A 56,038-nucleotide genomic window follows, 5' to 3' on the forward strand; every position below is an offset into this window, starting at 1 on the left:
AAGGTGGTGCCATAAGCCACGCTGTAGCCCACCACAAAATAAACCACCGTGGACACGGAAAAGTCCACCAAGATCTTGACCAGCGCATTGACCTGGTTTTTTTTGCGTACCGTGCCCAGCTCTAAAAATGCAAAACCAGCATGCATGGCCAAGACCATGATGCCGCCCAACAAAATAAATAGCGCATCTGCGCCCTGTTTCAGTGCTTCCATGACCGTCTCTCAAGGTTTTTTGAACTAAATTGGTGCATAAAGGGTTTCATGCCCCTTGGCGCACCAAACGAAAGCAAGAAATAGGCCCAAATTGATGCACACCTGCAGAGCAGGCCCAGATCGCTCACGTAAGATGCGCCATCTTTGACTCTGTGAATCCACCCTATGGAAGCCTTCTTCGTCTCGACCGGCATCGTGGCCCTGGCCGAAATGGGCGACAAAACCCAACTCTTGTCGCTGGTCCTGGCCGCCCGTTTTCGCAAACCCTGGCCGATTGTGCTGGGCATCTTGGTGGCCACACTGGCCAACCATGGACTGGCTGGTGCTGTGGGCAGTTGGGTCACCACGGTGATGGGGCCCGATGTGTTGCGCTGGGTCTTGGGCGCATCGTTCATTGCCATGGCCGTGTGGATGCTCATTCCCGACAAACTGGACGACGATGAGGGCAACAGCGCCCCCCGCATGGGCGTCTTTCTAACGACCGTCGTGGCCTTCTTTTTGGCAGAAATGGGCGACAAAACCCAAATTGCCACGGTCATGTTGGCCGCGCAGTACAACGCTTGGTTGATGGTGGTCGCAGGCACCACCTTGGGCATGATACTGGCCAACGCCCCGGTGGTCTGGCTGGGTGACGCCATCACCCGGCGCGTGCCCCTGCGCCTTGTTCACTTGGTGTCGGCAGGCATTTTTGCGGTGCTGGGCGTGATCGCTTTGTCCGGCTGGGGCGCGTGAACAGCCTTCATGGTTGCCTGAACAGCGCCTTTGGCCGAACAGGCCCCCGCCGCCTGACCCTGGGGAGGATCAATCGATCTTGGCCCCCGAAGCCTTGACCACCTGCGCCATGCGCACATAGTCGGCGGCCAAAAGCTTGCCGAAATCGGCGTTGCTCATGTCGCGGGGCTCAATGCCTTGCTTGTCCAGGCGGGCCAACACGGCCGGGTCTTTGAGCAATTTGCTCACAGCCGCGTTGATGCGGTTGGCTTCGGCGGCCGGCACAGCGGCAGGGCCCAAGAAGCCGAACCACGAATCAAACTGGTAACCCGGCAAACCGCTCTCGGCAATGGTGGGCAAGTCGGGCAGGTATTTGCTGCGCTGGGGCGAGGTCACCCCGAGCAAGCGGATGCGGTTGTCCTTGACAAAAGACAGTGCGCCAATGCTGGCCGCAATCACCGCTTGGGCGCGGCCCGAGAGCACTTCGTTGATGGCTTCGCCCGTGGCCTTGAGCGGGATGTGCACCACGTCCGTGCCCGACAGACCCGTGAAATAGGCCATGGCCAAGTGGGTGGCACTGCCCACACCGGCGCTGGCGTAGTTCATCTTGCCGGGGTTGGCCTTGGCATAACGGATGAATTCGGCCGCGTTTTTGGCGGGCACATCGGGGTGCACCATGAGCACGTAGCTGGCGCTGCCAATGTGGGCCAGGGGTGCAAAGTCTTTTTGCGGGTCATAAGCCAGCTTGGTGTAGAGCGATCCGGCAATGTTGTGGCTGGCCGCTGCGGCCACCATCACCGTGCCATCGGCCTCGGCGCGGGCCACATAACCGGTGCCCACGGTGCCGCCTGCGCCTGCGCGGTTTTCCACAATGACCGTCTGGCCCAAGGCCGCTGCCATCTCTTGGGACAGCGCACGGGCCAGCGTGTCTTGCACACCACCGGCTGCAAAAGGCACCACGATGCGCACCGTTTTGGTGGATTGCGCTTGCGCCAGGCCCACGGCCGACAGCAAAGCTGTGCCCAAAGTGGCCGTCAAAATTTCACGCCGTTGCATCATGAGAGTTTCCTTGTGATGGGTTCAAAACATTCAAAGTCAGGCCACGCACACCCGGTCGGCCAGGCGGCGCATGAAGCGCTCGCACCAGGCCAGTTGCTCCAGCGTGACCCACTCGTTGGGCTGGTGCGCCTGCGCGATGTGGCCGGGGCCGCACACGATGGTGGGCACACCCGCCTGGTGAAACAGAGCAGCTTCCGTGCCAAAGGACACCTTGCCCGCGCCACTGGCCGGGTCGACTTCGGCGCAGTCAAAACACAGCTGCGCGATCTCACTGTCGGCCGCCGTGGCAAAACCGGGCAACACCGATTTGAGTTCATGCGTGATGCCGGTGTCGGGTGCGACCGCTTGCATGGCGGGCACCAAGCTCTCGCCAAAGGCTTTGGCCTGGGCAAACAGGTCTTCGGGCGTGTTCATGTGGTGGTGGCGGATTTCCCAAGTCACCTCGCACTGGCGCGGGATGATGTTGAGCGCGGTGCCGCCTGCGATCACGCCCGTGTGGATGGTGGTGTGCGGCACGTCGTAGATCGGGTCGAACGGGCCGTTTTGAACCAGCTCGCGGTGCATGGTTTTCAGGTTCGCCACAAACTCGCAAGCGATCTCGACCGCGTTCACACCCAGCGGCGTGAGCGAAGAATGGGCCTCAAAACCGTGCACCGTGGTTTTGTACGAATGCTTGCCCTTGTGCGCAATCACCACCTGCATGCCGGTGGGCTCGCCCACGATGCAGCCTGCAGGCTTGAAGCCCTGGGCCACCATGTCGGCAATCATGCGGCGCACGCCAATGCAGCCCACTTCTTCGTCGTAGCTGAAAGCCAGGTGGATCGGGCGCTTGAGTTTTCTTTTCAGCAGCTCGGGCACCATCATCAGGCAGATGGCCCCAAAACTCTTCATGTCGGTCACGCCCCGGCCGTACATCTTGTCGCCTTGGATCACGACTTTGAACGGGTCGGTGTCCCAGGGCTGGCCGTCCACCGGCACCACGTCGGTGTGGCCCGACAACACCAGGCCGCCCACTTTGGTTTCGCCGTCGTGCGCGGGCAGGGTGGCCCAGAGGTTGGCTTTTTGCCCGCTGTCGTCGTAGGTGCGGCTGCAGCTGATGCCCAGATCGTTCAGGTAAGCCTCGGTCCAGTCCAGCAAGGCCAGGTTGCTGTCGCGGGAGACGGTGGCAAAGGCGATCCATTTTTCGATGAGGGGCAAGGCGGCCAGGTCGGCGGCTTGCACAGGGCTCAGGGCGGCGTGAGGAAGCGGTGCGTTCATGGGGGTCTCCATCAAGACGGGGGCAAAGCGGGGGCTCAAACCCGGGACAGTTCAGCCAGGACTGTTCAGCCGGAACAGTTTTTGATCTTACAGGGCATGGCTGGTGGATGCGCCAAGCCCGGCCTGCCCGGCGTCACCTTGCCGACATGCGCAGGCGTCATCTGCGCCTAAAGTTTGTGTTCCTTTCACCCCGAACACTTGGAGTTTTCATGGCCATTTATGAACTGCGCACCTACCACGCGATTGTGGGAAAAATGTCTGAGCTGGTCTCGCTCTACACCAACGAAGGCTGGCCGGTGCTGTCCAAGCACCCGCAAAAATTGGTGGGTTATTTCACCGGTGACGTGGGTGCGCTGAACCAACTCATCCACGTCTGGAAGTTCGACGACGACAACGACCGCCGCGCTTTTTGGGCCGGGGTGTATGGCGATGCGCAATTCATGGCCTTTGCGGCCAAAATCCGCCCGCTGATCCGCGAGCAGGAAAACAAGCTCATGCTGTCCGCGCCTTGGGGACCACAGCCCTGAACGCCCGGGGACTGGGCCTTGTAGGTGTGGGTGCCTCGCCCTCGCGGCGATGGGCAGTGGTCTGCGAGGCTTGATCGCGGCGGGGGCACCGCTCCTACGGGTGGCGGGTCCTGCAAGCTTGCATGCCCCGCGCTCAAGGCGGGGCCAGTTTGATCCAGGGCAAGTCTGCTGCGTGACGTGACCAGATGCTCTCAGCCGGGTAAATGACCCGGTCGCCCACCTTGAAAAAACCGTTCTTGTGCGCATCGTTTTGGAGTTTGACCCGTCTGGACGGGCTCTCCTGAACGATGAGCATTTGGCCTGGCCGCTGATTCAAAGCGCAGCCCAGTTGCAAGCCCTGGTATTCGCCGCGAGCCCCTCGAACAGGGGCCGGGTCTTGGTCACACACCATGATGTCGGTGATGGACTGGATTTCGGCGCCCGCCATCGGGGCGGACCCTGTGGCGCAGCCCGCCAAGAACAAACCCAAGAGGGTGGACACAGTCAACAACAAACGCATGGGTGGTCAGATAAATCCAAAGTGCTCTATTTTATTTATCAATTCATGCCAACAAAACAATCACACGAGTGATTAAAAAGTAAATTTTGTTAAAACTTGTAGCCTGACTCGGCACCCGGGCGCCCAGTCAGCACCCCCGCCCAACGGTTCATTGAATCAGGTAACCACCGTCCACAGGCAAGACCACGCCCGTGACAAAACGTGCGGCCGGGCTGGCCAAAAACAGCACCGGATCGGCCACGTCTTCGGGCTGGCCCCAACGGCCCATGGGCGTGCGGCCCACAATTTGGGCGTTGCGTGCCGGGTCGTCCTGCAAGGCTTGGGTCAAGGGCGTCGCGATCCAGCCCGGGGCCACGGCGTTCACCCGGATGCCGTCGGCCGCATAGGCAATGGCGAGCGACTTGGTCAGTTGCGCCACACCGCCCTTGCTGGCGCTGTAGCCGGGCGTGAGGCCACCCCCAAAAAAACTCAGCATGGAAGCGGTGTTGACGATGCAGCCTTGGCGTGCCTTGAGGCCTGCACGCGCCGCAGCGCACACCCGCATGGTGCCGTTGAGGTTGATGTCGACGGTTTGGGCAAACACCTCAGGGTCGTGCTCGGCGTTGCGCTGGATGATGCCGGCGCAGTTGACCAACACATCGAGCGCGGTGTATTCACCCAGATGTGCCCGCACATGCTCTGCGTGACGCACGTCCATCACATGGAAAGCGATCAGGCGGTTGGCGGGCAAAGCCTGTGCAGCTTCCACTTCGGCCTTGGTGGCCCCCGTGGCGGTGACACTGGCCCCCGTGGCCGCAAAAGCCCGTGCAATGGCTGCGCCAATGCCGCTGGTGCCGCCGGTGATGAAGACTTGGCGTTCTTTGTCCATATGATTTCTCCCTGTTGTTGATGTATTGCAGACACGGTGCAGATCGCCTCGGCCTCGACCGGATTCAAGCGATCCCCTCTTCACATGTCAAGGACGATTAAACCCTGAGGATGCTGGGCGCGTGAGCAGCACAAGATGATTTTGTGCTGCCGCTCTTTGTGGCTCAGCACAAAGTCACGGTGCTCCACCGCATCAGAGGCTTGTGCATCGTAAGGCAGGGCGCACACGCCGCACAGGCCGTCGCTGCATTTCACGCTGACGCCCACGCCCGCCTCGGCCAGCACCTCGGTGGCGCTGCGCTCGGCAGGCACCTGCAGGCGGCGGCCCGACTTTTGCAGCAGCAGCTCAAAGGGTTGGTTCACCCAGGCGTCGGCCTCGGGCACGCTGAAGTATTCGCGGTGTAACGCGTCTTGTGGCCAGCCATGCGCAGCAGCCGCTTCAAACACACCTTCCATGAAGCGCGGTGCACCGCATGTGTACACATGCTGGCCTGGCTCAAAGTCGGGCAAGAGTTCCATGAGGTCGGCCCGTTGACCTTCGTCTTTGAAGTGGTATTGCACCTGATGGCCCCAGGGGGCCTGGGCCAGGTCTTTCAAAAAGCCCGCTGTGGTGCGGCTGGCGGCGCTGTAGTGAAAGTCAAACGGTTTGCCCAAAGCATGCAAGCGGTGCGCCATGGCGATCATGGGCGTCACACCAATGCCCCCGGCCATCAGCCAACTGTGGGTGGCGTCTTCGTGCAGCGCGAAGTGGTTGACCGGGCGCGACACAAACACCTTACGCCCTTCGCGAAAAGCCCGGTGCATCAGCGCCGAGCCGCCGCGCCCGCCGGATTCGGGCGGCTCGCGCAACACGCCCAGCACATATTTGCTGCGGTCCGCCGGATCGCCCGCCAGGCTGTAGGGGCGCTGGTATTCGGGCGCGATCACCACGTCGATGTGCCCGCCTGCCTCAAACGGTGGCAGCTCGCGGCCATCGGGTGCTTTGAACTCGTAACGCGCCAGGCCCTCGGCCATCTCTTCACGTTTGTGCAGCACCACCGGGAACACCGGCGGCTCGGCAGGCAAGGGCTGCGGCCCTGGGGCCAGGCCTTCGGTCTGGCCTGCCGCCAAACGGGCTTGGTATTGCGCAGGCGTGAGCAAGGCCTGGTAGCGGGCAATGCCCTCTTCGCGGTTGACCGGGTAAGTCACCGGGTAAGGTTGCGGCATTTTGTCGGCCGGGTACACGGCCAGAGTCTGGTCTTCATAGCGCAGGTCCAGGTCTTTTTGCAGGGTGCGCTGGTGGGTTTGCGCAGCCTGCACATAGCGGCCCGTGCGCTTGTCCAGCTCGATGTCCCACCACCATTTTTTGACCGGGTTGATGCTGCCGCGATCGAGCAGGTCATCGAGCCGCGCCAGCGCCGGTGCAGCGGCGGGCAGCTTCATGGCGACTTGGCGCCACAGGCTGTCGGCCAGCAGGCCTTCCAGATTCCATGGGCAGGTTTTCATGCAGCGCCCGCACATGCCGCCTGCCGCGTTGGTGATGCGGTAGCGGGCACATTTTTCGGCGTCGCTTTTCCAGATTTCGTAGCCGTTGTACATCAGCTTGGGGCCAGCGGTGATGGCCCCGGACGGGCATTCGCGGGCGCACTTGTTGCAGCTTTCGCAAAAGCTTTGCAAGCCAAAGTCGATGGGCCGGTCGGGCGTCATGGGCATGTCGGTGGTCACGCTGCCGCTTTTCAGGCGCGGGCCCAAAAACGGGTTGAGGATCACCTCGCCAATGCGGCTGACTTCGCCCAGGCCCGAGAGCAACAACAAAGGCGGCTGCAGCACATCACCGTCGAGCACCGAATGCACCCGGGCCGAATAGCCCAGCCGCCGAATCTGCTCGGCCAAGATGCCGCCCATCAGCGAAAAGCGCAAATACGCCCGCATGCTTTGCGCCACCGAAATCCAGTCGTCACCACTCGCGCCTTCCATGGTTTCGTGGCCTTGGTCGATCAACAAATTCAGCGCGTTGGCGTGGTAAGCGGGCATGGGGTTGCCACCCGCGTCGTGCGAGTAATAGGCCCACTCGGGCACGGCGCACAGGCCCACCGCGTCCACCCCCAAATAGTAAGAAGCGGCTTTCAGCTTGTCGGCATTGCGTTGGGGGTCGAGCGTGCTGGCGGCCACCGGGCCACGCGCCGGGCCAAACTGCAAGAGCAGCAATGCGCCCAGCGCCCGACGTGCACAGGCCCCGATGGGGCTTTTCATCACGTAGTGCGCGTTCTTGGCGTCGTCTTGCACCGACTTGCCCAAGTCGCCAAACAAGGCCCGGGCAAAAAAGTCGGCCCGCTTCGGGAATCGAGGCACCCGGTCGTGGTCGATGAAGGTGGTGGGCGTGTCTTGACGCTTGAGCGTTTCAAACGGGTGCGCCCCTTGGCGAAACTCGCGCCGGGCATAAGCGTCGCGGTGGAATGCCCCTTTGAAGGTGCCTTGGCCTAGCCACCAGGCCGGGCCGTGGCTTTGCCAGCGGTTTTGTTGAGGGTCGAGCGCCTGATCGGGGGCGATGGCCAGCGTGGTGCTGACAGCGGCCAAGGCATAGCGCTGGCCCACATAGGGGTTGCCGCCATCGGGCAGCGTCAGGCCTGCGGCCAGGGCCAGGCGGGCCAAGTCCACATCGCTGCAGCTGGCGCTGTGGGCGCGGGCCTCGTGACCCAGCATGCGCAAATAACTCGACAGCAGCACGGCTGTTTGCGCCGCCAGCACGGCGGCACGGGGCTCTTGTGTGCCGTCCAGCCAGTCGCAGCCGGGCTCACCCGGTTTGGGGTCTCGCGCAAACTCCACCAGGATCACGATGGCGTGCCTGTGGTGCGCAATCGGCCCATGCACAGTGCGGGCGGACTCCAGCACATCGGCCAAGATCATGTCCATGCCCGCCGCAAAACTGGCGGGCTGGCTTTGTGCCAACTCTTCGCCCAAGGCAGGCACAGCGGGGTTGCGGATCGGATCGGCGAGCCAGGCGCTGGCGGGCAGGGCACAAATGCCCATCATCGACGCGTCAAAGTAATAACCCGCGGCCTTCAGGTGCCGGGCGCGTTCGTCGGGCTCGGCCGGAATCTCCCCTATTTGCGGGTTCACGGCCCCATCGCGCACCAGATCAAACATGGCCATGTAACGCGCCATGGCGTGGGCCATCGATTCGGGGTCATCGTGTTCAAAACGCAGCGCTTGCATGGGCGGCACGACGCTGTCGTCGGGCGTGGCCGCCGTGCGGCGCAGGCGCTCCAGTGGGTAGGGCCCCAAGTGCACGGGGCGGTCGCGGTAAGAAAACAAGCGCATGTGCAAGCCCCCTGGGTTCAGCCCCAACGCGCTGGCGAGAGCATGTCAGCCGTCAGGCCAAACGCCGCCACCGCCTCAGGCACGCCTTGGCCCATGGCCAGCGCCGCACAGGTCTGCCCCATGGCCGCCGAAGTCTGGATGCCGTAGCCGCCCTGCGCCGCCACCCAAAAAAAGCCTGGGGCCTGCGGGTCAAAACCGCCGACCAAATCGCCATCGGCCACAAAGGAGCGCAAACCGGCCCAGGTGCGCGTCGGGCGGCGAATCTGCAAGGTGGTCATCTCTTCAATGCGGTGGATGGCGAGGGCAATGTCCATCTCTTCGGGCTGCACGTCGTGCGGCGGCACCGGGTCCACGTTGGCGGGCGAGGCCAGCAACATGCCCGCATCGGGTTTCATGTACCAACTTTCGTCCAGACTGGCCACCATGGGCCAATGGCTGCACAGCAGACCGGGGGGCGGCGCAAAGGTCAAGGCCGAGCGGCGCTTGGGCTGCAAGCCCACGGGGCGCACGCCCGCCAGCCGGGCCACTTCGTCAGCCCAAGCCCCGGCGGCATTGAGCACCACTGGCGCTTCAAAGGTCTGCCCCGCCGCCTGCACGCGCCACACTCCGTGGCTGTGCTGCAAGGCCGTGACTTGCGCGTCGCACATCAGCTGTCCGCCGTGGCGTCGAATGCCGCGCAAATAGCCTTGGTGGATGCTGTGCACATCCATGTCCATGGCGTCGGGTTCGAACACCGCACCGATGATTTTTTCGGGGCGCAGCACCGGCACCAAGGCACAGGCTTGGGCCATGTCCAGCAAGCGGACATGGGGCGTGGCCTGAGACGAGGCGGCCCAGTCATCGGCCAACAGCTGATCTTGACCCGGTGTGGCCACCATCACGGCCCCACGGGGTGACAAGACGGGGTGGTCGCTGAAGCCCGGTGGCGGTGACTGCAAAAACGCCCGACTGGCCCGCGTCAGCGCCCGCACCTGCGGTGTGCCGTAGTTCTCCATGAACAAGGCCGCCGAGCGCCCCGTGGCGTGGTAGCCCGGCTGCGATTCACGTTCGAGCAAAACCACCCGGCCGTGAGGGGCCAGCCAATGGCCAACCGAGGCTGCGGCCACGCCGCCGCCAATGATGAGAAAGTCTGCAGTGGTGTTCATGGATGACTTTCGGTGGCTCAGTCGGCCACACGTTGGCCCGACAGCTTGACCACCTCTGGCTGCACCTCGACCATGCCATAAGGACCGACCAGCTCCCCGGCCAGGGTCTGGCCCTGCACTTGCAGCTTGGCCGCCTGGAGTTGGCCGTCGGCATTGATGAAGCTCAGATGCAACTGATCCCCCTCGATGCGAGCCCCCAACAAAGGCTGCACTTGTGTGCCCAAGGTCAGCGTTCCGCCCACGCGCTGGTGCCGCTGCGTCAGCTGCAAGCGCACAGGGCCTCGGCGATCCAGGCCTTGCACCGTCCACTGGCCCGCTGCGTTGGCGGGCACGGTCCAGAAATAGCCTGTGTTGGTGCCCGCGCGGATCACCTGATCGGGTTCCCAGTCGCCCATGGAAAACGTGTTGGACAACACCCGCGTGCCCGGTTTCATGGCCAATATCGTGGGCCGCAATTGCGCGTTCAGCTCTTCCAGCAGGTACATGGTGACCACCGTGGCTTTGGAAAAGTCTTCTTTGAAGATGTCACCGTGCACGATGCGCACACGTTCGGCCACCCCTGCCCTTTGTGCGTTGCGCTGGGCCAGTGCGGCCAGGTCTTTGTTGTATTCAATGCCCCAGGCCCGCGCCCCGAACTGCCGCGCCGCCGCGATCGGAATCTTGCCGTCGCCCGCGCCCAGGTCCACCACCTCGTCATTGGGGCCGACGCGTGCGGCCGCCAGCATCTGCGTGACCAGCTCGTCCCGGGTGGGCAACCACATCACGTCCTTGCCCATTTGCCCCAGTTTGGGCGTGTAGGTTTCAGGGGGCAGGCTGCTGCAAGCTTGCAACAACAACAGGGCCACAAGGGGCCAAAGACGGGTGAACTTGGGCATGGGCAGAACCAGACTGAGCAAGGTTGTTGTGAGGTTTTGGAGGGTAACCGGATTTCAGAGCAAGGGCAGCTGTGGGGGTGACAGGACCGGCTGTGTCGATCCACACCGGTCAGTTGCCAAGGTTCGATCCAGCAAGATTGATCGCAAAAAACCCATGTAACGAAAGCGACATATTGATGCGTATTCACCCAACAAGATGATGGCGAGTTCAGTGCATTGGTGTTTTTTCAGGATTTTGAACTGGATTCACAAACCTCATCACACACATTTTTTGGAGACACACATGACCGTCACGTTGAAGAAAAAACAGATTTCATTCAAACCCAGTTTGCTCATGGCTGGCGCTGCTTTGTTTCTCGCGCAATCTGCACTGGCGCAAGCCTTGCCCAAAGCTTCACCGGAATCTGTAGGAATGTCCAAAGAACGCTTGGCAGTGCTGTCTGCGACCATGAAGCAAGAGGTTTCCAGCAATCGGTTGCCCGGCGCAGTGGTGATGATTGCTCGCAATGGCAAGCTGGTCTATTCGGAGGCGTTTGGCAAAACAGGCCAAGCGGGTGGCGGTGACATGAAAGAAGATTCGATCTTCAGAATCTATTCGATGACCAAACCGCTGGTGTCCACGGCACTCATGATGCTGGTGGAAGACGGGAAAGTTCAACTCACAGATCCCGTCTCCAAATTTCTGCCTGCTTTCAAAAACCCCCAAGTCAGTGTTCCGTCCATCCATCCCGTATCGGGTGCGGTGACCTTCAAAATGGTGCCTGCCAACAGTGAGCCCACGATTCAAGACTTGTTGAGGCACACCTCGGGCATTGCGTATGGCGAACTCACCGCCAATACGCCCGTCAAAGACGCGTACACCAAAGCCAAAGTTTTTCTTCCCAGTGTCCCGTTTGATGCACGGGGTGTGACACCCAATGAAATGTCGGAGGGTGTCGGCAAAGCGCCTCTGGCTCAGCAACCCGGAACGACCTGGGAATACTCCTTGTCTGTGGATATTCAGGGTCGTGTTGTTGAAGCCGTCAGTGGCAAACGCCTGAATGACTTCATGAACGAGCGCATGTTTGGGCCCCTCAAAATGAAGGACACAGGTTTTCATGTTCCTGCGGCCAATGCCTCGCGTTTGGCTGAGGCGTTTGCCAAAGACCCCTTGACGGGTGCGCCCAACGTTTTGATCGACGTTTCCAAAGTACCCGGCAATGACTCGGGCGGTGCTGGCGGTGTGGGCACAGCGGGCGACTACTTGCGGTATTGCCAAGCCATGTTGAATGGCGGATCACTGGACGGTGCCCGGATTCTGTCGCCCTCTACCGTGCGGCTGATGACGGCCGACCACCTTGGCACCGCCATCAACACGACCACCAACCCGGGTCAACTCTTGTTGGGGACCAACGGTTACACGTTTGGACTGGGTTTTCTGGTTCGATCACAAGACGGCATTGCCCCGGTGCACGGCTCGGCGGGCGAGTTCATGTGGGCTGGCTTTGCGGGGACTTTTTTCTGGGCTGAACCCAAAGAAAAATTGTGCGCCGTCTACATGACACAGTCCCCCAGTCCATTGCGTGCCAGCTACCGCAGACTGATGAAGAACCTGGTTTCTCAAGCCATTGTCAATTGAGACAAGCCAAGCCCAGCGTCAAGTTGGGCTTGGCTTTTGGGGGCCTGTCAATCCGCTTGGGCGTGAGCGATGTGATGACTTGATGGGCATGACGCGCGTTGTTGACGCTCGATGACGTTTCAGCTATCGGGCTCACGCCTTCGGGCTTGGAGGCCAGCGAAAGCTGAGCGTGCTTTGCAGCGGGAGCAGACACTTGAAGCAATCCACTCGCCGACTCTTGTCGGCCAAGGCGATCCCTGTCCTGTATTGGCTATTGCAGATGTTCTTTAATGCAAGGGCAACCGTATCGGGAGTTCATGTTGACACATGGGTGCTACGGTGCAACGGCGCAGGGAGAAAGGCCAAGCTTTGCGGTTTCTTGTAACGGGCAATGCGCGTATCGAGGAAATTCAGCAGTTCTGCCGCCGCAACGTTTGACCCGGTTTTCAGGGAACAAACTGCGTGTACGGCCTCACCCCATTTGTCGTCTGGCTTGCCGAAGACAAAGGCTTCGGCCACGGCAGGATGTTCGAGTAAGACTTGCTCCACCTCGGCCGGATAAACATTTTCCCCACCCGTCTTGATGAGTTGTTTATGGGCCGTGCGACCGGTAAACCACAGCCAACCGTCCTCATCGATGCGTCCAAGATCTCCTGTGCGGTGCCAAGGGTCAGTCGGTTTGAACGGCCGCTGGGTTTCAGGCTCCCAATACCCCAGAAACACGGTCGGACCTCGAACGGCAATCTCGCCTTCGAGTCCTGTGGCCAAGGCACAACCTGCCGCATCTTGCACCCGCACTTCGGTCGGCGCCATGGGTCGACCGGCGGCGCCCGGGCGCTCACTTTGCAAACCCAGACAAACCATGCTGGACACCTCGGCCTGACCGTAGGCCGACCAGAATTTGGCAGCAGGGCACAGCGCGGCCAATCGGCCAATCACGTCAGGGGGCTCTAACCCCATGCACACGCGCAAACTGGCCAGTGACGCCGCACCGTCAAGGTTTTGCGTTGCCGTATCCAGCAAGGCACCCAGCATCGGGGCAAAGGTGGCGCACACCGTGATGTCGTGGCGCTCTACAGCTGCGACGGCTGCCACGGGATCGAAACGCGGCAAGATCACACTAGCACCGCCCGCTTCGAGCAGCGCAAGAGCCAGTCCCATACCGGCCGCATGGAACAACGGCAGCACGCCCAACCAACGGTCATGAACACCCAGTGACCACACGCCACCCGTTTGAATGGCGGATGCGCGCATTTGCGCCTGGGACAAAACCGCGCCTCGCGCATGACCTTCCACCGCCGCCGTGTAAAGCATGATGACCCCCAGATCGGGTGCATCTTGACGCGGTACATGACCCTGGGATTGACCCACACAGGCCAATGCCCCATTGACGCCTTCGGTCAGGGTTTCAAGGGGTACACCAGCCATGCCATCGGGCCATGCCGCTGTCCACAACGAGGCACACCCTGCGTCAACAATGAGCAGGGAGGGACTGGCATCACGCGCTTGCTGGGCCATTTCAGCCGATGACAGACGAAGATTGAGCGGCACCAGCATGGCTCCAAGCCAAGCCACAGCGCCCAACAACACCAAGACCTCGGGGCGGTTGCCGCTGACCACCAACACGCGATCGCCACGTCTGACACCGGCAGCATGCAAAGCTGCAGCCTGTTTTTGCACGGCTTGATGCAAAGTGGCATGCGAGAAACTGTGGCCTTCGAAAATCAGCGCAGGGCTGTCTGGCTGCGATCGGGCATTGCGCTCCAGCAGGTCAATGATGGTGTTGTGGCTGTTTGGCATGGTTGTCATCTGTGAATCTCAATGGCGTCTTCAGAATCGGGCGCTCACTGCCCCTTAAATAGAGCGGGTCTTTTTTGTACGAAAGCGGCTATCCCCTCGCGTGCATCCGAGGTGGATGCACAGGCTTTCAGCAATTGCTGCTCCAGCAGCAAGTGGTCCTGCAAGGACACGCCTGGCCCTTGTGTCGCCAGTTTTTTGATGGCGGCCAATGAGGCAGGCGCAGAGTGGCACAACTGTCCGACCAACCCTTGAGCCGCAGCTTCCAGCTCTTGGGCAGGAAAGACTTGATCGACGGCACCGGCAGCCAGGCAACGCTGTGCATCCACGGCCTGACTGAGCATCAACCATTGCTGCGCTCGAACAGCTCCGATGCGCCTCGCCAAAAAATAGGACGCCCCGACATCTGGGGACAAGCCTATGGCTGAATACCCTGTGCGCAGTTTCATGGTGTCACTGGCCAGCACGAAATCGCCACACAAGGCCAAACCGATGCCCGCACCGCCTACAGGTCCACCCACCACGGACACAACGGGGCAAGCCGCCTGTGCCAGCTGCAAATAAGCCGGAAGGAGTTGATCCAGGATGTCATTGACAAGCTGCGGCAACTGATCACCCGCGCTGGCGAACTCCTGGATATCGCCCCCTGCGCAAAAAATGGGGCCTCGTGCCTTGATGACCACCACACGCGGTTGCGCGGCCAGCACCTCAGCGATCGCCTGCGCCAAAGCGGACGCGGTGTCGAATCCCAAAGCGTTGTGGTGTGTTGCGCGATCGAGGACGATGCTGCCCACCCGTGGCTCGGCCGTCCAGTCAATGCCGTGAAGCGTCGGCATGCCTTCAACCCAACCAACGCTTGCGGCGACGGTAGTGCTTGACCTCGCGATAATTGCGCCGTTCTCCGCTGGCCTGCTTGCCCAAATAGAACTCCTGAATGTCCTCATTGGCGCGCAGTTCGGCGGCCGTGCCCTCCAGCACCACGCGACCGTTTTCCAGGATGTAGCCGTGGTCGGCAATGTCCAGCGCGGCTTGGGCGTGCTGCTCCACAATGAGCAGAGAAACACCTTCCTGGCGCAGTTTGGCAAGCAACGCAAAAATTTCACTGACCATCATGGGCGCCAGGCCCAGTGAAGGTTCATCGATCATCAGCAGTCGGGGTTGCGCCATCATGGCGCGCCCGATCAGCAACAACTGTTGCTCCCCACCTGAAAGGTAGCCCGCGGTGCGGGTTCTCAGTTCAGCCAGTCGGGGAATCAGGCCGTAGACCCGCTCCAGCCCCTGCTTCACGTCGGCCATGCGTGTCAGGCGATGCCCGCCCACGACGAGGTTTTGCTCCACCGTCATGTGGCGCAGCACCTTGCGCCCCTCGACCACATGGACCACGCCATCGGCCACCATCTGCTCGGCAGAGCGCCCGGTGACCTCTTGGCCCAACATGCGCACGTTGCCGGAGGCCACACGCCCTTCCTCCACATCCAGCATGCCGGAAATGGTTTTGAGCGTGCTGCTCTTGCCAGCGCCATTGGGGCCCAGCAGCACCGTACAGCCGCCAGCCGCCACCTCCAGCGTGATGCCTTTCAGTGAAAGGATCACGTCGGCGTACAGGACCTCAACGTTGTTGAGTGCAATCAGTGGTTCAGTCACAGCAGCTGCCTTGCTTTACCACTTGGCAAGCTTGGGCACGGGCACCTGCGTGGCCGACGTGGTCAGCTTGCCCCCCACCACTTGGCCAATGTTGACGCGTGGATCACGGGTTGGAAACGGCGCTTCGACCGAGTAATCGATGTCGCCACCGCTGTATCCAAAAAAGTCTTTGCCTGAGAAGTTGGTATCAATCAGGGTTTTGTAAAGCAACTCACCGGTCAGCTTGTCACCACCATGCTTGCGTGCAGCCGTCTCGACGGCGCGCACCATGACCAAGGCTTGGCTCATGCCCACGGTGGTCAGCGAATGCCAGGGTGCTTTCATGCCGTACTTGGCCACCAACATGTCATAAAACCTTTTGGTCTCGTTGTCTTCCTCTGTGGCGATCACGCCGGAATGGACCTCATAGTCTCCCTCCATGGCGGCCATGCCACCGACCAGTTTTTGCAGCATGGCTGGCGAGTTGTGAATGCTGTAGGCCATGGGCACGTTCTTTCCCAAAGCCTGCATCGCCCGCTTGACGGCCACCGCCTGCTGGATATTGGTGGGCACCAAAATCAGTTCAGCGCCGGCATTGAGAACACGGCGCAGTTGCAGGGTCACGTCCGCAGGCTGCGGCTCCACATAGACCATTTCCACCAGATTGATTTTGGTGGGGTTGGCCTTGGCATAGGCGTTGATGCCCTTGCCCAAATCGGCAAAAGTGGGGGAAGCTTCGGTGGTGAACATCGCCACCTTGACGGGGCGCGAGCCACCGGCTTTGGTCTTTTGGAACCACTCGACGAAGCCGGTGAACTCATGCACAAATGTGGGCCGCGTGGACATGACCCACTGGTTAGGTCGCCAGCTGAAACCTGTGGCGGCAGAGCCCAAGATCATGGGCACCTTGTCGGTCGGCAGGCGCTGCTGAACAGCCGCTACGTCCGGCCCACCCAAAGACAAGCCAATCAGGGGTTTGGTGGCCAGCACACCGGGCCAGAGGCTGGCCGTCTGGGCCGTGTCGTAGCGCGTGTCATAGGTTTTCATGTCCAGCTTCACGCCGAGCTTGGCGCCCACTTCGGCATTCCACCAGTTCACCACGCCCTCGCGCCCGGGTCCGACCATCGGCATGATCGCGGCAAATGGGCCGGAGTAATCCGACAAGGCAGGCACCTGGTAAACCGTTTGCGCGGAAACCGGGGCCATGGCTGCAGCAGCCATGCCTGCAGCCGTCACGGCGCGTGCCGTCCAATTCATCAGTTTTCTCATGTGTGTCTCCTGTGGTGGTGAAAGAAGCCGCCCCATGACGGTCAGTACGGAAAGGGCCAGAGTCGATAGGCCTTTTTGGTGATCTGGATGCGGTGCATCACGCCCTTGGGCTCGAAAAGCAGGAAAAGAATGATGACGGTGCCCAACAAGACGTTCATGGCGGCAAAGACAAAGTCTTGCCCCAATGAGGGCACCCATTGCATGAAGCTCGGGCCCAGACTGGTTACCCCCTCGCGGGCCAGCTGGATCATGACGGTGCCAATCAGCGCACCGACGATGGAGCCCAATCCGCCCACAATCATCATGGCGATCATCCAGATGGCATTGAAGAGCGTGAACTGCTCGATGGACACATGGCGCAAGGCCACCACCCACAGACCGCCCGCCACACCGGCAAAAAACGCGCTCACCAGAAATGCCCGGGCCTTGGTTGCGGCAACGGGTATGCCCATCATGCCGGCGGCCACATCATCGTCCCGCACGGCTTCAAAGCTGCGGCCATGGCGTGAGCGCACGATGCCAAAGGCCCCCGCCGTCATGATCAGCAGCACAGCGAATGAAAACCAGTAAATGGCGCGGTCGTTTTCGAGGGACAGGCCGAACACTGAAATGGATTCCACATGCAAGCCACCGGCACCGCCCAGCCAGGACTGAGGCAAATTCAGCACCAGAAAGTGGAACAAGGCTTGCGCTGCGATGGTCGTGAGTGCCAAGTAAAAGCCTTTGATGCGCGCCGCCGTCAAACCAAACATCACGCCAAACAGGGCCGCACCAGCGCCCCCGATCACCAGCGCCGCGGCCGCGTCCCATCCGGCCCCCATGGCCACAGCCGCGCCGTAGGCACCCACCCCCATGAACGCCGATTGCCCTAAGTTGATCTGCCCCGCATAGCCGGTGCAGATTTGCAGACCGATCACGGCCACCGCCGTGATGAAGGTGGTGTAGCCGATGCTGACCCAGCGGTCGGATGCCCACCATGGCGCAGTCGCCAAGGCCAGCACCACAAGCACAAGACTGGCCCATTGCGCGCGCGTACGAATCAGGGAGCGGTCGCCCGCATAGTTGGTAAAAAAAACGCCAGACGGGTCCATCACACACGCTCCACATGGCGCCAACCGAACAAGCCGGTGGGACGCACCAGCAAGATCAGCAGCATGAATACAAAAGGCACGATGGATGACGCAGCGCCACCGATCGCAGGATCAATATAAGCAGCCACCAAAGCCTGAACAATGCCCACAATGGCACCGGCCAAGATCAGCCCACCAATGGATTCCAGGCCTGCCAGCAAGGCCACAGGCAGTGCAGCCAGTGCCACATCCGCCGTTTGGACGGTGATGGAGCGGCCCGTGAGCAAGACGATGGCGCCCGCCGTGGCAATGACCGAGCCCATCATCCAGGCCAAGGTGACAGCACGCTTGACCGAGATGCCCAGCGAGATCGCTGTGGTGGGCTCTTCGGCCACAGCCGTCAGGGTCAGCCCCGCACGGGTGCGGTTGAAGAACCACGACATGCCCAAAGTCACCACCAAGGTCAGACAGGCACCGATCACCAGATTGGAGGGGAAGATCATGTCCCCCACGATCAGGGGAGCCGGTGGCAAGAGCACTGGAAAAGAACGGTCTGCAGGCCCCCAAACCACCAGCACGATGCCGCGAATCAGGATCACCAGACCAATGGTGACCATCACCATGGAAAAGACCGACTCCCCCACCAGCCGTTCAAAAAACAGCCGCTCGATCAGCCAGCCATAAACAATGGCGCACACGAAGGCCAATGGAATTGCCAGCCAGGGCGACAGGTCTGCACCGATGGTGAGTGTCCAGACCGCGTAGGCACCCAGCATCATGAGTTCACCCTGCGCAAAGTTGAAGACCTTGCTGGCCCTGTAAATGACCATGAAGCCCAGCGCCAGCAAGGCGTAGATCTGGCCTTGCAGGAACCCGTTGATGATGTAGTTGAAGAAGTCGATCATGGGTTCAGTTCTCCGAAATCCGCTGTGCGGCGATGCGCCCGACGGTGACATCCGCACGCAGCACACCCGTTCGTCCGTCTTGATAGCGGATCGGAATCTCGATGGCGGCCTGGGTCTGGTCTGCGTACATGGCATCGATCAAGCGGCCATAGCGCTGCTCGATGAAATCGCGTTTGAGTTTTCGGGTGCGTGTGAGTTCACCTTCGTCGGCATCAAGCTCCTTGGGCAAGTTCACAAAATGGGTGATGCGAGCCGCCTCTGGCAAGGTTCGATTGACCTGCGCGATTTCCGACGCGACCTGAGCCAACACCTCGGGACGCTGCGAGAGGTCGGTGAAAGTGGTGAAAGACACCCCCTTGCGCTCGGCCCAACGGCCAAAGACATCGCCGTCGATGTTGACCAGTGCCGTGACGCTATCGCGGGTGACATCACCCACCACCATCACTTCCCGGATGTAGGGTGAAAAGCGCAAGCGCACCTCGATGAACTGCTTGGAAAAGGTGTGCCCGCCCTTGAGGCTGCTCATGTGCTCGACACGGTCGTAATAGATCAGCTCGGTCTGTGTCGGCCCCTGCCCCACGGCATCACCGGTCTGAAACCATTCACCGTTCATCTTTTCGGCGCTCTTTTCGGGCTTTCCCCAATAACCCGCAAACCCAGCACCGCCACGCAACTCCAGCCCACCGGTGGGGGCCAGACGCCACTGCATGGGCTCGCCCCAGGCGCTGGGCAGGAGCACCAACTGGCCAATGGTTTCGGGATTGGCCTGATTGCCTTGGTGCACCGTGACCAGGCCGAATTCACTGCAACCGTAGACGTTGCGCAGCATCACGCCCATGGCGGCAAACAAACGAAAGATGTCGGGCGCGACGGCCGCGCCGCCGGTGAAAGCGATCTTGGCACGCTGAAGCCCCAGCTGATCACGCAGTGGCCGCAGCACCAGGGCATCGGCCAGTGGCAACAGCGCCCGCACCCACCACGGGCGTTGGGTGGTGTCCATCTGCTCGGCACGCGCCAAGCGACCGATGCGCAGGCCCCAGTCCACCACACTTTGCCGCCAGGGCGGAGCATCCAGCATGCGGGTATGCACCCGTGCTGCCAGGCTTTCCCACTGCCGTGGACCAAAAAACACCATCTCGCAGGCCAGCTCACGAATCGCTTCCTGAATCTGGTCCGGCCGCTCGGCAAAGCTCACCCGCATCGGGCGAATCAGGCCGAGGGTGACCCCCACCCACTGCTCCGTGGCCCAGGACAGCGGGATGTAAGACAGGTATTCACAGCCTTGAGGCAACTGAACCGACTGACCAATGAGGTCGGCGTTGTGCAGCATCGATGCGTGTGTCGTGATCACCCCTTTGGGCGCTCCGGTCGTGCCCGAGGTGTACAACAACAAAGCAATATCCTTGCTTTGTCCCTGAGCGATGACCTGCTCAAACCAGGCTGCATCTTCCGACTTGGCGGGTCGGGCCGGGGCCTTGAAAGCATCCCACCCCAAAAGGCCATCTTGCCGATAGGACCAGAGCCCGCCCGACTCCCACCACACCACGGTGTGCAGGCCGGTGTAGCGTGACATCAAAGGCAGTACCTTGTCGACCTGCTCCTGGTCTTCTGCAAACACGCACACCGCCTGCGCGTCCTGCACCACATAGTCCACTTCGGTTTCGGTCGCGTCCGGGTACAAGGCAACGACCTTGGCTCCTATGGCCTGAGCCGCCCATTCCGCCCAATACAGTTCGGGGCGGTTTTCACTCATCAACACCACGGTCTGGCCGCGCTGCACGCCGCGTGCACGCAGACCCAGGGCCAATTCGCGCACCTCGTCGCGCACATCGGCCCAGCTGAATTCTTTCCAGATGCCATCGCGCTTGTGCCTTTGCGCCACCTCGTCGGGGCGGGTGGCGGCGTTGTGCAGCAACCATTGCGGCAAGGTCTGCGGGAATAGCTTGTCTGCGCTCATGCGTGCACCCCCAGATAAGCGGCAATCACTTGCTCGTCTTGCTGCACATCAGCTGGACTGGCGTCGGCAATCTTGCGGCCGAAATTGAGCACGATCACCCTGTCGGCAATGTCCATCACCACGCCCATGTCGTGTTCCACCAACACCACCGGAATCTGACGCGACTCTCGGATGTCCAGAATGAAACGGGCGAGGTCTTCTTTTTCTTCCACGTTCATACCGGCCATGGGTTCATCCAGCAGCAGCATGCGCGGCTCCATGGCCAGCGCCCGTCCCAGATCCACCCGCTTGCGCATGCCATAACCCAAGGTCCCCACCGGGTGGTGCCGCAGGTGTTCGAGCTCCAAAAAATCCAGGATTTCTTCGGCCACGGCGCGGTGCGCCAGCTCTTCCCGGTGCGCAAACGGGTAATAGAAAAAAGCGGTGGTCAGTGAGCTTTTCATGTGCATGTAACGACCCACCAGGATGTTGTCGAGCACGCTCATGTGAGGCAGCAAGTGTGTGCCCTGGAAAGTACGGGCCAGGCCTGCTTGCGCCACACTGTGCACCGGCCAGCGCCCGATGTCCTGGCCCTCAAAACGCACAGAACCTTGGCTGGGGCGGTAAAAGCCGGACAGCACATTCAGCAAAGAACTCTTGCCAGCCCCATTGGGACCAATGAGCGCCACCAGCTCTTGATGGCCAATGTCGATCGAGATGTTGGCCAGCGCGGTCACACCGCCAAACTTGAGCGTGATATCCCGAGCCTCCAGCATGGGCGAATGGCGCTGCGCATCAGTCATGGGCTTGTGACTCCTGGCAAAGGTGTGAACCGGGGTGCGGCATGGCTGCGTGTCGCACCCGAGGGGGTCCGGGTCAGTGTGCTGCGAGCGACGTTGTGCGGATGAAGGGCTGCTTCATCGAGAGACAAGACAGGAGCAAAGCAAGCGTCGGTGCCCTCCAAAAACGCACACCAGTGCTGTCGCGACTGCGTCAGAAACAAGGCCGTCATGCGGGCTTTCAAAACGGGCCAGTCCTTGACGTCGTATTGCTTGTCCAGCGGAACGTCCGACAAACCGAGCTTGTTCATCAGCAGTGCGTAGAACTGCGGCTCCAGTGCCCCCAGAGTGATGTGGCCACCATCGGCGCAGCGGTACACATCGTAAAACGGTGAATCGTGAAAAGCGCTGGGCTTTTCTGTGCCGAGCTGGCCGCTGTCATGGATCCAGTGCGCAAGGCCGCCCAGCATGGCCACGATGTCCACAATGGCGGCATCCACCACGCTGCCCTGACCGGTGGTGCGGGCCGCCAGCACCGCGCTGACCAGGCCAAACGCCAGGCCCAGCGCACCACTGGCATCACCCACCACCGTGGGCGGCACCACAGGCCGCTCACCGCGGTGCGCTGACAAGGCCAACAAACCCGTCAGCGCCACATAGTTCAAATCGTGTCCGGCCGCTTGCGACAAAGGTCCGCTTTGCCCCCATCCAGTGATGCGGCCATACACAATGCGTGGGTTGACGCGGGCGCACTCGGCAGGCCCCAATCCCAAGCGCTCCATCACGCCCGGGCGATTGCCCTCAATCAGCGCATCGGCCTGTGCCACCATGGCCAGCGCATCGAGGCGAGATGCCTCTTGTTTCAGGTCCATGCGAACGACCGTCTTGCCGTCATGCATGGGGTTGTCGCCACCGCCCGCCAACTGCGCGGCGACCACCCCCTGCTGTGGCCGGGCAATGACGGTAACTTCGGCACCCAGGCCAGCCAACATGCGTCCAGCCAGCGGGCCTGGCCCAATGCCTTCAAACTCGACGATGCGCACACCGACCAGCGGGGCATTCAACTGCGCGCTCATGTACCCAGCCTCCGGGCGATCAGGTCTTTCATGATCTCGGTGGTGCCGCCGTAAATGCGCTGGATGCGTGCATCCGCGTACAGGCGGGCTATGGGGTATTCGGCCATGTAACCGTAGCCGCCAAACAGCTGCAGGCACTCGTCCGTCACCTTGCCCTGTTGCTCGGTGCACCACCACTTGGCCATGTAGGCCGCTTCGTTGTCCAAGGTGCCATCCAGCATGCGCTGCACGCAGTCGTTCACAAAGCTGCGCACAACGTGGGCCAGCGTGGCGCACTCGGCCAGCTTGAAACGCGTGTTTTGGAAGTCAAAGACGCTCTGCCCAAAAGCCTTGCGGTTGCGCGTGTAGTCCACCGTCAGTTCCAGCGCTTTTTCAATCACGGCAGCGGCAGGCACGGCCAGCAACAGGCGTTCATAAGGCAGCTGGCTCATCAGTTGGCGAAAGCCCAGGCCCTCTTGCTCGCCCAACAGTTGGTCGGCATCGACACGAACGCCATCAAAGAACAGCTCGGCCGTGTCCGAGGCATGTTGACCCAGTTTTTCCAGACGTCGGCCCACCCGAAAGCCTGGCAAATTTTCGGTCTCAAGAACCATCAAAGACACACCACCACTGCCCGCACCTCCGGTGCGCACCGCCACCACCAGCAAGTTGGCGATGTAGCCGTTCGTGATGAAGGTCTTGGCGCCGTCGATCACGTACTGATCGCCCTGCTTGACCGCCTTGGTGCGCAACGCTTTCAGGTCGGAACCACAGCCCGGCTCGGTCAAGGCGATGCCAGCGAACAGCTCGCCACTGACCAGCTTGGGCAGCCAGCGCTGCTTTTGTGCCTCGGTCCCGTAGTCCAGGATGTAATGCACGGCAATGGAGTGCACCGCCGTGTTGGCAGGCACCTCAGCGCGGGCCAGCTCGTCCTGTACCACCAATTGGTAGGCCAGGTTGGCCCCGGCACCACCGTAGATCTCGGGCAGCTCGGGGAGCAGGAAACCCAGTTCGGCAAAGGGCCGCCAGACCTCGCGCGGGATGAAGCCCTGGCGACGCCACTCGTCCATGTGCGGCACCAATTCGCGCTCGATGTAGCGCCGTGCCTGATCCCGGAAAGCCTCGATGTCGGCATCCATCCAGGCGTGGCGGTGCAACTGGGGCAGCATGTTCATGGCCTCAGATCCCCGTCAATCCACCGCTGCACATCAGTGTCTGGCCGCTGATGTAGTCGGACTCGGGAATGCATAGCAGGTACACCGCGCCAGCAGCTTCGTCGGGCGACCCCCCACGCCCCAGCGGAATCATGCGCTCCATGGCGGCCATGAGGTCGGGGTTGACCCCCACCTTGATGTCGCGGCCATCGATGTTGGCGGTCGAGTCGCTTTCGGCGCTCACGGTCAGGCGGGTCTTGATGAAGCCGTAGGCCACGCAGTTGACCGTGACATTCATGCGGCCCCACTCCTTGGCCAGCGTCATCGTCATGCCCGTGATACCGGCTTTGGCCGTCGAATAATTGGTTTGCCCGGCATTGCCAAACAAACCGGCGACCGAAGAAATGTTCACCACTTTGCGCACCACGGTCTGACCAGCGTCTTTTTCTTGCTTGGACAGTGCACGGATCACCGGTTGCGCGGCGCGCAGAATGCGAAACGGCGCGGTCAGATGCACGTCCATCATGGCGTACCACTGCTCGTCGGTCATCTTCTGCACCACGTTGTCCCAGGTGTAGCCCGCGTTGTTGACGATGATGTCCAAGCCTTTGAATTCACTGACCGCAGTGCCCACAAAGCGTTCGGCGAAATCAGGTGCGGTCACGCTGCCCACGCAGGCGACGGCCTGACCGCCAGCTTTGCGGATTTCATCCACCACTTCCTGAGCAGGTGCTGCGTCCAGATCATTGATGACAACGCGCGCGCCTTCAGCGGCCAGCTTGAGTGCAATCGAGCGGCCGATGCCACGCCCCGAACCGGTGATGAGCGCAACTTTGCCTTCGAGTTTTTTGGTCATGACTGATATTCCTTTTGTTTTCTTCAGGCCAGGGCCACAATGGCCTCGCCCATGATCTTGTTTTGTCCAAACTGGTTGGACGAAGTCAATGCGATGCGGGCACAGGCCTCGCCATCGAGCTCCATCAGTTCCACCACTTCTCCCGTGCAGGTGATGGTGTTGCCCAAATGGGTGATGCCCGCGAACCTTGCGTCGTATTGGCGCAACTGCCCTTGGGGAATCCACTGCGTGATCAGCCGCCCCAGCCAGGCCATGCCCAGCATGCCTTGCGCAAACACATCGGGCATGCCCGCACGACGGGCAAAGTCGATGTCGATGTGGATGGGGTTGTGGTCGCCCGAGGCCCCGCCAAACAGCGCCAATGTGGTGCGGTTGACCGGTCCGAGTTGCAATGCGGGCAGCTGGTCGCCCACGCGAATGTTGGATGGCATGTTTTTTCCCTCTTGTTTCAATGACGCACGACCAAAACCGTTCGCATCTGGGCCACGAGTTCGTCCTTCTGGTTGGTTGCACGCGAATCCTTGACAACAAACTCCAGCTTCCCGCCTTTTTTGTCGTAAATGTCGGTGATGGTCGACTGGACATTCACCGTGTCGCCCGCACACACCGGCTTGAAGTAACGAAACGATTGCTCACCGTGCAGCAGCTTGGTCAGGGGAATGTCCAGATCCATCAAAAGCTGGTCGTTCGCGCCGCTGTCGAGCTCGGCTGCAAACATGAAGGTGGGCGGTGCGGGCAGATCGGGGTAACCTGCCGCCTGGGCCGCAGCCGGATCGGTGTACACCGGGTCTTGTTCGCCAATCGCTTTGGCAAAGAACTGCAGGCGTGTGCGGTCCATGTACAGGCTGGACGGCTTGAGCTGGTAGCCGATGAATTTCTTGTCGATCATGCGGAAGTCCTTTCATAAAGGGTGACCACACAGGCGCCCCCCAAACCCAGGTTGTGTTGCAGGGCGATGCGAGCGCCTTCGACCTGCCGTTTGTCGGCATGGCCGCGCAGTTGCTGAACCAGTTCCGTGCATTGCGCCAGCCCCGTGGCCCCCAGCGGGTGGCCTTTGGACAGCAAGCCACCAGAAGGGTTGGTCACGAACTTGCCGCCGTAGGTGTTGTCTCCGTCTTCGACGAACTTCTGGGCACCACCGCGCTCGCACAAGCCCAGCGCCTCATAGCTGAGCAATTCGTTGTGGGCAAAGCAGTCATGCAGCTCGACCACTTGAATATCCTGAGGGCCGATGCCCGCTTCTGCATAGACCTGATCGGCACAGGCCTTGGCCATGCTGGAGCCCACCACTTCCCGCATGTCGCGGGCCTCGAAAGTGACGGGCGTGTCGGTGGTCATGGCCTGAGCCCGAATGCGCACGGCCGTGCTCAGGCCATGCTGGCGGGCAAAGGTTTCCGAACACACGATGGCAGCTGCTGCGCCACAGGTGGGCGGGCAGGCCATCAGGCGCGTCATGACACCGGGCCACATCACCGGGGCGTTCATCACCTCTTCTTCGGTGACCACTGTGCGAAACAGCGCCAGGGGATTGTTGGACGCATGGCGGCTGGCCTTGGCGCGGATCTTGGCGAATGTGCTCATGGGCGTGCCAAACTCTTCCATGTGGGCCAGACCTGCGCCGCCGAAATAACGCAGCGCCAGAGGAATTTCGCTACGGCCAACCAGGATCTGCGTGGCATCGTCAAAGTGTTCGAAGGGGCTGGGCCGGTCAGCAAAGACCGTACCCAAGGCACCTGGGTTCATTTGCTCAAAACCCAGCGCCAGCACGCAGTCGGCCGCGCCACTCATCACCGCCTGACGCGCCAGAAACAGCGCAGTGGAACCGGTGGAGCAGTTGTTGTTCACGTTGACGACGGGGATGCCCGTCATGCCCACTTCGTACAGGGCGCGCTGCCCGGCGGTGGAGTCGCCATACACATAGCCCACATAAGCTTGCTGGACTTTGGCGTAGTCCAGACCCGCATCGGCCAGAGCGGCTTTGACAGCCTTGGAGGCCATTTGGGGGTAGGGCTCACTGGCCCCGGGCTTGGTGAACGGCACCATGCCGACCCCTGCTACGCACACCACATTTTTCATGCCCAGTCCTTTGCACTTGATGGATTTCAAGCCGACTTTTTCTGCCCGCTCGCATGGCTCAAATGCTAGACTCAGCAGTACCTCATCGCGATAGCTTGTCACCTCAAGACAATGGCAAAAGACCTCAACTTCACACAACCCCGGGAAAACCCGGGGGCCTATATTGCCCCTGTCTTTGTGTTCGGCTTGCTTTCAGGCCTCGAAGGCAAGGATGTCGATCTGGATGGCTATTTACGTCAGGTCGGGATTGACCCCAAAGCCCTACGGACCCCCGGCGACCGTGGGGTTACCCCCATCCAGTACGCAGCGCTTTTTTATGCATTGATGCACGACTTGAAAGACGAATGCCTGGGCCTGTTCTCCCGGCCTTTCAAGCCGGGCAGCTTCGCGTTGACCGCGCGCGAGGGCCTGTCTGCGCCAGACCTTCGGCGTGCGCTCAAACGCATGAGCTCGGCGCTTAACCTACTGCAAGACGACATTGTTTTCTCCTTGCAAGTGAACCATCAAGAAGCGGGCTTGCACATGGCACCAGCCAACCCGGCCCGAGACATCCCAGTTTTTGCGCAAGAGACCATGGTGCGTGTCCTTTGGCGTCTGTCAGCATGGCTTTTGAATTCGCCCTTGCCGATCCGGCACTTCGATTTCGCCTACGCCGACCCCGGTCACCACGAGATGTACCAGTTCATTTTTCCAGCCACTCGGCGTTATCAGCAAGACGCTTTCGGTTTCTGGTTTGGAATAACGGAACTGCAGACCCCTGTGAGCAGGGACGAGCCTGCGCTGCGCACCTTCCTCACCGATGCCTACACCCAAATCATTTCGCCCCCCCGCCATTTTGGCCACACCGGGCAGAAAGTGCGCAACTGCCTGATGAGCAGTTACCCCCGATGGCTGACTCTGGAAGAAGTGGCCGACAAACTGCACACCTCTTCCTCCAGCCTCCAGCGCCACCTGACGGCGGAGCACACTTCCCTGCAATGGCTCAAGGATGATCTGCGACGCGACTTGGCGATCTCAAGGTTGTCGTCATCCAACGTGTCCCTGGTGCAACTGGCCAGCGAGCTGGGTTTCAGTGACAGTCCCACTTTTCAGCGAGCATTCAAACGCTGGACGGGTCAGCCTTGCAGTGTTTACAGGCGCAATTGAGCGTTTCATTGGCTTCGACCTGTGAATGACCGCTACCAGCCTCAAGCCGACCCTAAAAAATTGACGGCACCCCAATTAGGGTGGCTAACTGATTCAGGCCTGCAGCCGCCGTTGACCTATTCCCAAGATGACCCCACATCTTCACATCTTCCTCAAACCGGTTACGCGATCCGCCAGAGCCATGACATCCAGCGTGCAGGCGGTGCCACCACCCGCGCGAACCCGTGGGTTGGACAGCGAACAGACCGCGGGCAGTTTGGGCGCTAACTTGACTCACCCTTTGCTCATTGGAGTGTGAATGTCCCAAACGAACATCCCAATCAAGGCGTGGTGGGGATTGTTCAAACAGGTTGCCAACGCCTGGCTTAACGACTATGTGCCGAGCATGGGGGCTGCATTGGCCTACTACACCCTGTTTTCGTTGGCACCGCTGCTGCTGATCGTGGTGTCGGTGGCCGGTCTGGTGTTCGGTGAGGACGCCGCTCGCGGTGAGATCCAGGCGCAGCTGAAGGACCTCATGGGTGATGTCGGTGCGGATGCCGTTCAGGGCCTGTTGAGCAGCGTGCGCGAACCCACCGAGGGCCTGACGGCGACCGCTGTGGGCTTGGTGTTGCTGTTCGTCGGTGCCACCACGGTGTTTGCCGAACTGCAAGATGCGCTCGACCGCATCTGGGGTGTGCCGGAACGCTTGCGCAAGAGCGGCTGGCTCACGCTCGTTCAGGCCCGTTTGATGGCATTCGGCATGATCCTCGCCTTGGGGTTTTTGCTCATCGTGTCGCTGGTCACCAGTGCCATGTTCGCGGCCATGGGCCGAAGCCTCGACCCCTTCTTCGGCGGCTGGCAGGGTGTTGTGCAGGCGGGCAATGCGATCGGTGGCTTCCTGCTCGTGGCCACCATGTTCGGCCTGATCTACAAGGTCATGCCTCGCCAGCGTGTGCGGGTCTCCGATGTCTGGCTCGGCGCTTTGATCGCGGCCTTGCTGTTCACGGGCGGCAAGTTCCTGATGGGCGCCTACATCGGCCGCAGCGGTGTGGCGTCGGGTTTCGGCGCGGCCGGCTCGCTCGTGGTGGTGCTGTTGTGGGTCTACTTTTCAGCCCAGATCGTGTTGGTGGGTGCAGAGTTCAGCTGCGCCTATGCCCGGGCGTTCGGCTCTCACAAAACGCCCGAGCCACTGCTGAAGCTCGATCATTCAACCTTGTAGGCGTGGCGCATTGAGCCTTGTACTTTGTATCCACCTACTTTGGCTTTGGGTTGAATGACCCACTTGCAGCGATTGCAGTCAGTCGAACACACGACACCCTGCATCACCGCTGACCGGTTTCAGGAAAAACTGACATGGTCAAAGTTCATGATCGCAGCAAAGCGATGAAGGGCCGCTCTTGTTGGTGCGAACGCCTACTGCCGACACACAGTAGAAGTTTGTCGTTAGATAACCAATGACCGCTTTCGCAGTGATTTAGACCTGCTGTACGAGTTCAGGCACAGCCGCAAACAAATCGGCTTCGAGGCCAAAGTCGGCCACGCTGAAGATCGGCGCTTCGGGGTCTTTGTTGATCGCCACGATCACCTTGGAATCCTTCATGCCCGCCAAGTGCTGGATCGCACCCGAAATGCCGCAAGCAACATACAACTGAGGCGCCACGATCTTGCCGGTCTGACCCACTTGCAGGTCGTTGGCAGCGTAACCAGCGTCCACCGCTGCGCGGCTGGCACCGATGGCGGCGCCCAGTTTGTCGGCCAAGGGCGTCATCACTTCGTTGAACTTTTCCGAGCTGCCCAAAGCGCGGCCACCGGACACAATGATCTTGGCTGCGGTCAGTTCTGGGCGGTCATTCTTGGCAATCTCGCTGCGCGTGAAGCTGCTCTTACCGCTGTCGGCTTGGGCTGCGGCGCTTTCCACCGCGGCACTGCCCCCCGTGGCGACTGCGGCGTCAAAGCCGGTGGTGCGCACGGTGATGACTTTGGTGCCGTCGGTGCTTTGCACGGTGGCCATGGCGTTGCCCGCGTAGATGGGGCGCTCGAAGGTGTCGGCCGAGATGACTTTCGTCACATCGCTGATTTGCGCCACATCGAGCTTGGCGGCCACGCGGGGGGCCACGTTCTTGCCTGCAGCGGTTGCTGGGAACAGGATGTGGCTGTAGTTGCCAGCAATCGCCAGCACCTGGGCTGCGACATTCTCGGCCAGGCCATGGGCCAAGGCTTGGCTGTCAGCGTGGATCACTTTGGATACACCCACGATTTGGGCAGCAGCTTGCGCAGCAGCAGCGGCATTGTGGCCCGCCACCAGCAGATGCACATCACCACCACAAGCGGCAGCGGCCGTGATCGTATTAAGAGTTGCGCCCTTGATGGAGGCGTTGTCGTGTTCGGCAATAACGAGAGAAGTCATGAGATTTCCTTGGATGGTCAGATGACCTTGGCCACGTTCTTGAGCTTGTCCACCAGCGTGGCCACATCGGGCACCTTGATGCCAGCGCTGCGCTTGGCAGGCTCTGCCACTTTCAGGGTCTTGATGCGGGGGGCCACATCCACGCCTAGGTCTTCAGGCTTGAAGGTGTCAAGCTGCTTTTTCTTGGCCTTCATGATGTTGGGCAAGGTCACGTAGCGTGGTTCGTTCAGGCGCAGGTCGGTGGTCACCACCGCTGGCAGGCTGATGCTCAGCACTTCCAGGCCGCCATCGATCTCTCGGGTCACTTGTGCTTTGCCATCCACGATGTCGACCTTGGAGGCAAAAGTGGCCTGGGGCAGATCGGCCAAAGCGGCCAGCATCTGGCCCGTCTGGTTGCAATCGTCGTCAATGGCTTGTTTGCCCAGAATGATCAGACCGGGTTGCTCTTTGTCCACCAAAGCCTTGAGCAGCTTGGCCACAGCCAATGGCTGCAGGTCCAAGTCAGCGGGGGTCTCCACCAGAATGCCACGATCGGCACCAATGGCCATGGCGGTGCGCAGGGTTTCCTGGCACTGGGTCACGCCGCAAGACACCGCGATGACTTCGGTGGCCAGGCCTTTTTCTTTCAGACGCACGGCTTCTTCGACGGCGATCTCGTCAAAGGGGTTCATGCTCATCTTCACGTTGGCAATGTCCACGCCCGAACCATCGGACTTGACACGAACCTTGACGTTGTAGTCCACCACCCGCTTGACGGGAACGAGAATTTTCATGGCTTGACTCCTTGTGAATCAGTTAGCGAATGCCGCGATACCCGTGATGGCACGGCCCAAAATCAAAGCGTGCACGTCGTGTGTGCCTTCGTAGGTGTTGACCACTTCCAGGTTCACCAAGTGGCGGGCCACGCCGTATTCGGCGCTGATGCCGTTGCCGCCCATCATGTCGCGTGCCATGCGGGCGATGTCCAGGGCTTTGCCGCAGCTGTTGCGCTTGAGGATGGAGGTCAGGTCCACCGACGCGGTGCCTTCGTCCTTCATGCGGCCCAGGCGCAGGCAGCCTTGCAGGCCCAGGCTGATTTCGGTCAGCATGTCGGCCAGTTTCTTTTGGATCAGTTGGTTGGCGGCCAAGGGGCGGCCAAACTGCTGGCGGTCCATCACGTACTGGCGGGCACGAGCGTAGCAGTCTTCGGCGGCACCCAAGGCGCCCCAAGCGATGCCGTAGCGGGCGCTGTTCAGGCAAGTGAAGGGGCCTTTCAAGCCGCGCACTTCAGGGAAGGCGTTTTCTTCAGGGCAGAAGACTTCGTCCATGACGATCTCGCCGGTGATCGAAGCACGCAGGCCAACCTTGCCGTGCACAGCGGGGGCGCTCAGGCCTTTCCAGCCTTTTTCCAAAATGAAGCCACGGATCTGGCCGCCGTCGTCTTTGGCCCAGACCACAAACACGTCAGCGATCGGGCTGTTGGTGATCCACATCTTGGCGCCGCTGATGCTGTAGCCGCCGTCCACCTTTTTGGCACGGGTGATCATGCTGCCCGGGTCGGAGCCGTGGTTGGGTTCGGTCAGGCCAAAGCAGCCGATCCACTCGCCACGCGCCAGCTTGGGCAGGTATTTTTGTTTTTGGGCTTCAGAGCCAAAGTCGTTGATGGGCAACATCACCAAGGATGACTGCACGCTCATCATGGAGCGGTAGCCCGAGTCCACGCGCTCGACTTCGCGAGCGACCAGGCCGTAGCACACATAGTTGAGGCCCGCGCCGCCGTACTGCTCGGGGATGGTGGGGCCCAAGAGGCCCAGCTCGCCCATCTCGCGGAAGATGGACACATCAGTGGTTTCATTCAGGAACGCGTCTTTCACGCGGGGCAGCAGCTTTTCTTGGCAATAGGCGCGGGCGGCGTCTTGCACCTGGCGCTCGTCGTCGGTGAGCTGGGCGCTGAGGTTGAAGGGGTCTTCCCAGTTGAATGTGTTTTGAGGGTTGGCCATAGGAATTCTCAGGGTTAAAGGTCTGGTGTCAGGCCGCGCGCAACAGTTCGCGGCCGATGATGATTTGCTGCACCTGCGTGGTGCCTTCGTACAGGCGCAGCAGGCGGGCGTCGCGGTAAAAGCGCTCGACTGGGTATTCGTTGATGTAGCCCGCGCCACCGTGGATCTGCACGCCGCGGTCGGCCACGCGGCCCACCATCTCGGTGGAGAACAGCTTGGCGCATGACACCTGCATCGAAATTTCGGGGTCGGACACATGCGGCGGCTTGAGGTCAAAGCGTGCGGCCACGTCCTTGACCAGCGACCAACCCGCCAGCAGCTCGGCTTGGCTGTCGGCCAACATGGCCTGGATCAGTTGGAACTCGCCAATCGGTTTGCCAAACTGTTTGCGGTCGCGGGCGTAGGTGCGGGCTTCGTCCAGGATGCGCGAGGCCAGGCCGCAGGAGACGGCCGAGATGTTCAGACGTCCACGGTCCAGCACTTTCATGGCGGTCTTGAAGCCTTGGCCGGGCACACCGCCGATGATGTTGGCGGCGGGCACACGCACGTTCTCCAGAATCACGTCGCAGGTCTTGGTGCCGCGTTGGCCCATTTTCTTGTCGGGCTTGCCCAGCTTGATACCTGGCAGGTCGGCCGGCACGATGAAGGCTGACACGCCACTGGCCCCCGGGCCGCCAGTGCGAGCCATCAGGGTGAAGGCACCGGCACGCGGCGCGTTGGTGATGTAGCGCTTGGTGCCGTTGAGTACATAGTGGTCACCGTCAAGTTCGGCACGGGTTTTGAGCGAGGCGGCGTCGGTGCCGACATCGGGCTCGGTCAGGGCGAAGGACATGATCAGCTCGCCGCTGGCCACGCGGGGCAGGTAGGCGGCTTTTTGCTCGGGCGTGCCGTCCATCAAGATGCCTTGCGAGCCGATGCCGATGTTGGTGCCAAATACGGAGCGGAAAGCGGGCGCAGTGCGGCCGAGTTCGTAGTTGACCAGCACCTCTTGGCTGACCGACAGACCGATGCCGCCAAATTCCTCGGGCACGGTCAGACCAAACAGGCCCATGTCTTTCATGTCCTGAACGATGTCCAGTGGCACGTCGTCGTGCTCTTCGAGGTGGTTTTCGGCTGGGATCAGGCGCTCGCGGATGAAGCGCTGCAAGGTGGGCAGCAGGAGATCAAAGGATTCGGAGTCGAGGGCCATGGTCTAAGTGGGGTTAACGGTGCTGGAAAACGGGTTTTCGTTTGTCGAGGAAGGCGTGCATGCCTTCATGGGCGTCGGCGCTGGCGAAGCGGGCGTGAAGCGCACGGCGCTCGAACAAAATGCCTTCTGTCAGGCTGGCCTCGTGGGCGCGGTTGACCGACTCCTTGATGGCCATCAAGGCGGGCAGCGAGTAGCCAGCAATCTGCGTGGCCAGCTTCAGCGTCACGGCCTGCAGCTCGGCATCAGGCACCACGCGCGAGACCAGGCCGTAGCGGTCGGCTTCATCGGCATTCAGCATGCGGGCCGAGAGGCACATGTCCATGGCTTTGGCTTTGCCAATGGCGCGCGGCAGTCGTTGGGTCCCTCCGGCGCCGGGCAGCATGGCCAGCTTGATTTCGGGCAGGGCAAACTGCGCCGACTCGGCCGCGATCACGATGTCGCAAGCCAGTGCCAGCTCGCAACCGCCGCCCATGGCGTAACCGGCTACGACCGCAATGACGGGCTTGCGCACTTGGCGGATGGTTTCCCAATTGCGGGTGATGAAGCCACTTTGAAAAACATCCATGTAGGACCAGTCGGCCATCACGGCGATGTCGGCACCGGCGGCGAACGCCTTGTCACTGCCGGTGATGACGATGGCGCCAATGTCCGGGTCCGCATCCAGACCCAGCAGCGCCTGGCCCAGTGCGTCCATCAAGGCGTCGTTGAGCGCATTGAGCTGCGCGGGCCGGTTCAGGGTGATGACACCGACACGGCCGTGCCGGGTGCTCAGGATGGGGGACTCGGACATCGCGCGCTCCAGCTTACTCGACGGTGATTTTCTGGTCGCGGATCAAAGCGCCCAGGACTTTGCCTTCGTTGGCCAGCAGCGCCTTGAATTCGGCCGTGTCCAGCGCAACGTTCTCGCCGCCCAGATCGGCGTAGCGGGCCTTCAGTGTGGGCGATGCCAAGGCCTTGGCGACCTCACGGTTCAAACGGGCGATGACCTCGGCGGGGGTGCCGTTCGGTGTCCACATGCCAAACCAAATGTCCAGATTGGCCCCTTTGAAACCTTGCTCAGCCACGGTGGGCACATCGGGGAAAAAGGGTGAGCGCTTCTCACTCACCACCGCCAGCAATTTGACCTTGCCCGTGCGGATGTGCGGGAAAGCAATGCCCGGGTCGCACACCATGTCGGCTTGACCTGCCAGAACGTCTTGCAGTGCCGGTGCGGCCCCTTTGTAGGGCACGTGCAGGATGTTGGTGCCGGTGGCCTGTTTGAACAGTTCGCAAGCCAGGTGGGGGGGCGTGCCAGCACCGGCTGAGGCGTAGGCCAATTTTCCGGACTTGGCCTGTGCGACCAGTTCGCGCACATCTTTGGCTGTACTTTGTGGCTTGGTCACCAAATACATTTGCGATTTACCGATGCCACTGACCGGGGTGAGGTCGCGGGAGGGCAGCAAGTTGGATTTGATGAGGTGCGGGTTGACGGTTTCTACCGATGTGGGTGAGATGAACAAGGTGTGACCATCAGGGGTTGCGCGAGCCACCTCTGCGGCTGCAATGTTGCCGCTGGCTCCGGGCTTGTTGTCAATGACGACAGACTGGCCCAAGCTCTCGGTCAAGCCTTGAGCGACCAGTCGCGCCATGGCATCGGTCGTGCCACCGGGGGCAAAACCGACCACGATGCGGATGGGCTTGCTGGGCCAGGCCTGTGCATGGCTGCTGACGCTGGCACCCAGGCCGAGCAGGGAAAGGGCGGCGACCGTCAAGGTGCGGCGCAGTTGAAAACGTGGTGTGGATGTCATGGTTTGTCTCCTGATGGGGTGGTTGAAAGTTGAGCGCTTTGTCTTAAGCTGCACCGTCGCGCAAATCCTCGCGCAGCTTGAATTTCTGGATCTTTCCGGATGGGGTGGACGGCATGCTCTGGCGAACTTCCAGCCGCTCTGGGATGTACTGGATGGCGACCTTTTGTTCCTTTAGGTAAGCGACCATGGTGGGCATGTCGAAGGTTTGACCGGGCTTGGGCACCACCACGGCGCAAGCCCGTTCGCCCAGGCGTTCGTCGGGGTAGGCTACGATGGCGACCAAGGCCACTGCAGGGTGCTTGTAGAGCAGCGACTCGATCTCGACCACCGGGATGTTTTCGCCGCCTCGGATGATCACGTCCTTGCTGCGCCCGGTGATGCGTACGTAGCCTTGCTCGTCGATACGGGCCAGATCGCCTGTGTCAAACCAGCCTTCGGCATCGGTGCCGTTGAGGTGCTGTCGCTTGAGGTATCCGCCAAAGTTGGAGCAGGCACGCAGATACAACTTGCCTTGCGTGCCTGCAGGCAGTGCAGGACCCGAGGCGTCCGCTTCCACCACCTTGAGCTCAACCCCGGGCAGGGGCAGGCCATCTGTGTTGAAGGCACGTTCATCGGGATCATCGAGCCGGATCAGTGTGACGGCCCCGTTTTCACTCATGCCCCAGGCTGACACGATTTTGGTGCCCAGTGAAGCGCGAGCTTGCTCCACCAGTGGGCTAGGTATCGGGGCGCCAGCACACAGGAAAGTCTTGAGGCTGGGCACCGGTGTTTTATTTTCCGTCACCACGCGCGTCAAGTCGGTCAGAAACGGCGTTGAAGCCATGGTGAAGCTGGCTTTTTCGGCGTTGATCACCTCGACCGCCTTCTTGGGCTCCCAGATGTCCTGCAGCACGGCGCTGGCCTGGAGCATGATGGGCATCATCAGGCCGTACATGAAACCTGTCTGGTGCGCCATGGGTGAGGCCATGAGCACCACGTCTTCGGCGCCCAATTGCAAACGCTGTGCATAAGGAATGATGTTGGCCATCACGGTGTTGGCCGAATGCATCACGCCTTTAGGTTCGCCTGTGGTGCCCGAGGTGTAGATGAGCTGGGTGATGTCGTCCGGACCAGGGCGTTGCGCACTCAAAATAGCGGCGGCATCTGGCTCGTTTTCCCACGCGGGGCCACTCAGCAGGGCTTCGAAGCTGTTGGGGCCTTGGCCGTCAATCGCCACCACGTGTTTCAGATGCGGCAGGCCGGGCTGGATGGCAGTGATCATCTGCTCGAAGTCAAAACCCCTAAAGGCTTTCGGCGCGATGATGACCTTGGCCTCGCCGTGTTTGAGCATGAAATTCAATTCACGCTCACGGAAGATGTGCATCAATGGGTTGATGACAGCACCGATGCGCGAGCACGCCAGGTAGGTCACTGTGAACTGCCACCAGTTGGGCAACTGGCAGGCCACGATGTCGTTCTTTTGCACGCCCAAGCGGGCCAATCCCACAGCCACCCGGTCGACCATCTGCGCCAGTTCACGGTAGGTGAATCGGCGCAGATCATCGGCTTCGACCCGGTAGGCGGTCAGCGCCAGTTTTTCGGGGCAGGCCGCGACGCAGGCGTCGAGCTCACCGTTGATGGTGCGGTCGTGCCACAGGCCTTGGGCGATCATGCGTTCGCGGCGGGCGGGCAATAAAACGGCATCGAATTCCATGTTTGTCTCCTTGTGGGTAGGTGAAATATTTTTGTTTTTGGGGTAAATCAGGCAGGCACGTTTTTGCGGCCTGCACGGGTGCGTGCAATGATGGTTTTCATGATCTGGGCGGTCCCGTCCCCAATCTGAAAGCCCAGCACATCGCGCAGGCGTTGCTCCATCAGGCCGCGGTCGTAGCCGCCATGGCCAAAGCACAGCAGGCACTGGTGGATCACGTCGTAGGCCAACTTCGGGCCCCACCACTTGGCCATGCCGGCCTCGGCGGAGTGGGGCAGACCCTGGTCCTTGAGCCACAGGCCTTGCAGGCAGACCAGGCGTGCGCCTTCCACTTCGGTGTCGTACTGGGCCAATGGATGGGTCACGCCCTGAAAAGCCGACAGCGGCTGGCCAAAGGCCTGACGCTGGGTGATGTATTCCCAAGCTTCGTCGAGCGCCGCACGCGCCACAGCCAGGCATTGCAGGCCGATCAGCGAGCGCGAATAGTCAAAGCCGTGCATGACCTGCACAAAGCCCTTGTTCTCGTCGCCCAGCCGGTGGCTCACAGGCACACGCACGTTCTCGAAGAAGATGGAACCCCGACCGATCGAGCGCTGACCATGGCAGTCAAAGCGGCTGGTGGTCAGGCCCGGCGTGTCCATGGGCACCAGCAGCGCGGTCACGCCGTGTGCGCCATCTTCGGGCTTGCCCGTGCGGCCAAAAACCACCGTGATGTCGGCCTGGTCTGCGGCCGAGATGGAAGTTTTTTCGCCATTGATGACGTAAAAGTCACCGTCGCGCTCGACCCGCAAACGCAGGTTGGCTGCATCCGAGCCGCCGCGCGGTTCGGTCAGGGCGATGGCGCAGATGGCGCGGCCTTCACGGATCTTGTCGAGCCAAGGGCGCACTACTTCGGGCTTGCCGTACTTGTAGAGGATCTGGCTGTTCAGCGATGCCAACAGGTTCAGGTAAGAAAAACTCAGGTCGGCGCGTGCAATTTCCTCGTGGATCACGCCTGCGGCCACACAGCCCATGCCCAAGCCACCAAATTCTTCGGGGACTTCGGGGCAGATGAAGCCCAAATCGCCCATCTCGCGCAGCAAGGCGAGGTCAAACTCGCGCGTTTTGTCGCGCTCCAGAAAACCGGGTTTGATTTTCTCATCGGCAAAGCGGCGCACGGTTTCGGCCAATGCCTGCAGGTCTTCGTTGATGTAGGGGTTCGGGTTCATCTGACGTCCTCTGTCTGAGCGTTTACTTGGCGTACTTGCGGAAGTCGGGCTTGCGCTTTTCTTGCAAAGCCTTCACGCCTTCACGCGACTCTTCGGTGTCGTAGTACAGCTTGAGCGCGTACATGCCCATGCCCGCAATGCCCGACTGGTGGGCGGTGTCCATGTTGAAGCTGCGCTTGGCAATGGCAATGGCGGTGGGGCTGCGTTCACAAATGGTCTCGGCCCACTCCTGCACGGTGGCGTCGAGCTGCTCGTGCGGCACGCAAATGTTGGCCAGGCCCATGTCCACGGCCTCCTGGCCGGAGTAGCGCTTGTTGAGGTACCAGATTTCGCGGGCTTTTTTCTCGCCGACCACACGGGCTAGGAAGGCGGTGCCGTAACCGGGGTCGACCGAACCCATCTTGGGGCCGACCTGGCCAAAGATGGCCTTGTCAGAACAGATGGTCAAGTCGCAGATGGTGCACAACACGTTGCCGCCACCGATCGCAAAGCCTTGCACACGGGCGATCACGGGTTTGGGCACGTCGCGGATCGCGGTGTGCAGCTCTTCCATGGGCAGACCGATCGTGCCGCGGCCGTCGTAGTTGCCGTCGTGGGCCGACTGGTCGCCGCCGGTGCAAAACGCCCGGTCACCGGCGCCGGCCAGCACGATGCAGCCGATGTCGCGGTCGTAACCGGCTTTGTTCAGGGCCTTGATGATTTCGTCGCAGGTGGTGCCGCGAAAGGCGTTCATCTTGTCGGGGCGATTGATCGTGATCCAGGCCACGCCGTTGCGGTTTTCGTACAGGATGTCTTCGAATTGCATGTGTTTCTCCGGTTGAATGGGGGTGATGGATCAGCCGTGCATGGTCAGGCCGCCCGAGACGCTCAGGACCTGACCGGTGATGAAGGCCGCGTCGGCGCTGCTCAGGAAGACGATGGCACCGGCGAGGTCATCGGGCTGGCCCAGGCGGCCCAGCGGGATGGCCTTCTTGAAGGCGTCCATGAGTTTTTCGGGGTTAGAAGCACCTTCGGCAAAACCGGCCAGCAAGGCGGTATCGGTTGGGCCGGGGCAGACCACGTTGACGGTGATGTTGTGGCGTGCGTGCTCGCGTGCCAGGGTTTTGGACAAAGCGACCAGGCCGCCCTTGCAAGCGGCGTAAACGGCTTCGCCGGACGAACCGCCACGGGCCGCGTCTGAGGCGATGTTGACGATGCGGCCAGTGCAGCGTGCGGCCATGCCGGGCAACACAGCGTGGTGCATGTGCAAAGCGCCTGTGAGGTTGATGGCGATCAACTTGTCCCACTCGGCGGGCACGGTTTTGGTGAAAGGCTTGAAGATGTCCCAACCCGCGTTGTTGACCAAGATATCGATGGGGCCCAGCTGAGCCTCAGCAGCCGCGACTGCCGCATCGACCTGGGTACGGTCGGTGATGTTGCAGGCAAAAGCCTGAGCCTTGCCACCAGCGGCCACGATGCCGTCAGCGACTTTCTGGGCGGCTTCCAGGTTCATATCAAACACCGCAACCTGAGCGCCTTCTTCGGCAAAACGGCGGCAAGTGGCCCCGCCAATACCGCCACCGCCACCGGTCACAATCGCTGTTTTGCCTTTGAGGTCTTTCATGACTTTCTCCGTGAATTGAAATGGATTGGAAAACTCTGAATATCGAACATATGACAACATGTTGACTTATTCTAGGGTTTTCCCACGTTCCTCTTCAAGTCTTTTTCGTGTTCAATAACCTATCGTTTTCCCTATGCCACAGACCAAAGACGCTCGCATGGAACTTGCTAATCGAATTTTCTTCAAACTGTATCAGTGTGCCAACATGTTGCATAAAACCGGCAGCCGCGCAGTTCAGGATGAAGGCCTGACCACACAGCAATGGGCAGTGCTCGGTGCGCTGTCGCGGCCCGAGGCGGCGCAAGGCATGGGCGTGGGGGAGCTGGCGCGCTATCTGATGGTCAGCCGGCAAAACTTGTCAGGCCTGATCACCCGGATGACGCGCGATGGCCACATCGAGATGAGCACCGACGGGCGTGACCGCCGCTCGCGTTTGGTGGTGATGACCGAGTCGGGTCGTCATGTCTGGATGGATCTGGCGCAACCCAAGATCAAAGCCTATTACGAGCAGGCTCTGCAGGATTTCTCGATGGGTGACATGGCCCACACCCTTCATTACTTTCTGAAGCTGCTGGACAACATGGAAAAGATTGATCAAAAAATTCCTGCGTCAGAGGACGACGACACACGAGAAGGCGAGCAGGATTTGTGATCACCCACATAACGTCTTATGTTTGGATGACCTCAAAAGGCTAGAAGCAGACCTTGCAGAAATTCTGCCGACTGGCAGCAGCCGACCCACCCAGGGCTTAAGGGGCGGCCTCATGCATCCTGGGTAAGGGCCTGGCTTGCTGGTGGGCCTTCAGCGCATCCAGTGCACCAGCACAAGGCTAATGGAAGGGAAAGCCACAATCACCGCCAGACGCAACACGTCCACGGCGATGAAGGGCACCAGGCCGCGGAAGATGGCACCAATGGGCACTTTGGGCAGATTGGCCTTGAGCACAAAGACGTTCATGCCCACGGGGGGAGTGATCAGGCCGATTTCGGTGAGCACCACCACCACAATGCCAAACCAGACCAGGTCAAAGCCTTGCGCCACCAAAGTTGGCGTGAACAAGGGCACAAAAATCAGGATGATCGCCATCGAATCCATGACGCAGCCCAGCAGCAGAAACACGGCCAAAATGGCCAGCAAAATACCGGTGCGCGACAAACCGGAATCAGCCACCATCGACAGCAGCTCATCGGCCAGTCCGGAGAAGCTGATCAGCTGCGAGAACATCATGGCGCCAAACAGCACCACATACAACATGACCGAAGTCATGGCTGTTTCTTTCATGACCTCCATGAAGCGGCTCCAGCCCAGTCGGCGTTGCGCCAAGGCAATCAGCAAGGCCACGCCAGCACCGATACCACCAGCTTCTGTGGCCGTGAACCAGCCCACGTACAAGCCGCCGATGATCAACAAGAACAGCGCCAAAAAGGGCCAGACACCGGCCAAAGATTCCCAGCGTTCGCGGGCGCTGACACGCTCGCCACGCGGGGCGTGCTCGGGCTTGAACACAGCGATCAGGTAAATCACGCCCATGTACATGGCCAGCCCCAGCAAACCCGGTAGCACACCGGCAATGAAGAGTTCACCAATGTTTTGCTGCGTCAGAATGCCGTAGATCATCAGAATGATGGAGGGCGGAATCAAGATGCCCAAGGTACCGCCTGCGGCAATGGTGGCAGAAGCCAGACGGTCGGAGTAACCGTATTGGTTCATGCTCGGGTAAGCCACTTTGGCCATGGTGGCGGCCGTGGCAAAACTCGATCCACACACGGCGCTGAACCCAGCACAGGTGACCATGGTGGCCAGTGCCAGACCCCCGCGCACCGCGCCCAGAAAGGCGTTGGCTGCACGGAACAGGTCAGCCGAAATGCCGGTGCGCGAGAGCACGTTGCCCATCAGGATGAACAGCGGAACCACCGCCAGTTCATAGGAAAACGCCGCTTCGCTCAGCGTCATCGGCAGCAAGGTGCGGGCGATGTCTAGGTTGTTGATGGCGGCAATGCCGCCCACCGAGACGGTCAACAACGCGATGCCCAGCGGCACTCTTAAAAAGGCCAGCAACAGCACCAGCCCCAGACAAATCAAGCCAATGGTCATGAAGGATTCTCCTCGGTGAGATGTTCTGCTTGTGGGGGTGGGGCCAACAAGGCCAGAAAAGCGGCCAGTGCGGTGGTCAGTGCAATGAAGGTGTACATCCAGGCCCGCGGAATGCTCAAGGCAGGGCTGATTTCGTTGATGGTGCGCGCCTCTTCGATGGCCAGGTAATACTCCCAGGCGATCAACCCGAGCACGGCTGCAATGAGCACGTCCACCAGCTTGTGCCAGGGACGCCATTGGGGCTGAAGCAGCCAGCGGTCAAACAGGTCGATGCTCAGATGGCCGCGCTGGGCAGTCAGCAAAGGCAGTCCTGCAAAAATCAGGGTAGCCATGAGGTGTTCGGTGATGTCGTTGGCACCAAACACCGGGGTGTTGAAGAGGCGCCGCCCGACCACATCTGTGAAGCTCAGCGCCACCATGGCCGACAGCAGCAGTACCAGCAAGCCGGTGACGAGCCGCTGAATACTTTGATTTAAAGGTTTCATGTGCTGGTACTCCGCGGTGGGGGCTTACTTGGCCAAGGCCTTGTATTGCTGTTCGTAGTAACCAACCAAGGCGTTGTGGTCTTTCACGCCAAAAGCGGCACCTTCCTTGTGCAGCTCGGCCAGCATGGCGGTGCGCACCTTGCGGATGTTGTCCAACAGCGCAGGGCTGGGCTGGGCAAACTTGTGGCCATTGGCGCGCAGTTTGGCTTCGGCTTCTTTGTTTTGCTTGTCAAACTGCTGGCCCCAGCGGCGCGAGAGCGCTTCACCAGAGAGCTTCTGAATGGCTTGCTGGTCGGCAGCCGACAGGCTCTTGAACTTGCCTTCGTTCATGGCGATGAAGAAGGAAGCATCGTAGAGGCCGCCAGGGATGATGGTGTGGTTTTTGAGTTTGCCATCCAGACGGAAATTGACCACCGACTCCATAGCGTGCAGCGATGCATCGATCACGCCACCTTCAAGCAGTTCATAGGCCTTGGTTCCAGGACCGGCCACCGGAATGGCACCCAGGTCTTCCAGCAGTCGCTTCTGGATTGGGCCGCCCATGCGCACTTTCTGGCCCTTGAGGTCGTCCGGTGTGTCAATCACTTTGCTGGGGTGGTGGAACTGGCCACCGCCGAACATACCGGTGCCTAGCAGTGTCACACCCTTGAAGACGTCGTTGCTGGCCAAGAACTGGCTGTAAGTGCGCCAAAGGGCAACCGAAGAGGCCTCGGCGTTGTTGCCCATCATGGGCAGCTCGGAGAACCAGACGCTCTTGAAGCGATCGGGTTCGTAGGTGAAGTTGCCCCAGGTGATATCGGCGATACCTTTGCGTGCCAGTTCCCAATGCTGGGCGGGCGCGCCCACCGGCTTGGGCAGCAGGTTGATCTTGACACGGCCTTCCGTGGCTTTTTCTACGTCGGCCATCCAGGGCTGCAGGATGTCCTTGACCACATAGTGGGCTGGAGGCACCCAGCTGGACATGGTCAAGGTGGTGGTTTGGGCCTGGGCGGTCTGGCTCAGGCCGGTGACCATCAGCGCAGTCCCGGCGATCAGGGAATGGATGCGAATGCGAGCATTCATGGGTTTGTCTCCTTTTTCAGTTGGGGGTGGGGTTGGGGGAAAGCATTTCCTGCACGAGTGCGATCCAGTAGTTCGCACCGACGCGGATGTTGTCGTCGTTGAAGTCGTAGGCGGGGTTGTGCACCATGCAGGCACCGGGCTCGCCGTCGCTGCCATTGCCGATGAACAGGTAACTGCCCGGCACGCGTTCGAGCATGAATGCGAAGTCTTCGCTGCCGGTCAGTTTGGGGCCCTGCGCAGTGATCTGTTCAGCAGGAAAGTGCTTTTGAGCCACCTGCAAGGCACGGCGGGTCTGGGCAGGGTCGTTGACCAGCACCGCGTAACCGGGTCGCCAGTCGATGTGGGCCTGCACGCCAAAGCTTTCGGCCTGCAGCTGGATGATGGTGTGAAGGCGTTTTTCCAGATCGCGGCGCACTTGCGGGTCGAGGGCGCGCACGCTCAGCTCAAGGCGGGCGCTGGCCGGGATCACGTTGTTGGCCTGGCCGGACTGAAACGCACCCACCGTGACCACCGCCGCTTCTTGAGGGTCCACATTTCGCGAGACGAGCGTTTGCAAGGCCATCACGATCGATGAGGCCGCCACGATGGGGTCGGCCGCCTTGTGAGGCAATGCACCGTGACCACCCACGCCGGTCAGTGTCACGGTCGCGTAGTCGGACGAGGCCATGGTGGGACCCTCGCGAAACACCAGCTGGCCCTGGGGGTGGCCTGGCATGTTGTGCATGGCAAAGATCGCGTCGCACGGGAAGCGCTCAAAGAGACCGTCTTCCATCATCTTCAGGGCACCACCGCCACCTTCTTCCGCGGGCTGGAAAATCAGGTTCAAGGTGCCGTCAAATACGCCGTCACTGGCCAAGACCTCGGCTGCGGCCAGCAGCATGGCGGTGTGACCATCGTGACCACAGGCATGCATCACACCGTGCTGGCAGCTGCTCCAAGCTACGCCAGTGGCTTCCACAATCGGCAAGGCGTCCATATCGGCACGCAAGCCAATGCGCCGTCCGGATGTGCCACGCACCAGTTGCCCGACCACGCCTGTGCCACCGATGCCGGTGCTCACGTTGTAGCCCAAAGACGAAAGCTTTTGCGCCACCAATGCGCTGGTGCGGTGCTCGTCAAAGGCCATTTCGGGGTGCTGATGGATGTCCCGCCGCAGGGCCACGTAGGTCTGGGTGGTGTTGTCGTCAATGTGGTTCAAAATCAGATCTCCTTTTTGCACTTTTGATGCGCCACATCAAAAGAAATATGCACTTTTCTGCATGTTATGTGACTCATCAGTTAAAGTCCAATGCATTGATAGTCAACAACCTATGACTTCGAATGGGGGTTTTCATGACGCTCGTGCAATTGAGGCACTTGGTCTGCCTGGCCGATTTGGGCAGTTATGTGCAAGCTTCCAAGGCGCTTTTCCTCACGCAACCGGCGCTCACGCGCAGCATTCAGAGTCTGGAAGAAGAAATGGGGGGTCGCTTGTTTGACCGACTCGGCCGTCGGATTGAGCTGACTGCTTTGGGGCGCGAGGTGTTGTATCGTGCACGTCAACTGGTCAGCGATGCCGAAGCGCTGAAACAAACTGGCAAAGTCATGCACGCGGGCTTGATCGGCGTGATGCGCATGGGCCTGAGCTCGGCACCGGGGGCCCTGTTTTCCACGCCGCTGATGCTGTACATGGCAGAGCACCACCCCCGCTTGAAGGTGGAGATTTCTCGGGGCCACACCGACGTGCTGCTCAAGCAACTGCAGGACCAGCAGCTCGACGGTGCGATTGTGGACATCCGCGCCATGCGACCGTCCTCGCAGCTGCAGGTGGCTCAGGCTTTTGAATTGGCCACCGGCTTTCTGGTGCGCAAAGACCATCCGCTCACGCGCCTGGATCGCGCCGCAACCCTGCGTGACCTGCAGCATTACCCCATCGCATCAACCCCCTTGAGCAACGAGGTGGCCCGCATCCTCATGAGTTGCTATGGCCCCGACGCCAACCCGGACAGCCTGGTGACTTTGCGTTGTGACGAGACCTTGAGCATCGTGGAACTGGCCCGGTGCAGTGATGCCATTGTGCTGACGGCCAAGGGTGTGGCGCCAGACCTGGTGGTCCTGGATGTGACCCCCAGCCTGAATGCCACCGCCCGTTTTGGCCTGGTCACGCTCAGTAAGCGCCAGGAGGCACCGGCCATGCGCATCCTGCGCGAGCAGCTGGCGGGGTGGGTGGCCAAGCTGGCTTGAGCGAGAAGTCGGCGATGGAGCGTCCTCGGATGACGACTTCAACGACCACACCGTGGCCATCGGTTCGGCTAACTGGTCGTAGTTGGTAGAAAGTTTTTTGTCTAGACTGAGTTTTCTGTCAGACGCGTTCCAAAATGACCGCTATGCCCTGACCGACGCCAATACACATGGTCGCCAGAGCATAACGCCCACCCGTTGCGTGCAGACGATTGACCGCAGTAGTGGCCAAGCGCGCACCAGATGCACCCAGTGGATGACCCAAGGCAATAGCGCCGCCCCAGGCATTTACTCGGGCATCACCATCTTCAAGGCCAAGTTGTCGCAATACAGCAAGGCCTTGCGCTGCAAAAGCTTCGTTGAGTTCGATCACATCAAGTTGCTCAAGACTCAGGCCCGTCAATGCCAGCACCTTTTGCGTAGCAGGGGCAGGGCCCATGCCCATGGTGCGCGGTGCCACGCCCGCAGTCGCCATGCCCACGATTCGGGCTTTGGGCGTCAGGCCGTTTTTGGCGGCAGTGGCCTCGTCGGCCAGCAACAGTGCGCAAGCGCCGTCGTTCACACCCGAGGCGTTGCCTGCGGTCACCGTGCCGTCCGGGCGCACCACGCCTTTGAGCTTGGCCAAGGCTTCGAGGCTGGTTTCGCGGGGGTGCTCGTCGGTGTCGACGATGATCGCATCGCCCTTTTTATGAGGGATGCTGACACCCACAATCTCGCGGGCCAGGTGACCGGCCTTGATGGCGGCCACAGCACGCAGTTGGCTGTTGTAGGCCATCAGGTCTTGCGCTTCGCGCTCGATCTTGTAATCGGTCGCCACGTTTTCGGCGGTCTCGGGCATGGAGTCCACGCCGTACTGGGCTTTCATCAGCTTGTTGATGAAGCGCCAGCCAATGGTGGTGTCGTACACCGCGTTGTGGCGGCTGAAGGCGGTTTCTGCTTTGGGCATCACAAACGGGGCGCGGCTCATGCTTTCCACACCACCGGCGATCATCAAACCGGCTTCACCGGCCTTGATGGCGCGGGCGGCGGTGCCGATGGCATCCAAACCTGAGCCGCACAAACGGTTGATGGTGGCACCGGGCACGTCGATGGGCAATCCGGCCAGCAAGCTGCTCATGTGGGCCACGTTGCGGTTGTCTTCACCGGCCTGGTTGGCGCAGCCATACAGCACGTCGGTCACTGCAGCCCAGTCCACGTTGGGGTTGCGGGCCATGAGGGCACGCAGAGGCACCGCACCCAGGTCGTCGGTGCGCACGCTGCTCAATGCACCGCCGTAACGGCCAAAGGGGGTTCGGATGGCGTCGCAAATAAAGGCTTGGTTGCTCATGTCGTGGTTCTTTAGAAATGTGAATAGGCAGATCAGACTGCGATAGGTAAACCGAGCATTTTTTCAAGCTCTGCGTGTTCAAGACCTTGCACTTTGTCGATCAGGCGCAGGCCTTCGGGTGTGCATTCGAGTGTGGCAAGTTCTGAATAGATTCGCTTGACACAAGCAATGCCGGTGAGTGGGTAGCTGCACTGGGAAACCACTTTGCTGTCACCTTTTTTAGTTAGCAAATCCATCATCACCCAGGTTTGCTTGGCGCCAATCGCCAAGTCCATGGCGCCGCCCACGGCTGGGATCGCGTCGGACTCGCCGGTGTGCCAATTTGCCAAATCACCAGTAGCGCTGACTTGAAAAGCGCCCAATACACAGATGTCGAGATGACCGCCGCGCATCATGCCGAAACTGTCGGCATGATGAAAATACGCGCCTCCCGGCAGCAACGTCACGGGCTGTTTGCCAGCGTTAATCAAGTCGTAATCTTCGTCATCCTCTGTCGGCGCGGGACCCATGCCCAAAATGCCATTTTCGCTGTGCAAAATGACTTCGATGCCAGGCGGCAAATGGTTGGCTACCAGTGTCGGCATACCGATGCCGAGGTTGACATAAGCACCGTCATGAATATCCTGGGCCACGCGTTGCGCGACTTCGACTTTAGTGCGTTTGATGTAGTTCATGTTCAGGTTCCCTTTTTAAAGCCGCCAGCGGCCGTTGCAACGCGGTCAATGCGGACAATCTTGCTGACATAAATACCGGGAGTAATGATGCTCTCAGGATCCAAAGTGCCTAAGTCAGCAATCTCATGCACCGTAGCCACCGTCATGCGAGCGGCAGTGGCCATGACAGGACCAAAGTTGCGCGCCGCCTTGCGATAAGTCAGGTTGCCCCAACGGTCGCCGCACTCTGCTTTGATCAGCGCAACATCGCCGTTTATCGGCATTTCGAGTACATATCGCTTGCCGTTTATTTCGCGTGTTTCTCTGCCCTTAGCCAGCTCAGTACCAAAGCCTGTAGGCGAGAAGAATGCGCCAATACCGGCTCCCGCTGCACGGATACGTTCGGCAAGATTTCCCTGCGGCACGAGTTCGAGTTCAAGTTTTCCGCTGCGGTATAGGTCATCGAACACCCAACTGTCGGCCTGTCGCGGAAAGCTACAAATGATTTTGCGCACGCGGCCAGCTTTGAGCAGCGCAGCCAAACCCGTCTCAGCATTGCCTGCGTTGTTGTTGACCACGACCAGACCTTTAGAGCCCTGCGCAATCAGTCCATCGATTAGCTCATTGGGAATACCCGCCGTACCAAATCCTCCAATCAGCACCGTGTCACCGTCTTTGACGCTCGACAGCGCGGCCTCTATAGACTCGGAAATTTTATTGATCATTCGCTAAACTCCAGTTGGATCGATTTCATTTTTCTAAAAACTCTGCCTGATTCGTCAAGCATGCTGAGTCCAGAAGTGGCTTTGATGACAGTACCGTCTCGCAAGCAACTGCTCGGTGCGTGGCCCCAGCCTGACAGCAATGTCTTCGTTGCTATTCGGTGATCAGGTTCACAACCTCAGGTCCTTACTGCCTAAGCCGCACTTAACTCCATAGCTCCAGCCTCTCCGGTGCCTGGGCACCAATTTGGCGTAACGGAATTCCAAAAAACCAAACTTAAAGTGAAGATGAAAGCCGAGCCGTCATTGCTCGAATTCAAATGTGGCAACTGAATCGATTGGCACTGCTTTGGAGTGGACGCGAATCACTCATCCATACTTTCACTCATGCTTTTTTTGGTCACTCTCACTGCGGTTGCAGGTCCATCGACTTGGCAACAGCACGGAATTGCCAGGTGTTGCCCGAGTAGTTATTGGTCACTAAAAGCAAAGCCTTAGGCCGCACCAGCAGCAAGCCGTTAGAAGCAATAAGTTACCCATCCATGGCCTAAAACTGAACTCATACGATGGAAGATGGGTGCTTGGCGAGAGGGGTGACTGTGATTTTCATGAAGGGGAAAAGCGGTAGATTCGATAAAGTGGTGTGCAACTCATCGTTGCTGGCCACATCAAATACGCTGTAGTTGGCATATTCACCCACAACGCGCCACAGGTGTGGCCACTTGCCGGCTTGTTGCAACCCCTGTGAATAAGCCTTTTCATCGGCCTTGATTCGAGCAGCCTCTTCAGGAGCAAGGGTTGCAGGAATGTTGACAATCATGTGGACTAAATAGAGCATGGGATTTACTTTTCAAACTTTGCTTTTGGGTTCATTTTTTGGTGCCGAAAGAATCGGAAATGAAGTCCAGAATCGTGCGGTTAAAAACTTGGGGCGCTTCCAAATTTGAAAGATGCGAGGTCTTCAATACCATGGTGCGGGCGCCGGTTATAGAGACTTGCATGGCATCAGCATCAGCCTCGGTGGTCACAGGATCATGGGCACCAGCAACCAGTAAGGTTCGGACTTTGATATGTTTCAAGTCGGCCCGCAGGTCTGAAAGTGCCAAGGCCTCGCAGCAAGACGCATAGCCTTCTGGGCTGATCCCCTCCAGAACGGCCTGCACAGCTTGCACTGTGGCCTGCTGCGCGCTAACGAACGAGGGGGTAAACCATCGGCTCGGCGCTGAATCTGCAAGCGCCTTCATACCCAAACTGCCGCCTTGCCGAACCGCCGCTGCTCGTTCTTGCCATGCCTGAAAGGTTCCAATGCAGGCAGCACTGTTGCAAACGGCTAGAGATTCCAAACGGTCGCTTGCGTTGACACCAAGCCAGAGACCTGTGTGGCCTCCTAAGGAAATACCGCAAAAAGCTGTTTTAGCTATCTGCAGCGCATCCAAAATGGCGAGAACATCGGTCCCCAAGCCTTCGATGGTGTAAGGGCCATTGGTCACCAAGCTGCCGCCATGACCACGCGTGTCATATCGGATGACTCGGTAGTTTTTCGAAAAAGCCTCCACCTGGGGTGACCACATTTCCATGGTTGTGCCAAGCGAGTTGCTAAGCACCAGTGGCGGTGCATCCAAGTCACCATCGATAGCCACTCGAAACAGGCCACGAGCGGTATTTAAAGACATAACTGTTTGGCTGTTTGACATGGTCAGGTCAGAAATTTCCATGACCTATCAACCTTGATCGCCACCACCAACGGGCAACACCGTCCCAGTGATGTAAGACGATCTATCGGAGGCCAAGAAAAGAATGGCCTCAGCCTGCTCATCCAAAGTGCCGTAGCGCTTCATCAACGTACTAGAAACAGTTTGGTCAACGATTTCTTGGTACCAAGCCTTTTCTTTACGGCTTGAACGTGCGGTGTTTCGGGGTATGCGGCGCGGTGGCGCTTCAGTACCGCCTGGGGCTACGGCATTGACTCGGATACCACGCTCTCCGTTTTCGAATGCTAGGCAGGCCGTCAAAGCATTAACACCGCCCTTGGCTGCGCCGTAAGGAACTCGGTTGACGCTGCGTGTTGCGATGGACGACACATTAACGATCGCGCCCTTTTTCTTTTTCAACATGTAGGGCAGTACAGCGCGGCAGCACCAAAGAGTCGGAAACAATGAGCGGCGTACTTCTGCCTCTATTTCTGTGGGGTCGTAGTGTTCAAAGGGCTTTGTCCAAATGGTACCGCCCACGTTGTTGACCAAAATATCAATGCGATTGAAGGTCTGAAATGTTTTGGAAGCGGCTTGCTCTGCGCCCGCAAAAGTCTCGAGATCCGCCTCGATAGAGATCACGTCGTTGGTCGCCGACAAGCGATGTTTCAGGTCATGAACGAGCGGCGAACGGTCAACAAGCGCCAGTCGAGCACCTTGCGCTGCGGCGAGCTCAGCAACTCGCTCACCGATACCCTGTGCAGCGCCAGTGATCAACATGACCTGGCCTTTGAATTGATCGCTCATATCGCTTTCTCCGAGGAAGCGCCTGTCACCACAGTCGTAGCGGCAGATGCAAATTTTTCGTAATAAAACTGCGCGGGTTTGATGCCTGCGTGTGTAAAGTGCTTTTGCACGGCATCCACCATGGGTGGTGGACCACAGAGGTAAACATCCACATTGCCGTCGTGCAGTACCTCTTGAGGCATGTGTTGCGTCACATAACCTTGTCGCTCATGCACTGTCTGCGGGTCAGCGACACAGGTGGTGAAGGTAAAGCCAGAAATACGTGCTGCGTAGTCTTCGAGACGGTCCACCAAGACCAAGTCTTGGTCACGGGTCACGCCGTAAATCAGATGAATTGGCTGAGTGAGCTCTTGCTGTCCAAGCACCTCAAGCATGGAAAGAAATGGTGCTAACCCAGTACCGCCAGCCAGCATCAACAAAGGCCGGGTTACAGGGCGAAGGTAGAAGCTACCCAATGGCCCTGTTACCTGAACTATTTGCGTTGGTTGAGCCGTACTTAGCCAAGTGCTCATCAACCCGCCAGGAACTTGCTTGATCAAAAAGCGCATGCATGAACTGTCTGGCGCCGAGCTGAACGAATATGAACGATGCTGATCGCTACCAGGAATCCCAATGTTCACGTACTGACCTGGTAAAAAACCTGGCGCATTCAGCGCACTGTCCAGCACCAACTCATAGGCAGCGTCACCGAATTGCAGCACATTGTTGACCGTAGCAGAGAACTGCGAAGTCCCGGTTTTGCATGCCGTAGAGGGCACTGGAACCGAAATCACGCAGTCTGAGCTAGGCACCATCTGGCAAGTCAATACCAAGCCACTGCTGGCTTCATCCTGCGTGAGGGCATCTTCAATGTAGTCATCTCCCATGTCATAGCTGCCGCTTTCGGCCCGGCACTTGCAAGTGCCGCACACCCCGTCGGAGCAATCCATAGGCAGGTTGATGCGCTGTCGGAAAGCGCTGTCAAGCACTTTTTCATTGGCACCGCAATCAATAAAACGGGTGACCCCGTCCTCGAAGTTCAGTGCAATTCGGTAGCTGGTCATCTCTGTCTTCCTCGACTTCAAATGTGGTAGATGTCAATGACCTGGCGGATGTAGTCATCTTTCAAGACGATTTTTTTGCGCGTGATGCGATAGCCGCCATCGGCATGCGCCCGCATTGTTAAAAAGCATGTGCCAAAGAAATGGTTGGTCTCCTTGTAGCGGTGGCTCAATGTGTGGAAGTTGTAGCGAACTTCCACCTGATTGCCCTGCTCAGCTAGCACTTCAATATTGCTCACCATGTGGTTGGTACGCGGCTCCGGCATCGAGGCGCTAGAGCGCTCGGTTTTGATACGGAAAACGCGATCTTCCAGACCATTGCGGTTGGGGTAATAGATCAGCGAAATCTGGGTTTGTGGGTCGTCCGTAAGCTGATCGTTGTCGTCCCACGATGGCATCCAGTACTCGGCCTCGGGGGCATAGAGTTCCAGCCACTCTTCCCAGTTTCGATCATCGAGAAAGCGTGCCTCGCGGTAAATAAATGCGCAGATGGCTTCGTATTGGGCGTTCATGGTTTGTCTCCTTCACGCTCGGCCTGAACGGCCTTGATCAGGGTTTTTGCCCAATAATCATGCTGGCAAACAAATAGGCCTTCGTCATCGCTACGGCCACCGCTGATAAGCGGATTCATACCCATGGCCTTAGCATTTTCGTCAGGCCCTTGAAGCCAAAGTGGTGCGCCCCGGCTGAGGTCATTCCAAGGTGCAGCCTTGCCGGCATAACCTTCCTGGCATGAACGGAACTCCTCCAAATCGTCGGCCGTTCCCATGCCGGACACATTGAAAAAGTCTTCGTATTGACGGATACGCAAAGCGCGGTCTTCGGCGCTTTCACCCTTGGGGGCAAAGCAATAGATAGTGACCTCAGTCTTGTCCACGCTGATGGGACGGGTTACCCGAATTTGTGTAGAAAACTGGTCCATCAAATACACGTTGGGATACAGACACAAGTTGCGTGTCTGGCCCACGATGAGGTCAGCTGTGGCGTCACCCAAGCGGGACTTGATTTCTTCGCGCTGTTTGAAAACCGGACGAACCTCGGGGTTCATGGTTTGGGTCCACAAAAGAATGTGGCCATTTTCATAACCGTAAACACCACCAAGGCTTTTGCTCCAGCCATTCGCATCAACGGCTTTGGTTCCGCCATCTTTGCGACGCCCCATCGTGGCCGCATAGTTCCAGTGAACTGAGCTGACGTGGTAACCGTCGCTGCCGTTTTCCATCTGCAGCTTCCAATTGCCGTCGTAGGTGTAGCTGGAATTGCCACGAAGCACCTCAAGGCCGTTAGGCGCTTGGTCAACAATTTGGTCGATGATGACCTTGGTTTCACCCAAGTAGTCCTGCAGCGGCTGGATATCGGCATTTAGACTGCCAAACAGGAACCCTTTATAGCTTTCAAAACGAGCTACTTTCTTTAGGTCGTGCGAGCCTTCTTTGTTGAACTGCACCGGGTATTCGGTAGCCTTCTCGTCCTTGACTTTCAGAAGCTTGCCAGTGTTGCCAAAGGTCCAGCCATGAAATGGGCAGGTAAAGCTGCCTTTGTTGCCATGTTTTTTACGACAGAGCATGGCACCACGATGCGCACAAGCGTTGATGACAGCGTTTAGCACGCCCTCTTTGCTGCGCGTGATCACAATGGGCTGACGACCAATGGTGGTTGTGAAGTAATCATTGATTTCTGGAATTTGGCTTTCGTGTGCCAAATAGACCCAGTTACCCTCAAAGATGTACTTCATCTCCAGCTCAAACAACGCAGGGTCGGTAAAGATGTCGCGTCGGCAGCGAAACACGCCGTTGGCTTGATCGTCCTGTAAGGCCGAGTCGAGCAACTTTTCGACGTGGTCGTAATTGGAAGCATTGGTGCTTGTGGTCATTGCCATGTCCTTTTGTAATGAAGGCACTGTCTCTTCAAGCGGCCAGACGGGGGCGGTCTACCAATTGGTTGTCCACACCGTTAACGAGGGCGCTGAGGGTGATGTCGAAAGAAATTTCGGCAAATGGTCCATTCAAACCATGTTCCTTGATGCTGGCTTCGTCGGTACGCTCAACCAGAGGGGGCACCAAACCATCGCGAGTGGCGTAGGCAAAGTCGTCGTTGACCAACGGATCACCATCAATGTTGATTTGCGTCGTCAGCTTGCGGTGGCCAGGGGCGGTCACAAACAAGTGGATGTGCGCAGGGCGGTTACCGTGGCGACCCAATTGATTCAGCAGGGCTTGGGTTGGGCCGTCAGGCGGGCATCCGTAGCCAACGGGCACGATGCTCTGGAACTTGTAGCCACCTTGGGCATTCGTCATGATGGTGCGGCGCATGTTGAAGGCTTGCTGCTCGCCCGTGGGGTCGAAATGCGAATAAAAACCCTTGGTGTTGGCGTGCCAGACCTCGACCTTAGCGTTGGGCAAGGGCTTGCCGTCGGCACCGCGCACAGTACCGTGCATGATGAGTGTGTGGCCAGCTGTATCTTTGCCGTCATCCAAGCGCGCGAAACCATTGGCTTCGGGGGCACCTGCTACATAAAGAGGACCTTCAATGGTGCGAGGGGTAGGATTGGCAATGCCCAACGCTTCGTCCTCTGCATCCATCCGCATGTCCAAAAAGCGGTCCAAACCCAAACCCGGCGACAACAAGCCAGCCTCGCTACGCGCACCCAGTTGATTGACGTAAGCTACGCCTGCCCAATATTCGTCGGACGTGATGTTCAAGTCATCAATCGCTTTAAACAGGTCAGACAACAGACGATGAACAATCGCCTTGGTACGGTCATTGCCAGCCGTCTGTGTCAAGCCGCTGGCTAAGCTCAAAAATTCCTGGACTTCTTTTGTGTTGAAGATAGATACGCTCATGATGTTCTCCTAGATCAAGTTGATGAAACGGGGTTGATTAACTTAAATGGCAGTTGCTTCTGCCTGACTAACACTGACACTGATGCGGTTGCGGTCACGCCGGAAAAACTGAACACGGTCTTCATCCAGCGAGATACCCAGACCCGGGCCGGTTGGCAGCTCGAGATGAAAGTCTTGGTACACCAGCGGATGGGTCAAGATTTCTTCCGTCAAGAGCAAGGGGCCGAACAACTCTGTGCCCCAGCGCAATTCACGGAATGTTGAAAAAACGTGAGCCGAAGCTATGGAGCCCACAGCTCCTTCCAGCATGGTCCCGCCATACAGTGCGATTTGGGCTGCGTCGGCAATGGCTGCTACCTGCTGGGCCGCCTGTAGTCCGCCTGACTGCTCGGTCTTGATGGCAAATACATCGGCAGCGCCAGACTTGGCTAACTGAAATGCAGAGACTGGCCCCATCAAAGACTCATCCGCCATGATGGCGATGGGATAACGGCCCCTGATGCGTGCCATAGCATCGGGGTGTGCAACGGGTTGCTCAGCCAGCTCACAGCCGGCGTCAGCCAGCGCAGGCAGACCGTAGCGGGCCTCTAATTCAGACCAAGCCATGTTGACGTCTACCCGCACAGACGCTGTATTCCCCAGCGCTTTCTTGATTTCAGCAACGTGAGCTACATCTTCACGCACTGGCTTGCGGCCAATTTTGAGTTTGAAAATCTTGTGACGCCCAATAGCCAACATGTGCTGCGCTTCAGCAATGTCGCGAGCGGTATCGCCGGAAGCCAGAGTCCAAGCTACGGGCAATCGGTCGTGTATACGGCCACCCAACAACTCTGAAACTGGCAGGCCGACACGCTGACCTAAGGCATCAAACAAAGCAGTTTCAACAGCACATTTGGCAAATCGGTTTTCACGGATGGCATTGTTGAGCAGAGCCATCAAGGCGGAAACGCGGTTGGCAGAGGCCCCCAGCATCAAAGGCGCAAAGTAAGTATCGACCGCCAGCTTCATGCCCTCTGGAGACTCAGCGCCGTAGGCAAGGCCACCGATGGTGGTGCCTTCGCCGACGCCAACGGTGCCATCAGAGCAATGCACGCGAACCAACATCAGGGTCTGGCCATTCATCACGGCCATAGACAGTTTGTGGGGGCGAATGGTGGGCAGGTCCACCAACAAGGTTTCGACTTTGACAATGGTCACAGCATCAGCGGGTGTGCAGACCTGAGGTGATAAAAGCGATGTGTTTTGCATGCGTCGTATTGAAGTACAGACACAGTTTTTGATCCAACACCGAATTCATCTACTTCAATACCTTTTAAGCATAGTTGTCCATTTATCTGATATAAATCAACAACTTATCAACGTACAAACCCGAAAAAATAATTTTTATGGACCTTCGTCAGTTGCGCTATTTCGTAGCGGTTGCCACTACGCGAAACTTCACTCGAGCTGCAGAGCAAATGCATATCGCCCAACCGCCTTTGAGCCGCCAGATTCAACAGCTCGAAGATGAATTAGGTGTTCAGCTGATTCAAC

General features: G+C 59.5%; 55 protein-coding genes (2 of these 55 cut by a window edge). 8 read left to right on the forward strand and 47 right to left on the reverse strand.

All coding sequences use genetic code 11. The features are described from left to right. Positions 1–212, reverse strand: the 5' end (the start) of a protein-coding gene (locus tag AMM41_RS16160; protein ID WP_089961339.1) for an ammonium transporter. It extends 991 nt beyond the left edge of the window; only the first 212 of its 1,203 coding nucleotides appear in the window; the start codon lies at positions 210–212; its stop codon lies off the left edge, out of view. Between the two features lie 165 nt (positions 213–377). Between AMM41_RS16160 and AMM41_RS16165 the strand changes: the two genes are divergently transcribed. Then, positions 378–944 (forward strand): TMEM165/GDT1 family protein, encoded by a 567-nt coding sequence (locus AMM41_RS16165; RefSeq protein ID WP_089961343.1) that lies wholly within the window; start codon positions 378–380, stop codon positions 942–944. Positions 945–1,013: 69 nt separating this feature from the next. Here the strand turns inward: AMM41_RS16165 and AMM41_RS16170 are convergent, their stop codons facing one another. Further along, positions 1,014–1,982, reverse strand: a complete 969-nt coding sequence (locus tag AMM41_RS16170) for a tripartite tricarboxylate transporter substrate binding protein (protein ID WP_089961346.1) — start codon at positions 1,980–1,982, stop codon at positions 1,014–1,016. A gap of 36 nt (positions 1,983–2,018) precedes the next feature. Then, positions 2,019–3,239, reverse strand: a complete 1,221-nt coding sequence (gene argE / locus AMM41_RS16175) for an acetylornithine deacetylase (protein ID WP_089961491.1) — start codon at positions 3,237–3,239, stop codon at positions 2,019–2,021. 209 nt (positions 3,240–3,448) lie between these two features. Between argE and AMM41_RS16180 the strand changes: the two genes are divergently transcribed. Beyond that, positions 3,449–3,766 (forward strand): NIPSNAP family protein, encoded by a 318-nt coding sequence (locus AMM41_RS16180; RefSeq protein ID WP_089961350.1) that lies wholly within the window; start codon positions 3,449–3,451, stop codon positions 3,764–3,766. 133 nt (positions 3,767–3,899) lie between these two features. Here the strand turns inward: AMM41_RS16180 and AMM41_RS16185 are convergent, their stop codons facing one another. The 5 genes from AMM41_RS16185 to AMM41_RS16205 form a co-directional block, all read right to left on the reverse strand. Continuing rightward, a complete protein-coding gene (locus AMM41_RS16185; protein WP_089961353.1) occupies positions 3,900–4,265 on the reverse strand; it encodes a hypothetical protein in 366 nt (121 codons plus the stop codon). Positions 4,266–4,413: 148 nt separating this feature from the next. Beyond that, on the reverse strand, positions 4,414–5,133 hold the full coding sequence (locus AMM41_RS16190; protein WP_089961356.1) for an SDR family NAD(P)-dependent oxidoreductase: 720 nt from the start codon (positions 5,131–5,133) through the stop codon (positions 4,414–4,416). 80 nt (positions 5,134–5,213) lie between these two features. Then, positions 5,214–8,432 carry a 4Fe-4S double cluster binding domain-containing protein gene (locus AMM41_RS16195; protein WP_089961495.1) on the reverse strand — a complete coding sequence of 1,073 codons (3,219 nt, stop codon included), beginning with the start codon at positions 8,430–8,432 and terminating at the stop codon, positions 5,214–5,216. Between the two features lie 17 nt (positions 8,433–8,449). Further along, the gene (locus tag AMM41_RS16200; protein WP_089961361.1) at positions 8,450–9,577 is read right to left on the reverse strand and encodes an NAD(P)/FAD-dependent oxidoreductase; all 1,128 of its coding nucleotides are present in this window, start codon (positions 9,575–9,577) and stop codon (positions 8,450–8,452) included. A 17-nt stretch (positions 9,578–9,594) separates the two neighbouring features. Continuing rightward, positions 9,595–10,452 (reverse strand): methyltransferase domain-containing protein, encoded by an 858-nt coding sequence (locus tag AMM41_RS16205; RefSeq protein ID WP_089961365.1) that lies wholly within the window; start codon positions 10,450–10,452, stop codon positions 9,595–9,597. A 283-nt stretch (positions 10,453–10,735) separates the two neighbouring features. Between AMM41_RS16205 and AMM41_RS16210 the strand changes: the two genes are divergently transcribed. Then, a complete protein-coding gene (locus AMM41_RS16210) occupies positions 10,736–12,070 on the forward strand; it encodes a serine hydrolase domain-containing protein (RefSeq protein WP_228769318.1) in 1,335 nt (444 codons plus the stop codon). A gap of 294 nt (positions 12,071–12,364) precedes the next feature. On the opposite strand, the gene AMM41_RS16215 is transcribed toward AMM41_RS16210, so the two are convergent. The 14 genes from AMM41_RS16215 to AMM41_RS16280 are packed head-to-tail and all read right to left on the reverse strand — an operon-like array spanning position 12,365 to position 26,569. After that, the gene (locus AMM41_RS16215; protein ID WP_194944827.1) at positions 12,365–13,849 is read right to left on the reverse strand and encodes an AMP-binding protein; all 1,485 of its coding nucleotides are present in this window, start codon (positions 13,847–13,849) and stop codon (positions 12,365–12,367) included. Positions 13,850–13,893: 44 nt separating this feature from the next. Then, positions 13,894–14,682, reverse strand: coding sequence for an enoyl-CoA hydratase/isomerase family protein (locus AMM41_RS16220; RefSeq protein ID WP_089961373.1), 789 nt, complete (start codon positions 14,680–14,682; stop codon positions 13,894–13,896). A 4-nt stretch (positions 14,683–14,686) separates the two neighbouring features. Continuing rightward, positions 14,687–15,490 carry an ABC transporter ATP-binding protein gene (locus AMM41_RS16225; protein WP_228769319.1) on the reverse strand — a complete coding sequence of 268 codons (804 nt, stop codon included), beginning with the start codon at positions 15,488–15,490 and terminating at the stop codon, positions 14,687–14,689. 15 nt (positions 15,491–15,505) lie between these two features. Beyond that, a complete protein-coding gene (locus AMM41_RS16230) occupies positions 15,506–16,738 on the reverse strand; it encodes an ABC transporter substrate-binding protein (protein WP_194944828.1) in 1,233 nt (410 codons plus the stop codon). 41 nt (positions 16,739–16,779) lie between these two features. Further along, entirely contained in the window at positions 16,780–17,829 is a 1,050-nt protein-coding gene (locus tag AMM41_RS16235; protein ID WP_089961377.1) for a branched-chain amino acid ABC transporter permease, read from the reverse strand. Next, positions 17,829–18,713 carry a branched-chain amino acid ABC transporter permease gene (locus AMM41_RS16240; protein WP_089961380.1) on the reverse strand — a complete coding sequence of 295 codons (885 nt, stop codon included), beginning with the start codon at positions 18,711–18,713 and terminating at the stop codon, positions 17,829–17,831. Before AMM41_RS16240 ends, AMM41_RS16235 begins: the two co-directional genes overlap by 1 nt. A gap of 4 nt (positions 18,714–18,717) precedes the next feature. Beyond that, positions 18,718–20,670: an AMP-dependent synthetase/ligase gene (locus tag AMM41_RS16245; protein WP_089961385.1), complete on the reverse strand. Its 1,953-nt coding sequence runs from the start codon at positions 20,668–20,670 to the stop codon at positions 18,718–18,720. After that, positions 20,667–21,452 (reverse strand): ABC transporter ATP-binding protein, encoded by a 786-nt coding sequence (locus AMM41_RS16250; RefSeq protein ID WP_228769320.1) that lies wholly within the window; start codon positions 21,450–21,452, stop codon positions 20,667–20,669. The genes AMM41_RS16245 and AMM41_RS16250 overlap by 4 nt, the downstream gene beginning before the upstream one ends. Further along, positions 21,449–22,504: a CaiB/BaiF CoA transferase family protein gene (locus AMM41_RS16255; protein WP_089961386.1), complete on the reverse strand. Its 1,056-nt coding sequence runs from the start codon at positions 22,502–22,504 to the stop codon at positions 21,449–21,451. The genes AMM41_RS16250 and AMM41_RS16255 overlap by 4 nt, the downstream gene beginning before the upstream one ends. Continuing rightward, complete coding sequence (locus AMM41_RS16260; protein WP_089961507.1) at positions 22,501–23,652, reverse strand: acyl-CoA dehydrogenase family protein; 1,152 nt, start codon at positions 23,650–23,652, stop codon at positions 22,501–22,503. The genes AMM41_RS16255 and AMM41_RS16260 overlap by 4 nt, the downstream gene beginning before the upstream one ends. Positions 23,653–23,662: 10 nt before the next feature. Next, on the reverse strand, positions 23,663–24,493 hold the full coding sequence (locus AMM41_RS16265; RefSeq protein ID WP_089961390.1) for an SDR family NAD(P)-dependent oxidoreductase: 831 nt from the start codon (positions 24,491–24,493) through the stop codon (positions 23,663–23,665). 23 nt (positions 24,494–24,516) lie between these two features. Then, positions 24,517–24,924 (reverse strand): MaoC family dehydratase, encoded by a 408-nt coding sequence (locus AMM41_RS16270; RefSeq protein WP_089961510.1) that lies wholly within the window; start codon positions 24,922–24,924, stop codon positions 24,517–24,519. A 17-nt stretch (positions 24,925–24,941) separates the two neighbouring features. Beyond that, positions 24,942–25,382: a MaoC family dehydratase N-terminal domain-containing protein gene (locus AMM41_RS16275; protein ID WP_089961393.1), complete on the reverse strand. Its 441-nt coding sequence runs from the start codon at positions 25,380–25,382 to the stop codon at positions 24,942–24,944. Next, on the reverse strand, positions 25,379–26,569 hold the full coding sequence (locus AMM41_RS16280) for a lipid-transfer protein (RefSeq protein ID WP_089961515.1): 1,191 nt from the start codon (positions 26,567–26,569) through the stop codon (positions 25,379–25,381). Before AMM41_RS16280 ends, AMM41_RS16275 begins: the two co-directional genes overlap by 4 nt. Before the next feature lie 111 nt (positions 26,570–26,680). Between AMM41_RS16280 and AMM41_RS16285 the strand changes: the two genes are divergently transcribed. Both AMM41_RS16285 and AMM41_RS16290 read left to right on the forward strand, forming a co-directional pair. Then, positions 26,681–27,715 (forward strand): AraC family transcriptional regulator, encoded by a 1,035-nt coding sequence (locus tag AMM41_RS16285; protein ID WP_089961396.1) that lies wholly within the window; start codon positions 26,681–26,683, stop codon positions 27,713–27,715. A 298-nt stretch (positions 27,716–28,013) separates the two neighbouring features. After that, positions 28,014–28,916: a YihY/virulence factor BrkB family protein gene (locus tag AMM41_RS16290; RefSeq protein WP_089961399.1), complete on the forward strand. Its 903-nt coding sequence runs from the start codon at positions 28,014–28,016 to the stop codon at positions 28,914–28,916. A 255-nt stretch (positions 28,917–29,171) separates the two neighbouring features. On the opposite strand, the gene AMM41_RS16295 is transcribed toward AMM41_RS16290, so the two are convergent. From AMM41_RS16295 to badH, 10 genes are read right to left on the reverse strand one after another with little or no spacing between them, the layout of a single operon-like run. Next, positions 29,172–30,104, reverse strand: coding sequence for an electron transfer flavoprotein subunit alpha/FixB family protein (locus tag AMM41_RS16295; protein ID WP_089961402.1), 933 nt, complete (start codon positions 30,102–30,104; stop codon positions 29,172–29,174). 17 nt (positions 30,105–30,121) lie between these two features. Further along, positions 30,122–30,877, reverse strand: a complete 756-nt coding sequence (locus tag AMM41_RS16300) for an electron transfer flavoprotein subunit beta/FixA family protein (RefSeq protein ID WP_089961405.1) — start codon at positions 30,875–30,877, stop codon at positions 30,122–30,124. A gap of 18 nt (positions 30,878–30,895) precedes the next feature. After that, the gene (locus tag AMM41_RS16305; protein WP_089961407.1) at positions 30,896–32,083 is read right to left on the reverse strand and encodes an acyl-CoA dehydrogenase; all 1,188 of its coding nucleotides are present in this window, start codon (positions 32,081–32,083) and stop codon (positions 30,896–30,898) included. 28 nt (positions 32,084–32,111) lie between these two features. Further along, complete coding sequence (locus tag AMM41_RS16310; protein WP_089961410.1) at positions 32,112–33,272, reverse strand: acyl-CoA dehydrogenase family protein; 1,161 nt, start codon at positions 33,270–33,272, stop codon at positions 32,112–32,114. A 13-nt stretch (positions 33,273–33,285) separates the two neighbouring features. Further along, positions 33,286–34,062, reverse strand: a complete 777-nt coding sequence (locus tag AMM41_RS16315) for an enoyl-CoA hydratase (RefSeq protein ID WP_089961412.1) — start codon at positions 34,060–34,062, stop codon at positions 33,286–33,288. Positions 34,063–34,075: 13 nt separating this feature from the next. Further along, complete coding sequence (locus tag AMM41_RS16320; RefSeq protein WP_089961415.1) at positions 34,076–35,059, reverse strand: Bug family tripartite tricarboxylate transporter substrate binding protein; 984 nt, start codon at positions 35,057–35,059, stop codon at positions 34,076–34,078. Positions 35,060–35,102: 43 nt separating this feature from the next. Further along, positions 35,103–36,752 (reverse strand): cyclohexanecarboxylate-CoA ligase, encoded by a 1,650-nt coding sequence (gene aliA, locus AMM41_RS16325; RefSeq protein ID WP_089961418.1) that lies wholly within the window; start codon positions 36,750–36,752, stop codon positions 35,103–35,105. A gap of 47 nt (positions 36,753–36,799) precedes the next feature. Beyond that, complete coding sequence (aliB, locus tag AMM41_RS16330; RefSeq protein WP_089961422.1) at positions 36,800–37,957, reverse strand: cyclohexanecarboxyl-CoA dehydrogenase; 1,158 nt, start codon at positions 37,955–37,957, stop codon at positions 36,800–36,802. Positions 37,958–37,979: 22 nt separating this feature from the next. Continuing rightward, positions 37,980–38,762: a 2-ketocyclohexanecarboxyl-CoA hydrolase gene (gene badI, locus AMM41_RS16335; RefSeq protein ID WP_089961426.1), complete on the reverse strand. Its 783-nt coding sequence runs from the start codon at positions 38,760–38,762 to the stop codon at positions 37,980–37,982. Positions 38,763–38,792: 30 nt separating this feature from the next. After that, positions 38,793–39,560: a 2-hydroxycyclohexanecarboxyl-CoA dehydrogenase gene (gene badH, locus AMM41_RS16340; RefSeq protein ID WP_089961428.1), complete on the reverse strand. Its 768-nt coding sequence runs from the start codon at positions 39,558–39,560 to the stop codon at positions 38,793–38,795. A gap of 133 nt (positions 39,561–39,693) precedes the next feature. On the opposite strand from badH, the gene AMM41_RS16345 reads away from it, so the two are divergent. Beyond that, on the forward strand, positions 39,694–40,212 hold the full coding sequence (locus AMM41_RS16345; RefSeq protein ID WP_089961431.1) for a MarR family winged helix-turn-helix transcriptional regulator: 519 nt from the start codon (positions 39,694–39,696) through the stop codon (positions 40,210–40,212). 150 nt (positions 40,213–40,362) lie between these two features. Here AMM41_RS16345 and AMM41_RS16350 read toward each other — a convergent pair whose 3' ends face one another. From AMM41_RS16350 to AMM41_RS16365, 4 genes are read right to left on the reverse strand one after another with little or no spacing between them, the layout of a single operon-like run. Continuing rightward, entirely contained in the window at positions 40,363–41,655 is a 1,293-nt protein-coding gene (locus AMM41_RS16350) for a TRAP transporter large permease (protein ID WP_089961435.1), read from the reverse strand. Continuing rightward, positions 41,652–42,140, reverse strand: coding sequence for a TRAP transporter small permease (locus tag AMM41_RS16355; RefSeq protein ID WP_089961438.1), 489 nt, complete (start codon positions 42,138–42,140; stop codon positions 41,652–41,654). Before AMM41_RS16355 ends, AMM41_RS16350 begins: the two co-directional genes overlap by 4 nt. 24 nt (positions 42,141–42,164) lie before the next feature. Further along, positions 42,165–43,202: a TRAP transporter substrate-binding protein gene (locus tag AMM41_RS16360; protein WP_089961441.1), complete on the reverse strand. Its 1,038-nt coding sequence runs from the start codon at positions 43,200–43,202 to the stop codon at positions 42,165–42,167. Positions 43,203–43,218: 16 nt separating this feature from the next. Then, a complete protein-coding gene (locus AMM41_RS16365) occupies positions 43,219–44,400 on the reverse strand; it encodes a M20 aminoacylase family protein (RefSeq protein WP_228769321.1) in 1,182 nt (393 codons plus the stop codon). A 134-nt stretch (positions 44,401–44,534) separates the two neighbouring features. On the opposite strand from AMM41_RS16365, the gene AMM41_RS16370 reads away from it, so the two are divergent. Continuing rightward, positions 44,535–45,425, forward strand: coding sequence for a LysR family transcriptional regulator (locus tag AMM41_RS16370; RefSeq protein ID WP_089961523.1), 891 nt, complete (start codon positions 44,535–44,537; stop codon positions 45,423–45,425). A 118-nt stretch (positions 45,426–45,543) separates the two neighbouring features. Here the strand turns inward: AMM41_RS16370 and pcaF are convergent, their stop codons facing one another. The 11 genes from pcaF to AMM41_RS16425 all read right to left on the reverse strand — a co-directional run bounded on the left by pcaF (position 45,544) and on the right by AMM41_RS16425 (position 55,753). Further along, positions 45,544–46,749, reverse strand: a complete 1,206-nt coding sequence (pcaF, locus tag AMM41_RS16375) for a 3-oxoadipyl-CoA thiolase (protein ID WP_089961444.1) — start codon at positions 46,747–46,749, stop codon at positions 45,544–45,546. Positions 46,750–46,781: 32 nt separating this feature from the next. After that, the gene (locus AMM41_RS16380) at positions 46,782–47,423 is read right to left on the reverse strand and encodes a 3-oxoacid CoA-transferase subunit B (RefSeq protein WP_089961447.1); all 642 of its coding nucleotides are present in this window, start codon (positions 47,421–47,423) and stop codon (positions 46,782–46,784) included. Positions 47,424–47,425: 2 nt separating this feature from the next. Next, positions 47,426–48,127: a 3-oxoacid CoA-transferase subunit A gene (locus tag AMM41_RS16385; RefSeq protein ID WP_089961450.1), complete on the reverse strand. Its 702-nt coding sequence runs from the start codon at positions 48,125–48,127 to the stop codon at positions 47,426–47,428. 556 nt (positions 48,128–48,683) lie between these two features. Beyond that, complete coding sequence (gene catC / locus AMM41_RS16390; RefSeq protein WP_089961453.1) at positions 48,684–48,962, reverse strand: muconolactone Delta-isomerase; 279 nt, start codon at positions 48,960–48,962, stop codon at positions 48,684–48,686. Between the two features lie 31 nt (positions 48,963–48,993). Next, a complete protein-coding gene (gene pcaD, locus AMM41_RS16395; RefSeq protein WP_228769322.1) occupies positions 48,994–49,839 on the reverse strand; it encodes a 3-oxoadipate enol-lactonase in 846 nt (281 codons plus the stop codon). Positions 49,840–49,845: 6 nt separating this feature from the next. Continuing rightward, entirely contained in the window at positions 49,846–50,622 is a 777-nt protein-coding gene (locus tag AMM41_RS16400) for a 1,6-dihydroxycyclohexa-2,4-diene-1-carboxylate dehydrogenase (protein WP_089961455.1), read from the reverse strand. Next, a complete protein-coding gene (gene benC / locus AMM41_RS16405) occupies positions 50,619–51,665 on the reverse strand; it encodes a benzoate 1,2-dioxygenase electron transfer component BenC (protein ID WP_089961458.1) in 1,047 nt (348 codons plus the stop codon). Before benC ends, AMM41_RS16400 begins: the two co-directional genes overlap by 4 nt. Positions 51,666–51,682: 17 nt before the next feature. Next, positions 51,683–52,174 carry a benzoate 1,2-dioxygenase small subunit gene (gene benB / locus AMM41_RS16410; protein ID WP_089961461.1) on the reverse strand — a complete coding sequence of 164 codons (492 nt, stop codon included), beginning with the start codon at positions 52,172–52,174 and terminating at the stop codon, positions 51,683–51,685. Continuing rightward, on the reverse strand, positions 52,171–53,535 hold the full coding sequence (locus AMM41_RS16415; RefSeq protein WP_089961464.1) for an SRPBCC family protein: 1,365 nt from the start codon (positions 53,533–53,535) through the stop codon (positions 52,171–52,173). Before AMM41_RS16415 ends, benB begins: the two co-directional genes overlap by 4 nt. 34 nt (positions 53,536–53,569) lie before the next feature. Then, positions 53,570–54,505, reverse strand: a complete 936-nt coding sequence (gene catA, locus AMM41_RS16420; RefSeq protein ID WP_089961466.1) for a catechol 1,2-dioxygenase — start codon at positions 54,503–54,505, stop codon at positions 53,570–53,572. Between the two features lie 42 nt (positions 54,506–54,547). Then, positions 54,548–55,753 carry a muconate/chloromuconate family cycloisomerase gene (locus AMM41_RS16425; protein WP_089961469.1) on the reverse strand — a complete coding sequence of 402 codons (1,206 nt, stop codon included), beginning with the start codon at positions 55,751–55,753 and terminating at the stop codon, positions 54,548–54,550. A 137-nt stretch (positions 55,754–55,890) separates the two neighbouring features. On the opposite strand from AMM41_RS16425, the gene AMM41_RS16430 reads away from it, so the two are divergent. Beyond that, positions 55,891–56,038 carry the start of a LysR family transcriptional regulator gene (locus AMM41_RS16430; RefSeq protein WP_089961472.1) on the forward strand. Its footprint extends 857 nt past the window's final position, so only the first 148 of its 1,005 coding nucleotides appear in the window; it begins with the start codon at positions 55,891–55,893; its stop codon lies off the right edge, out of view.

The organism is Limnohabitans sp. 2KL-3 (assembly GCF_001269405.1).
Lineage (GTDB): Bacteria > Pseudomonadota > Gammaproteobacteria > Burkholderiales > Burkholderiaceae_C > Limnohabitans_A.

What these genes read in the sequence shown, in the direction of transcription:
- AMM41_RS16180 (WP_089961350.1), top strand. Translation starts at nt 3,449, where the DNA reads ATGGCCATTTATGAACTGCGCACCTACCACGCGATTGTGGGAAAAATG.
- AMM41_RS16185 (WP_089961353.1), bottom strand. Translation starts at nt 4,265, where the DNA reads ATGCGTTTGTTGTTGACTGTGTCCACCCTCTTGGGTTTGTTCTTGGCG.
- AMM41_RS16295 (WP_089961402.1), bottom strand. Translation starts at nt 30,104, where the DNA reads ATGACTTCTCTCGTTATTGCCGAACACGACAACGCCTCCATCAAGGGC.
- AMM41_RS16320 (WP_089961415.1), bottom strand. Translation starts at nt 35,059, where the DNA reads ATGACATCCACACCACGTTTTCAACTGCGCCGCACCTTGACGGTCGCC.
- AMM41_RS16170 (WP_089961346.1), bottom strand. Translation starts at nt 1,982, where the DNA reads ATGATGCAACGGCGTGAAATTTTGACGGCCACTTTGGGCACAGCTTTG.
- AMM41_RS16345 (WP_089961431.1), top strand. Translation starts at nt 39,694, where the DNA reads ATGCCACAGACCAAAGACGCTCGCATGGAACTTGCTAATCGAATTTTC.
- pcaD (WP_228769322.1), bottom strand. Translation starts at nt 49,839, where the DNA reads ATGGAAATTTCTGACCTGACCATGTCAAACAGCCAAACAGTTATGTCT.
- AMM41_RS16360 (WP_089961441.1), bottom strand. Translation starts at nt 43,202, where the DNA reads ATGAATGCTCGCATTCGCATCCATTCCCTGATCGCCGGGACTGCGCTG.
- benB (WP_089961461.1), bottom strand. Translation starts at nt 52,174, where the DNA reads ATGAACGCCCAATACGAAGCCATCTGCGCATTTATTTACCGCGAGGCA.
- AMM41_RS16200 (WP_089961361.1), bottom strand. Translation starts at nt 9,577, where the DNA reads ATGAACACCACTGCAGACTTTCTCATCATTGGCGGCGGCGTGGCCGCA.
- AMM41_RS16215 (WP_194944827.1), bottom strand. Translation starts at nt 13,849, where the DNA reads ATGCCAAACAGCCACAACACCATCATTGACCTGCTGGAGCGCAATGCC.
- AMM41_RS16380 (WP_089961447.1), bottom strand. Translation starts at nt 47,423, where the DNA reads ATGAACTACATCAAACGCACTAAAGTCGAAGTCGCGCAACGCGTGGCC.
- AMM41_RS16270 (WP_089961510.1), bottom strand. Translation starts at nt 24,924, where the DNA reads ATGCCATCCAACATTCGCGTGGGCGACCAGCTGCCCGCATTGCAACTC.
- benC (WP_089961458.1), bottom strand. Translation starts at nt 51,665, where the DNA reads ATGACCAGCTACCGAATTGCACTGAACTTCGAGGACGGGGTCACCCGT.
- AMM41_RS16350 (WP_089961435.1), bottom strand. Translation starts at nt 41,655, where the DNA reads ATGACCATTGGCTTGATTTGTCTGGGGCTGGTGCTGTTGCTGGCCTTT.
- AMM41_RS16190 (WP_089961356.1), bottom strand. Translation starts at nt 5,133, where the DNA reads ATGGACAAAGAACGCCAAGTCTTCATCACCGGCGGCACCAGCGGCATT.
- AMM41_RS16300 (WP_089961405.1), bottom strand. Translation starts at nt 30,877, where the DNA reads ATGAAAATTCTCGTTCCCGTCAAGCGGGTGGTGGACTACAACGTCAAG.
- argE (WP_089961491.1), bottom strand. Translation starts at nt 3,239, where the DNA reads ATGAACGCACCGCTTCCTCACGCCGCCCTGAGCCCTGTGCAAGCCGCC.
- AMM41_RS16385 (WP_089961450.1), bottom strand. Translation starts at nt 48,127, where the DNA reads ATGATCAATAAAATTTCCGAGTCTATAGAGGCCGCGCTGTCGAGCGTC.
- AMM41_RS16275 (WP_089961393.1), bottom strand. Translation starts at nt 25,382, where the DNA reads ATGATCGACAAGAAATTCATCGGCTACCAGCTCAAGCCGTCCAGCCTG.
- AMM41_RS16240 (WP_089961380.1), bottom strand. Translation starts at nt 18,713, where the DNA reads ATGATCGACTTCTTCAACTACATCATCAACGGGTTCCTGCAAGGCCAG.
- pcaF (WP_089961444.1), bottom strand. Translation starts at nt 46,749, where the DNA reads ATGAGCAACCAAGCCTTTATTTGCGACGCCATCCGAACCCCCTTTGGC.
- badH (WP_089961428.1), bottom strand. Translation starts at nt 39,560, where the DNA reads ATGAAAGACCTCAAAGGCAAAACAGCGATTGTGACCGGTGGCGGTGGC.
- badI (WP_089961426.1), bottom strand. Translation starts at nt 38,762, where the DNA reads ATGCAATTCGAAGACATCCTGTACGAAAACCGCAACGGCGTGGCCTGG.
- AMM41_RS16425 (WP_089961469.1), bottom strand. Translation starts at nt 55,753, where the DNA reads ATGCAAAACACATCGCTTTTATCACCTCAGGTCTGCACACCCGCTGAT.
- AMM41_RS16310 (WP_089961410.1), bottom strand. Translation starts at nt 33,272, where the DNA reads ATGGCCCTCGACTCCGAATCCTTTGATCTCCTGCTGCCCACCTTGCAG.
- aliA (WP_089961418.1), bottom strand. Translation starts at nt 36,752, where the DNA reads ATGGAATTCGATGCCGTTTTATTGCCCGCCCGCCGCGAACGCATGATC.
- AMM41_RS16370 (WP_089961523.1), top strand. Translation starts at nt 44,535, where the DNA reads ATGACGCTCGTGCAATTGAGGCACTTGGTCTGCCTGGCCGATTTGGGC.
- AMM41_RS16235 (WP_089961377.1), bottom strand. Translation starts at nt 17,829, where the DNA reads ATGGACCCGTCTGGCGTTTTTTTTACCAACTATGCGGGCGACCGCTCC.
- AMM41_RS16220 (WP_089961373.1), bottom strand. Translation starts at nt 14,682, where the DNA reads ATGCCGACGCTTCACGGCATTGACTGGACGGCCGAGCCACGGGTGGGC.
- AMM41_RS16280 (WP_089961515.1), bottom strand. Translation starts at nt 26,569, where the DNA reads ATGAAAAATGTGGTGTGCGTAGCAGGGGTCGGCATGGTGCCGTTCACC.
- AMM41_RS16205 (WP_089961365.1), bottom strand. Translation starts at nt 10,452, where the DNA reads ATGCCCAAGTTCACCCGTCTTTGGCCCCTTGTGGCCCTGTTGTTGTTG.
- AMM41_RS16260 (WP_089961507.1), bottom strand. Translation starts at nt 23,652, where the DNA reads ATGCTGCCCCAGTTGCACCGCCACGCCTGGATGGATGCCGACATCGAG.
- AMM41_RS16285 (WP_089961396.1), top strand. Translation starts at nt 26,681, where the DNA reads ATGGCAAAAGACCTCAACTTCACACAACCCCGGGAAAACCCGGGGGCC.
- AMM41_RS16165 (WP_089961343.1), top strand. Translation starts at nt 378, where the DNA reads ATGGAAGCCTTCTTCGTCTCGACCGGCATCGTGGCCCTGGCCGAAATG.
- catA (WP_089961466.1), bottom strand. Translation starts at nt 54,505, where the DNA reads ATGAGCGTATCTATCTTCAACACAAAAGAAGTCCAGGAATTTTTGAGC.
- aliB (WP_089961422.1), bottom strand. Translation starts at nt 37,957, where the DNA reads ATGAACCCGAACCCCTACATCAACGAAGACCTGCAGGCATTGGCCGAA.
- AMM41_RS16315 (WP_089961412.1), bottom strand. Translation starts at nt 34,062, where the DNA reads ATGTCCGAGTCCCCCATCCTGAGCACCCGGCACGGCCGTGTCGGTGTC.
- AMM41_RS16305 (WP_089961407.1), bottom strand. Translation starts at nt 32,083, where the DNA reads ATGGCCAACCCTCAAAACACATTCAACTGGGAAGACCCCTTCAACCTC.
- AMM41_RS16265 (WP_089961390.1), bottom strand. Translation starts at nt 24,493, where the DNA reads ATGACCAAAAAACTCGAAGGCAAAGTTGCGCTCATCACCGGTTCGGGG.
- AMM41_RS16230 (WP_194944828.1), bottom strand. Translation starts at nt 16,738, where the DNA reads ATGAGAAAACTGATGAATTGGACGGCACGCGCCGTGACGGCTGCAGGC.
- AMM41_RS16245 (WP_089961385.1), bottom strand. Translation starts at nt 20,670, where the DNA reads ATGAGCGCAGACAAGCTATTCCCGCAGACCTTGCCGCAATGGTTGCTG.
- AMM41_RS16415 (WP_089961464.1), bottom strand. Translation starts at nt 53,535, where the DNA reads ATGACCACAAGCACCAATGCTTCCAATTACGACCACGTCGAAAAGTTG.
- catC (WP_089961453.1), bottom strand. Translation starts at nt 48,962, where the DNA reads ATGCTCTATTTAGTCCACATGATTGTCAACATTCCTGCAACCCTTGCT.
- AMM41_RS16210 (WP_228769318.1), top strand. Translation starts at nt 10,736, where the DNA reads ATGACCGTCACGTTGAAGAAAAAACAGATTTCATTCAAACCCAGTTTG.
- AMM41_RS16255 (WP_089961386.1), bottom strand. Translation starts at nt 22,504, where the DNA reads ATGAGCGCGCAGTTGAATGCCCCGCTGGTCGGTGTGCGCATCGTCGAG.
- AMM41_RS16355 (WP_089961438.1), bottom strand. Translation starts at nt 42,140, where the DNA reads ATGAAACCTTTAAATCAAAGTATTCAGCGGCTCGTCACCGGCTTGCTG.
- AMM41_RS16250 (WP_228769320.1), bottom strand. Translation starts at nt 21,452, where the DNA reads ATGACTGATGCGCAGCGCCATTCGCCCATGCTGGAGGCTCGGGATATC.
- AMM41_RS16290 (WP_089961399.1), top strand. Translation starts at nt 28,014, where the DNA reads ATGTCCCAAACGAACATCCCAATCAAGGCGTGGTGGGGATTGTTCAAA.
- AMM41_RS16400 (WP_089961455.1), bottom strand. Translation starts at nt 50,622, where the DNA reads ATGAGCGATCAATTCAAAGGCCAGGTCATGTTGATCACTGGCGCTGCA.
- AMM41_RS16195 (WP_089961495.1), bottom strand. Translation starts at nt 8,432, where the DNA reads ATGCGCTTGTTTTCTTACCGCGACCGCCCCGTGCACTTGGGGCCCTAC.